Below are 57671 nucleotides of genomic sequence, written 5' to 3' on the forward strand. Positions count from 1 at the left end.
TGCTGAATCATTCAATGCTAAAATCAAACTCTTTAGAGCGAATCTCAGGGGAGTTGTTGACAAGAAGTTTTTCTTATTCCGCATTGCGAACTTATATGCATATCCCCACTAAAAAGCTACTGACCCCTGAAATATCGCAGCCAGCGACCGCAGGATGTGGAAGCAGTATTTGGAAACCTCAAGAACAACAAACACTTCAAGAGGTTCCATCTTCGTGGACTTAAGAAGGTTGAAATTGAGTTCGGACTGCTGGCTATAGCACATAATCTTGCAAAAGTAGCCTCTTAGGAGGCTTATGGCAACGGGAAAAACAGTTTGAAAGGATAAAATCTTCAAAACTAAGCTTATAAACTTCTCTCTTTAGAAAAATTCGAATGAATCCAATCTGAGATGAAACAATAGAGGCCATCTCAAGTTTATTTTGAGACAGCCTCTTTGACTCCTTGAGTGAAGGTTTAATTGAATACCTTCTTTTAGTCTCGTTGCGGAAGCTGGGGGATTCGAACCCCCGGAACGGTTACCCGTTCGGCAGTTTAGCAAACTGCTGGTTTCAGCCACTCACCCAAACTTCCAAAGTAGCGCATACGGGAATCGAACCCGTGTTTCAGCCGTGAGAGGGCCGCGTCCTAGGCCACTAGACGAAAGCGCCATGTTGTCGGGCGTTGAGTTGAATTATTGTTTTCAGAATATCGCGGAAGCTGGGGGATTCGAACCCCCGGAACGGTTACCCGTTCGGCAGTTTAGCAAACTGCTGGTTTCAGCCACTCACCCAAACTTCCTTTTCTGAAAGGATGTTCTCTCTCAAACGCGATGCAAATGTAGAGAGACTTTTTGAATTGTGCAAACTTTGTGCTCCTTTTTTTGTGAAATAATTGACCGGATAATTTTATGTCTTTGAATATTAGTCAGTTTGATAAATAAGATTTTTTTATTCAGTTTTCTTCTTTTTGAATTAAAACTTATTGAAAAGGGGATTGTAGATGATACGGACCATAAATGGCAAGATAAAATGAGGGCGATTCGTGCGCTGAAAAACATAAAAGAGGGGTAAAACTCCTTCTTTTATGGAAAATGTAGCAGATAGGAAAGCAATTCTTTTGAAAAAATCCTGTGCGGATCCTTATTTTTTGGGGTAAGCATTTGCAAATTGCCGATAAAAAGATTTTCTTTGTAATTATTATAAAAATAAACTATGATTAAAAAAATATTTATTAATATTTGGAATTTCTATTATGAAGGTTTTCGCTCCATGACCCTGGGGCGTACACTATGGGCGTTGATCCTGGTCAAACTCTTCATCATGTTTTTCATCTTAAAACTTTTTTTCTTCCCCTCTTTTCTGAAAGGCAAAAGTACGGAAGAGAAGCAGGAATATGTGGGAAGTGAGCTGGTAGACCGGGCGGCAACTGAGCAGAATCCTTCTCTCTAGCACTTTCTTTGATTACTGGATAAAGAATTACTAATTTATAAAAACACACATTTTATGTTGGAAACAATTGACACCTCAATGATTGACTGGTCAAGGGCACAGTTTGCTCTTACCGCGATGTACCATTGGCTGTTTGTTCCCCTTACGCTGGGACTGGCCGTTGTGATGGGCCTGATGGAAACCATGTATGTAATATCGGGTAATGAATTCTGGAAGCGTACGGCAAAGTTCTGGATGAAGTTGTTTGGTATAAATTTTGCCGTAGGAGTGGCTACCGGATTGATTCTGGAGTTTCAGTTTGGAACGAACTGGAGTAACTATTCCTGGTTTGTAGGAGATATTTTCGGAGCTCCCCTTGCGATTGAAGGGATTGTGGCCTTTTTCATGGAAGCTACCTTTATTGCCGTCATGTTTTTTGGCTGGAATAAGGTCAGCAAATCTTTCCATCTGACATCTACATGGCTTACCGGACTGGGAGCGACTTTCTCGGCATGGTGGATCCTGGTAGCCAACTCATGGATGCAGTATCCGGTAGGTATGAAATTCAATCCGGAAACTGTACGTAATGAAATGTTCGATTTTGCGGCTGTGGCATTTTCTCCTGTCGCCGTGATGAAGTTCCTTCATACGGTATTGAGCAGCTGGATGCTGGGAGCAGCCTTTGTAATTGGAGTCAGCGCCTGGTATCTTATCCGTAAGCGTGAGAAGGAGTTTGCCTTGGCAAGCATGAAAATTGCTGCCGGAGTAGGGTTGTTCGCATCTCTTGTGACTGCATTCAGCGGTGACAAGTCGGCTTATCAGGTAGCCCAATATCAGCCCATGAAACTGGCAGCTATGGAAGCGCTTTATGAAGGAGGTACGCATGAGCCGCTTACGGTAGTGGGCAGTCTGAAAATTCCAGCCATGCTTTCCTATCTGGCTACACATGATACTGACGGGTATGTACCGGGTATAAATAATATTCTGCGGGGAGGATATACCCTTCCGGACGGTTCTCAGGCTTTGTCGGTAGAGGAGAAGATGGTACGCGGTAAAAAGGCCATTGCTGCCTTAGGGGATTTCAGAAAAGCCAAGGAGGCCGGTGACCAGCATGCGATGGAGGCTGCCCGTAGTGTATTGGATGAAAACATGCCGTATTTCGGCTATGGATATATTAAAGATCCTGCACACGTGGTTCCTCATGTGTCACTGTTGTTCTGGACCTTCCGTATCATGGTGGGACTGGGAGTGTATTTTATCGGATTTTTTGCACTTATCCTCATTCTGGCATCCAAGCCTCGCTTCCTGCAGTTGACCTGGCTGCATCACCTGGCAGTATGGAGCATTCTTCTGGCCTATGTAGCCAGTCAGGCCGGATGGATTGTTGCGGAACTGGGACGTCAGCCTTGGGCTATCCAAGATATGCTGCCGGTCAATGCGGCTATCTCAAAACTGGAAACCGGTTCGGTACAGACTACTTTCTTTATCTTCCTGATCATGTTTACGGTGTTGCTGATAGCTGAAATCCGTATTATGCTGAATGCCATCAAGCAGGGCCCGGAAGGAAAATAATCAGATCAAAATGTTAATTTATTAAATAGAAAAACTATGGATTCAACTTATATATTCTTGCAGCATTACTGGTGGTTTCTGGTGTCATTGCTGGGGGCATTACTTGTATTCCTGCTGTTTGTGCAGGGAGGTAACTCATTGCTGTTCAGACTGGGGCAGACTGAAGAGGAACGTACACTGATTGTGAACTCCACCGGACGGAAGTGGGAGTTCACCTTTACTACGCTGGTGACTTTCGGAGGGGCTTTCTTTGCTTCTTTCCCTTTGTTTTACAGTACCAGTTTCGGTGGGGCGTACTGGCTGTGGATGATTATTCTGTTCAGTTTTGTACTGCAGGCGGTATCCTATGAGTTCCAGTCGAAGCTGGGTAACCTGCTTGGAAAGCGTACGTATCAGTATTTCCTGGTTATCAACGGGGTGGTAGGACCGGTATTGCTGGGAGCGGCAGTAGCTACTTTCTTCAACGGTTCTAATTTTGTGGTGGAAAAGGCTAACCTGACAGATGATTTCATGCCGGTAATCAGTCACTGGGCAAACGGCTGGCACGGACTGGATGCTTTCGGAGACCCCTGGAACCTGATTCTGGGAATGGCTGTCTTCTTCCTTGCCCGCCTGCTGGGAAATATGTACTTTATCAATAATATCCGTAATGAGCAGCTGGTGGCGCGCTGCCGGCGTCAGTTGATTTCGGACGGAGTGCCTTTCTTGTTTTTCTTCCTGGCTTTTGTGATCCGTACGTTACTGAAGGACGGTTTTGCGGTTGATGCTCAGACTCAGGACATTGTGATGGAGCCTTACAAGTATTTCAATAACCTGGTGGAAATGCCGTATTTGCTGCTGCTGTTTGTGCTGGGTGTGGCCGGTGTGCTTTGGGGACTGGTTAAGAGTATTCTTTGCGCCTCGTATACGCGTGGAATTTGGTTTGCCGGTGTCGGTACGGTACTGACTGTATTGGCATTGCTGCTGACTGTAGGTTATAATCATACTGCATATTATCCGTCAACTGCCGATTTGCAGAGTTCGCTGACGCTGGCCAACAGTTGTTCCAGTATGTTTACTCTGAAGACAATGGCTTATGTATCGATTCTGGTGCCGTTTGTCCTGGCTTATATCGTTTATGCATGGAGAGCCATTGACCGTAAGCCTATTACGGCGGAAGAACTGAAGGAAGATGACCATGCTTATTGATGGGAAATCTCTGAGCAGGGTAGGATGATAAAAAAACTCCTTGTCTGCTATCTGTTGCAGACAAGGAGTTTTTTTATATGGGATGCTGGAATATCTGTTCCGGCCTGTATTTACTGCCGGATGGAGGGATTCAGCGAGAAGCTTGTTTATTCTTGTTTTCTTCTACTGTTTTCAGCATCAGTTCTACTGCCGTCTTCAATTGCACATCATTGCCTTTCAGCTGGTCTTCCGGACTGTTGTATACGGCAATGTCTGGTTCAACCTGGTGGTTTTCCGAATACTGGCCTCGCATGTCGCGGCAACCTACCTGCGGAATACCGAATACCAGACTCGGATCAATCTGCTGTTCCCACCATACGGCTGTCATGGTACCCGGAACAGGAGCTCCTACGAGTTTTCCGATACCCAGTTCACGATATACCCACGGAGTACCACAGGCGTTGCTGTAGTTGTCTTCGCAGATCAGCATGCACGATGGTTTCAGCCATTTGTTGAACGGATCGCTGCCGATGTATTGTCCGCGCGGTACAAACTGCTGGTATTCTTTACCGCTGAGCAGGGTGACTACATCATCGTGCAACCATCCTCCTCCGTTGTGGCGGGTGTCAATGACTACAGCGTCGACGTTGCGGTAGCGTCCGAGCAGTTCGCTGTACAATGTACGGAAACTTGGGCTGTCCATGCCTTTGATGTGTACATATCCGACGCGTCCGTTCGACCAGGTTTCGGTCATTTTCCGGTTGCGTTCTACCCAGCGTTTGTAGAGCAGTTCGTTTTCGTCGGAACGGCTGATTCCTTTTACAGTCTCGGTAAACCGTTTGCCGTTTTTCGGGTTGTAGATGGTCAGTACCATCTTTCTGCCAACCTTGCCTTCGAGCAGCAGATAGTAATCTTCTCCTTTCCGGATGGGCTGTCCGTCTATCTTTTCGATGATGCAGCCGGCGGTAGCCTCTGTCTTGATGGCTGCCAGCGGACTTTTGGCAATAATTTCTGCAATCTTCAATCCGTCACCCAGGTACGTATCGTCGAGGAAGACACCCAGGGATGCTGTAGCAAGTGCTGCTCCGCTATTGCTGTAGCGGGCGCCGGTATGAGAGGCATTCAGTTCACCCAGCATCTCACTCAGCATTTCTGCAAAATCGTAGTTGTTGTTGATGTGAGGCAGGAATTTCCGGTATACTTCTTTATATCCTGTCCAGTCGGTACCCTGCAGGTCGGTGACGTAGAATTTGTCTTTTACCTGCTGCCAGACATGGTCGAAGATGTATTCGCGTTCTTTGAAGGGCTGGTAATCACAGAATGCATTGAACGTGATGTCTTTCGTACTTCCTTTTTCGAGGTCTACTTTTTTCAGTTTTCCTCCCGTGCACATATAAATGTTCTCACCTTTCTTGTCGGGAATCATCCGTCCGCCACCCAGGCCTTTGGCAAGAATCTTGGTAGAACCTTCTTTCAAATCGTGTACCCAGAGGTCGAAATCGCCCTCAAAAGCGGCCTGATAGTAGAATTTGTCTCCTTTCGGAGAAAGATATCCGTCGCCCATGAAAGAGGAGTTGACTGTAAGCCGGATGACACGATCCTTGCAGTTCTCGAGATCGAAGACAAGGGGCTTGACTTCTTCTTGTTTATCTTCTTTGTCTGCTTCCGACGATTTCTTGCTTTCTTTCTCTTTCTTTTTCTTGGTATCTTCTTCGTCCTTTTTCTTCTCTTTCTCTGCTTCTTCCAGCAGTGCCAGGTCTTCCTTGTTCATGCGGAAACGTTCATAGGCTTCCACATCGAAGAACATGATGTAGGCGTCGGTTTCGGCCCCCCAGCTTCCGTGGCTGCGGTATCCGGCACGGTCACTGAACCAGATCATGGCTTTTCCACCGAGTACCCAGCTGGCGCTTCCGTCGGTATATCCGCTTTCGGTAAGATTGTGCATTTCACCTTTACCGTCGGCATTGAGCAATACGACGTCTTTGTTGTTCCAGCCTCCGATGCCGATGTAGTCAGACAGAATCCATTTGCTGTCGGGACTCCATTGGAACCACTGGTCGCCGTCGCTGTATGAGTACTGGTACTTGCCGTCCATTACCGTACGTACCTGTCTGGATTTCAGATTGAGTACCCGGATGCAGGTACGGTCTTCCAGGAAGGCGATTTCCTTACCGTCGGGACTGTACTGGGGTTCAAAAGAAGTAATGTTGGAATTGATCAGCCGTTCCTCTTTGATTTCTTCGGCATAGGTAAACAGTTTGTCTTCCTTATTGCACAGCGAGGCTTGGTAAATCTGCCAGATTCCGTTTCTTTCGGATGAGTAAGCGAGGTGTCTGCCGTCGGGAGAGAACTGGATGTTCCGTTCCTGTTCCGGAGTGTTGGTAATCCGTCGAGTAGTTTCGTACTCAACGGAGGTGACGTATACATCGCCTCTCAGAATAAATGCTACTTCCTTGTGGTTGGGGGAAAGTGCGATATCGGTAGCTCCGCTGTTCCGGATCTGTTTGATCAGGTCCCGGTTGTTGTTGTCGGCTACAATCTGGATGTTGACCTTTTTGGGATTATTTCCCGGTACAAGGGTGTAGATTTCTCCGTCAAGGCCGTAGCACAGGGTGCCGTTTTTGCTTACGGAAAGAAAACGTACCGGATTCTGGGTGTGGAAAGTAAGCTGGCGGGCGTCGTTCTTTCCCGGAGTGCGCTGGAATACGTTGAAGCTTCCTTTCTCTTCACTCAGGTAATAATATGATTTTCCATCGGGGGCCCAGACGGGATTGCGGTCTTCACCTGCGTAGTCGGTCAGTTTTTCAAAGCTGCGTTCTCCCTTGTCTTGACACAACCAGATGTCTCGGGTGATGGAGGCTTTTTCGTGTTTTTTCCAAGGATCTTCGTATCCTTTCTTGTCTTGATACAGCCATTGGGTCGTATCGAAAGGATGGAAGGAGATGTTTTCCATGGTGAGTGAGGAGAACATCTGGGGTCTGCCTCCCTGAATACCTACTTTATAGACTTGGGTGAATATGCCCGACGGGAATTGCAGGTCGGTAACCGAAGGCTGGAGTGAGGCGGAAAACAGTACGGTAGAGTCATTCTGGAATGCGATGGGGATTTCTTTTCCGGAAGGTGTGGTCAGCCGTTTGGGGATTCCTCCTTCGGCTGCTACGACAAAGACGTCCAGACTTCCCATACGGTCGGAGGCAAAGGCAATGTGCTTGCTGTCAGGGCTCCATACCGGATAACTGTCGTAAGCGGCATTCGAGGTGAGCTGACTGGCCTTTCCTCCCTGGACAGGGACGGTAAAGATATCTCCCTGGTAGGTAAAGGCAATGGTTTTTCCATCTGGTGACAGAGCGCAGTAACGCATCCAGAGCGGATGATCTTGCGCCTGAAGGGACAACGTTCCCAGCAGAACGGCTCCCGATAAAATTAATTTTTTCATGCGAATAAGGTTGGGTTTAGTTTCATATCTTTTATATGGATGAATGTATCCGGCTGTCTGATCTGATACGGATGAGGCCGGGATGATTCATTGTCTCATATATTTTGTCAGCCTTTTGCGGCATCTCGTCGCAAAGATAAGGAAAATGTATGGTGACGGTTGAAAAAATGAATTTGTTTTTGAAGAATGGCAGGACATTTGCGAGAAAGGGATGTGGATGGGGGATAATGGCAGAGCCGGTTCAAATCAAAGAATTGAACCGGCTCTGTCGCTATATGAGATTATTATTGATTGAATGTATGTCGTTCTTATTTCTGTGTAGCTTCCTCCATTCTTACCGGGCATACAGGGTGTAAGTTTGCACCTCTTTTGTGGTGTGGAGCAGGAGTCATGGCCGGACATCCGAGTTTTCCCGGCTGGCATTTCGGAGCGTGCATTCTTTTGTGAGGCTGAGCACGGAACAGTTTTTCTACCTGTCTGATGTTCAGAATTTTTTTGAACTTATTGTAGTAAGTTTCCTGAGTTTCCAGGATTTTCTTGCGCATGGCAAATTTGTCCTGCATCTGCTGGTCAAGTTCTGCATCGGTCAGTTCTTTTTTCGGACAGGCCTTAGGAGCAACTTCCGGATGGCAGCTCTTCAGGGCATTCAGGTATTCGGTATAAAGAGGAGCGAACTTGGCTGCCGTAGCTTCATCGAGCAGCAGGTGTTTTTGCATTTGCTTGACTTGCATTTCGATACGCTGTTCGGGAGTCAGACGAGGTCTGTTGGCTTTACCTGCCTTGTCTTGCTGTGCCCAAAGATTGCCAAAACTGCCAATGGCTACCATCATACATACGATAAATAAACGGTTTGTTTTCATATTCTTCTCGTTTTAAAAGTTAATTATATTCAGTTTAGCGCGCTTTGTGATTATGACGGTTTTTGTGGAAAATGGTTTATTCTGATTCTGCCATTTTACTTTTTTTAATGTTGCCGGTCGGACGTGAAATTCCGATAATGAGTTGTGAATAAGGTGTATACATTCTGAATGCTGAATGTTTTTTAAGAATGATTTTTATCGTTTTATGGAGTATGTCAGTGAAATATGGCTTAGGGTGTTTCGGAAAATATTTAGCTGGATTTTGGGGAAGCGATGACTATTTTTCCTATTTTTACTTTTGGTTTGGCGGGTTGGCTGAACCGTGAACGAAACCGGATTTTTATTAATGGATGAAAACGATGAGACTGAATAAATTGCTTCTATGTTTCTTTTTGTGGGTGAATGTGTGCGGATGTCTGTATGCTCAGGCTTCCCGTCCGAAAGTGGGACTTGCCTTGAGTGGGGGAGGTGCTAAAGGGGTGGCCCATATTGGGGTACTGAAGGTGATGGAAGAAGTGGGAATCCCCGTAGACTATATCAGTGGTGCCAGTATGGGGTCGATTATCGGAGGATTGTATGCCATCGGCTATGACGCTGCTACCCTCGACAGTCTGGTCCGCAGTCAGGACTGGATGTTTTTGTTGACCGACCAGATGGAGCGGGAGTTCCGTTCGCTGGAGAGCAAGCAGGAGAAGGACAGATTCCTGGTTTCTTTCCCTTTTTCCATTCATCAGCAATCCGGAACTTCTTTGTCGGGTTTTATCAAAGGACAGAATATTCTGAATAAGTTTACCGACTTGACCATCGGGTATCATCAGGTATCGTCTTTCGACAGTCTTCCCATTCCTTTTGCCTGTGTGGCGGGTGATTTGAGAAAGGGGGATGAGGTCATTATCAAGGAAGGAAGTCTGCCGCTTGCCATGCGCAGCAGTATGGCGATTCCCGGAGTTTTTGCTCCGGTATACCGGGACAGTATGGTACTGATCGACGGAGGGGTATTCAATAATTTCCCTACCGATGTGGTCAAAAAGATGGGGGCGGATGTCGTAATCGGGATCGACCTGAATACCGATGCCTTGGAAAATCCGGAGTATAAATCGTTGATGGAGATTGCCAACAAACTGATTTTCATTGCGGGTGAGAAAAAGTATGCCGAGAATATGAAACTGGTGGATTTGTATATTAATCCGGAACTGAAAGGGTATGGGTCTGCGGATTTCAATGCCGAGGCAATTGATTCGATGATTGTAATGGGAGAGCGGGCTGCCCGTGCAAAATGGAACGAGCTGGTGGCGTTGAAGAAAAGATTGAATTTGCCTGACAAAAAGGATGTGGAACGGAAAACGATGGCTGCTCCCGACAGTTTCTGGGTGGCCGAAGTGCAGATAAAAGGACTGAAATCGTACGATGAGGAGTGGATCATGAAACAGGCAGGGGTGACACCGGAAGGTTACTTGAATGCCGACGAACTGGAGCGGAGTGTCCGCCTGTTGCAGGGTACGGGACTGTTTAAGTCTGTAGGATATAGTCTGACGGGACCTCGGAATGATGTCCTGGTATTCAGGGTACAGGAGTTCCCGGAAGGGCGGTTTGATATTGGATTCAATGTGAATTCGGAAGAAATCGCGTCGCTGTTGTTGCATGCCCGCATGAATGTGAAGTCGTTGAACAGCAGTTCCGTGGATGCTACGGCTAAAATCAGTACCAATCCGTGGCTGAATGTGGACTATAGTTTTCATACCCGCAAGATGAAGAATATCGGAGTGGCCTATCGTCTGGGGTATACGGACATGAAGCTGTATCGGGAGGGAAGGCGTATCGATAATATCTCCTTTCTTGGCAATCACATTGAGTTTTACCTGAATGAAAGTTCGTACCGCAATTTTACGTATCGGGTAGGGGTGCAGGGAGACTTTTTCTGCAATGCTTCCGGACTGTATACTCCGGATTACCGGAAGTATGTTCCGAAATCGGCAGACCGTTATTTCTCTACTTTCCTGATGTTGGGATATGATAGTTTCGACAACCTGACGCATCCGGCTTCCGGAGTCCGGCTGGCGGTCAAGGATAATGTGTATGGAGATGATGTGTTCAAGGAAAAGAGCAACTGGTTTAATCTGACGACCTTTAATTTTCAGGCGGCTCTTTCATTGAGCAACCGCTTTTGTGTGCTCCCCGAGGTGTATGGCAGTCTGTTGTGGGGAGATGGTATTCCGGGCTACTTCCAGAATTATATCGGAGGGGAGGATTCGGGACGTTATTTCGCCCAGCAGCAGTCGTTTTATGGCATACGTTATGCGGAGGTGGCGGATAATCTGTTGCTGGGATCCCGCCTGACCCTGCGCTACCGGATCGGGGGAAAGCATTATGTATCCGGCATTGTGAACTATGCATATAATACGCATGATTTCAATAGCTTTTCCGACGGGAAGAGTTATTGGGGAGGTGCCTTGAAGTATTCGTATGATACCTTAATCGGGCCGGTGAGCCTGACATTCGATTATTCCAACAGCGTGGATAAACTGGGAATCTATGCGAATGTCGGTTATTATTTTTAACCGGAACTCCTGGAACTGCAGTCGCTGGAGAACCGGTGGCATGTAGGGAGTTTAGAGGAAAGGGGCGGGAACACGGATTTCCACTTTCTTTCCGGTGACAGGGTGAACAAAGGACAGGTAGCTGGCGTGCAGGTAGAGGCGCTTGTCCTTGGTTCCGTAGAGTTCATCGCCTGCAATCGGGGCATACAGTCCTTCGGCATGGGCTGCGTGTACTCTCAACTGGTGGGTGCGGCCGGTGTGTGGCCAGAAGGTTACCCATACTTTCTCGCCTTGTCGCTTGATTACCCGGAAATGGGTCAGTGCCGGTTTGCCCAGTGTCGGGTGAACCATCTGGCAAGGACGGTTGTTCCAGTCGGGCATCAGTGGCAGACTGATGTCTCCTTCATCGTTTCCGTGATAGCCCTGGAGTATGGCGGTATATTGTTTTTCCATCTGACGGGTGGCAAACAAGGCCTGCAGTTGCTGGTGGACTTCCTTGGTCTTGGCGGCAAGCAGTATGCCGGAGGTTGCCATATCCAGCCGGTGGACAACCAGCGGACCGGTGGCCTGAGGGTAAAGTCGCTGCAGGCGCTGACAGACTGAGTCCAGGTCGTTCTTTCCGGGTACGGACAACATTCCTGCCGGTTTGTTGACCGCTACTATCCATTCGTCTTCGTATACGATTTCGAGTTCCTTGTCTTTGTGGCAGTCGACTTCCAGCGGATTTTTTTCTACGTTCAGTCTGATGAGCATGTGTGCCAGGATAGGTGCACATTTTCCCTTACAGGAGGGGTAAAAGTGTCCGTGATGACGGATTTCTTCCTTGGGGGACATTCCCCACCAGAATTCACCCATAGCCAGCGGATACAGCTGGTGCTGGTAGGCGTATTGGAGCAGTTTGGGCAAGGCGCATTCTCCGGCTCCGGCGGGAGGGGTTCCCTGCGGGGTATCCTGAAAAATCTGACAGAGGTCCTTGTGTTCGCCTTTGGCATTCAGCATCTGGAATTGCTGGAACAGACGGAGCTGCAGGGCTGCCGACCGGTGTTTCCGTTCCTCTTTCAGTTGGCGGATCAGGGCTTCATGGCGGTGGACAAGGACTGCCTGGGTGTCAATCTCGTTTTTTATGCGCTTTTCCAGCCGTTTGTATTCGGCTTTCTGAAACTGGCTTTCTTTGATGAGTTGTGCCTCGGTTTCCGGAGAGACTCCGGCTGCCCGTAGTTTTTCACGTGCCTGTTTGGCCTGTCTCATCGCTTCTTTCGCTGCGGTCAGTTGCCGGTTGCCGGTTTCCTGTAAGTCCAGCAACTCTTTTTTCTGCGACTGATATTCCGAAGCCTGTTCAAGTTCACGGATACGGGTGTTTATCTGGGAAATCTGTGCTTCTTCCAGACGGAAAAAACCATCGGGCTGCAGCAGGTCGTATACGGGAGGTACAAAGAACGGGTGTGAATTACTGCCTGCCAGATTCCCGGAGAAGGCAGCCAGGTATCCTGTCCGGTTATCCGGGGTACGGACCACCAGTACTCCGAACATTTTTCCCTGATGCAACTCTTCTTCCCATTCCTTTCGCTCCGAAAGATAAGCCTGTACTTCCCGGGCTGCAAGTTGAGTCAGCGGATGAGGGGTATAATGAAATGGATAAGTAAACACCGATGGAAGTGTGATTCCATCGGTGGAGTGTGTGAAGAAATGTAACTTTTCTGTATCGTTGCCTGTAAGTTCTTTCTGACTCATTTTGTGATTTGTTCCGATATTCCGTTATTCCAGTTCTCTTTGCCGGCAGAAACATCCGCCAAATTTTTCATCAATGTTTTCAATCGGTTCCTTGAAAATTCCATAGACGGACGATCCGGAGCCGCTCATGGAAGCATAAATGGCTCCAAGGTCGTATAGCTTGTCCTTGATGGCTGCGATTTCCGGATATTTAGGGAAAATGCTTGCTTCAAAATCATTGACCACCCAATCTTTCCAGCTTTCGATAGGGGACTGGATAATCTCCTTCAGTGAACGTGCCGGAGCATGGGGATGAATGTGGGCAAAGGCTTCGCGGGTAGAGATGAATACGTCTGGCTTGACCAGAATGATGTGGTATCCCTTTAAGGAGAGTTCCAGCGGTTCAAACAGGTTGCCGGTGCCTTTGGCGAATACGGGCTGGTTTTTGATGAAGAAGGGACAGTCGGCTCCCAGCTGGGCTGCATAATCTTCCAACTGTGCTTCACTGAGGTTTAGTTTGAACTTTTCATTCAGTAATTTGAGCATGAAAGCTCCGTCGGAAGAGCCTCCTCCCAGTCCCGCACCGGTCGGGATATGCTTGAACAGATGAATGTCTACAGGAGCCAGGTCATGGTGCTGCTTCAGTAGCTGATAAGCTTTGATTACCAGGTTGCTGTCTTTGTCTCCTTCAATCTGTATGCCGCTGATGCGCAGTTTGTAAGGAAGATCTGAGTTTTCGAGTCGGCTGACTTCCAGCGCGTCCTGGAATTTAATGGGATAGAATATCGTCTCCAGATTGTGATAGCCATCCGGGCGTTTTTCTGTGATATTTAACCCTATATTTATTTTTGCATTAGGAAATGTGATCATGGTATTGTGTGTTTGATTTGTTCAAAGGTAGTAAAAAAAGTAAAAAGACCGGAATTTCTTTCAATTTTCAGAGTAGAAATATTTGTTGACCGCAGAAAAGGTAAATAGAAGGTGTATCTAGTCTGAAGCCGATTCATTTAAAATGATGCGCTTTCCCGAGATGCTGATGCGTCCTTCTCCTGCCAGTTCGGACAGGGCTCTGGCCAGTGAGGGACGAGCTACTCCGAGAATGAAGGCCACTTTCTGCTGGTTGTCGATTTTTCCGTGGATGCTGAGGTAGTTCATCAGGCGGGATTTCAGACTCTGAAGGGCGAACTCGTTCAGTTTCCGGCTTAAGAACAGACTTCTATCGGATATCATCCGGATGAAATTTTTCATTACGGCGGATTGTTCGTGCATGAAATCACTGAACCGTCTGCTGTCCATGATCAGGACTTCGCATTCGGCCGTGGCCTGTGCACTGACGGGGAAGCGGTTGTCGGAAGCATAAATAAAGGCGGGAGCCAGTATTTCGGGGGCTTCCAGCCAGTCGATGGTCAGCTGTTTTCCTTCTTCGTTTTCCATCTGTGCCATTACGGTGCCTTCGAGCAGAAGGTAAAGCGAACGGCATACATCTCCCTGGCGGGCAATGAAATCTCCTGGCGAATAATGCTGGATACGGTTGGGGGCCTCCTCCAGCAGTTGTTGAAGTTTATCGGGGGAGCATCCGCCGAATAAGGGGAGCTGCATCAGTTTTTCTATTTTCATGACGGGGTTGATTTTTTTTATGGAGTTGTAACATAGGTGACAATCTATCTCCTGATGATTGTTCATCTTTGCACAAACTTAATGAAAAAACTGCGAATAATAAAATAGGAATTTACAATTAGAAACAGGAATAACAATGGAAGGAAGTATGTTTTGTTTTCAGTGCCAGGAAGCTGCGAAGGGTAGCGGATGTGTCCTGAAAGGTGTGTGTGGAAAAGAAAGTACGACAGCCCGGTACATGGACCTGCTGTTGTTTGTGGTTCGTGGGGTAGCTGTGGCAGCAGATGTGTTGCGCAATAACCGGCTGGTGGTGGAAGAGGAGGTGAATCTGTTTGTGACAGATGCACTGTTTGCTACGATTACGAATGCGAATTTCGATGATGAGAGCATCCTGAAGCGGGTGCGGAAAGGACTGGTCTTGCGCGACAGGTTGAAGGCGCAGGCACGGGAGAAGGGGCTGGCCTTGCCGGAAAAGGACGAACTGGACTGGAACGGGACAGCGGAGGAGTTTGATTCCAAATCGGCTACGGTGGGTGTTCTCCGAGAGAAAAACGAAGACATCCGCTCGTTGAAAGAGTTGCTGGTGTATGGTCTGAAGGGAATGGCAGCATATCACGAACATGCCATTCGGTTGGGACACTCGGATGAAGCACTTCATGCATTCATGCAGCAGGCGCTGGCGGAAACGGCTTTGGACCGTCTTACGGCTGAAGAATGGGTGGCGCTGGTGCTGAAGACCGGAGAATATGGTGTGCGGGTAATGGCACTGCTGGACAAGGCCAATACGGAGAGGTATGGTCATCCGGAAGTGACAAAGGTGAACCTGGGGGTCCGAAGCAATCCGGGTATTCTGATCAGCGGCCATGATTTGCGTGATCTGGAAGAGTTGCTGCGCCAGACCGAGGGAACAGGAGTGGATGTGTATACCCACAGTGAGATGTTGCCGGGACATTATTATCCGGCCTTCAAGCGTTATGAGCATTTTGTGGGTAATTACGGAAATGCCTGGTGGAAGCAGCGTGAGGAGTTTGCTTCTTTCAATGGTCCGATTGTCTTTACGACCAACTGTATCGTGCCGCCTTCGGAGAATGCGGTGTATAAAGACCGGATTTTTACTACGAATGCAACCGGCTATCCGGGATGCCGTCATATTCAGGCTGATCACGAAGGACATAAGGACTTCTCGGAAGTGATTGCGCTGGCCAAGACGTGTGCGGCTCCTGTGGAACTCGAAAGGGGAGAGCTTGTGGGTGGATTTGCGCATCATCAGGCTTTGCAGCTTGCCGGTGAGATTGTGGAGGCAGTGAAGAGCGGGGCTATCCGTAAGTTTGTGGTCATGGCCGGCTGTGACGGACGGATGAAAAGCCGTAATTATTACGCGGAGTTTGCTCAGGCCTTGCCGCAGGATACGGTGATTCTGACTGCGGGCTGTGCAAAATATAAATACAACAAACTGCCTTTGGGAAGCATCAATGGCATTCCCCGTGTACTCGATGCCGGACAGTGCAATGACAGTTATTCGCTGGTCGTAATCGCCCTGAAACTGAAGGAGGTGTTCGGGCTGGAGGATGTGAATGAGCTGCCGATTGTCTATAACATTGCCTGGTATGAGCAGAAAGCGGTAATCGTACTGCTGGCACTGCTGAGTCTGGGAGTAAAGGATATTCACCTGGGACCTACCTTGCCGGCCTTTTTGTCGCCGAATGTAGCGAAGGTGCTGGTGGATCACTTCGGAATATCTGGAATTACTTCTGTGGATGAGGACTTGAAAAAGATGGGACTGGTATGATTTGTCAGTGAAACTGTCCGGTTGGGTAATTTACTTTTCAAAACTGGAGGGAATAACTCAGGATTTTTTTATCTTTGTCCATTCATTGGTATTTTCAAAAAAAGAATATATGGATAAAGTAGTGATTAACTCGTACGAAGAGTTTGAAAAATTATTGGGACAGCAGATTGGAGTATCTGAATGGCTGGAAGTTTCACAGGAACGCATCAATCAGTTTGCAGATGCTACATTGGATCATCAGTGGATTCATGTGGATGTGGAACGTGCAAAGGTAGAGAGTCCGTTCAAGAGCACGATTGTTCACGGTTACCTGACACTTTCGTTGCTTCCTTATTTCTGGAATCAGATTATCGAAGTGAATAACCTGAAGATGATGGTAAATTACGGAATGGACAAGATGAAGTTCGGTCAGGCTGTGTTGTCGGGACAGCGTATCCGCATGACGGCTGATCTGCACTCATTGGTAAACCTCCGCGGTACTGCAAAGGCTGAAATCAAGTTTGCCATTGAAATAGAAGGACAGAAGAAGAAAGCACTTGAAGGTATTGCTACGTTCTTGTATTATTTCAATTAATGGAGTAATTATTTAAAAAGTATATGGAGGCACAGAACCCATTTTGAGGAAAGATGGAGTCTGTGCCTTGTTTTTTGTATGACAGAGAAAGACATTGAACAGTTGCGTGCATGGGCGGACGAGTATCACCGGGCTTCTTTTATCGTGTCCGACCCGGTACAGTTTCCGCACCGCTATACGCAGGCGGAAGACATTGAGATCTGTGGACTGCTGACGGCTTTGCTGAGTTTCGGCAACCGCAAGCAGATTTTGAAGAAAGTGAACGAACTGGATGAAAGGATGGGACAGGCTCCGCTGAAGTATCTTTTGTCGAAGGAGTGGGAAAAGGATTTCCCGGCAGGAGACGGGCGCAGTTTTTACCGGATGGTTTCGTACGGGGCCTTTCGGGAATATTGGGAAAAACTGTATGAGGTCTATCGTCATCATACCACGCTCGGCGACTGGCTGATGCGCTATCCGGGCATTCCGATGCAGCGCCTGTGCGCTTTTCTGGGAGTATCCGACCGTAGTCCGCAGAAAAAGCTGAATATGTTTCTCCGGTGGATGGTCCGCCGGGATTCGGAAGTCGATTTCGGTATCTGGAGGCAGATGGATCCGGCTGAGCTGATTATTCCGCTGGATACTCATGTGTGCCGGATGGCCTGGCAGCTGGGACTGATTGAGCGGCCTGTCTTTTCACTTGCGGCTGCAAAGCGGATTACGCAGGTCTTGTCGGAGATTTTTCCGGCAGATCCTTGTCTGGGTGATTTTGCTTTATTTGGTTATGGGGTAAATCATCCTGCATTGGAGGAAAAATGATAACTTTAGGAACGGAATTCTCTTGTGGGCTGACCTATGGGGAAATCGTAATAAATAATATCTGAATCGGGTTTAATTTGTAGAGGAGTATGATGAAAATATTGGCAACGGGAGACTGGCATTTGGGAAACTGTTTCCACGGTTTCGACCGTATGGAGGAGCATGCGCATTATCTGGACTGGCTGTTGGATTGTGTGCAGCGGGAAGAGGCGGATGTCTTGCTGATAGCCGGGGACGTGTTTGATTCCAGCAATCCTTCGGCTGCGGCTCAGGAACTGTATTATTCTTTTCTGAACCGGCTGAATGAACGTTTTCCGGCTTTGCAGACGGTTATCATTGCGGGAAATCATGACTCGGCCGCACGTCTGGAGGCTCCGCGTGAGATGCTGGAGCGGCATCGGGTATATGTTCGGGGAGTTGTCCGTCGCTTGCCGGAAGGTGAGGTGGACTGGGATAACCTGCTGGTTCCGGTTACAGGAGGAAAGGAGGCTCAGGAACGGGCGTGGATAGTGGCGGTGCCGTATCTGCGCGACGGAGATTTTGTGCGTGGCATGTCGTATGCAGAAGGGGTTTCCGATTTTCTGAACCGTGCGCTACAGGCTGCGGGCAGGAAGAAGCGTCCGGATGAGGCTGTGTTGCTCATGGCTCATCTATATGCTACCGGTGCGGAGATTGCTGAAGGGTCTTCGGAACGGGTGGTCATCGGAGGGGCCGAGAGAGTGGACATGAGTCGGGTGGAATGTGAAGTCGGGGCTGTGGTACTGGGGCATTTGCACCGGCGGCAGAAACTGGGGAACCGGAGCAACTGGTTCTATCCGGGGAGTGCGCTTCCGATGTCGTTTACGGAGCGTATGTACCGGCATGGGGCAGTGAGTCTGACCTTTTCGGGTGGCGAACTGGCCGGAGAGCCTTGTTTTCATGAATACACATTGTTGCATCCGCTTCGCTCACTTCCGGAGAAACCGGCTTTGCTTCCGGAGGTAATTGAGGTATTGAGTAAATTACCCGATGCCGGGGAGGAAGGTGTGGAGGCTCATATGCCTTATCTGGAAGTGAATGTGTTGCTGGATACGCCTGTACAAGGAATCAATAAGCAGATTGAGGAGGCGCTGGATGGCAAGGGGGTACGATTGTGCCGGACGGCCATCTTTTACCGGACGCAGTTGGAGAATGAAACCGGAGAGGTGCTGGAGTCAGTGGATGATCTGCTGACGAAGAACCCGTTGGAAGTGATTCGGAAAAGTTACCTGAGCCGGCACAAGTGTGAGATGCGTGAAGAACTGGTGGCCTTGGCCAACCGGGCCATTGAGGCAGCAAGAAAGGAGGATGAAGAATGAAGTTACTGAGAATCGGAATGTATAATCTGGCTTCCTTTGAGGGAGAGCAGGTGATTGACCTGGAGAGTGAACCGCTTAAGAGTGCGGACCTGTTCTCCATTGTCGGTGAGACCGGAAGCGGTAAGTCGACGGTGCTGGACGCTGTCTGTCTGGCACTGTACGGACTGGCTCCCCGTTTCTATGGGGCGGATAACTTTGATTATTACAATACGGAGAAACCGGATAATGACAAGGTACTGGAGCCGGATGACCCGCGCAATATCTTGCGGAAAGGGATGAAGGACTGCTGGGCAGAAGTCTGTTTCCTGGCACGTGACGGTTTCCGCTACCGGGCCCGCTGGTCCTGTTCGGTGGCCCGTGTCAATTATAGCCGTCCGGTACGCAGGCTGTTCCGGATAGAGGCCGATCCGCATGGACGGATGGTAGAAAAGGAAGTAGACATAACGGAAGGAAAGCGCCAGAAGCGGGGACACAAGAATGTGAATAACGAGGCACTCGACCGTATTATCGGACTGGATTACGGTCAGTTTACCCGGACAGTCATGCTGGCGCAGAATTCCTTTGCCAATTTTGTGAAGGCAGACGACAAGGATAAGGCGGTATTGCTGGAAAAACTGACAGGTACCGAACTGTATACGTCGATTGCCCGGAAGATTTATGAGTTTTACAAACAGGCGGAAGAGGGTTACCGCCTGCTGTCCGATCAGGTCAAGGCATTTGCGGTACATCGCCTGGATCAGGAGGAATTGGATAAGACGACGGCCCTGCTCGAAGTGCAGGAGAAAAATATTCAGGAAGAACGTCAGCGTGCCTTGAAAATAGATGAGCAGTTGCAGTGGTACAATGGACTGGAGACGCTGAAAACGGCCTTGGAAGCCGAGGAACAGAAATGGAAGCACGCCATGGAGCATGCCGGTGGTTTGTTGCCCCAGCGCAGGGAATTGCAGCGGGTGGAAGCGGTCGCTTCGATACGGGATGTCTTTCAGAACAGTGTGTCGCTGGAAAAGGAAGTCGGAAAATTGTCCGTAGACAGGGATCAGTTGCAGCACGAAGTACTCTCCCGGGAGGAACAGGTTCAGAAGGAGAAGGAACGGGTGGAGCAATTCCGGAAGGAATGGATGGAAACCCGTAATGCGTGGGAAGGATGGCTTCCGAAACTGAAGGAGGCCCGCCGGATACGGACGGAAGTGAATACGCGCCGGGAGCAGGTCGACCGGCAGACGGCGGACTGGAAGAAGCGCAGGCAGAAGTATGAGACGATTTCACTGGAGAAACAGAAAAACCAGGTGGAACTGGATGGTCTGCTTCGCGTGAGGGAAGAGGCGGCTCATTGGCTGGAGGAACAGGAACCGTATCGTCCGGTGTGGGAGAATATGGGAGTCATCGCCGAGCGTCTGACGCAATTGCTGCAATGGAAGGAGCGTTGCCAGAAGGAGTCCAAGGCCATCGAGGAAGAGGGGAACAGGCTTCAGGAGCAGCAAAAGGCCATGGAGGAAATGGAGCAGGCTTTGAAGAAAAGTGCGGAGGAGCTGGCTCAGTTGCATGAGCACATGAGCCTTCGGCAACGGGAATTGGCTGAACAGGATTTGGAGCGGTTGCAGCAGGACCTGGAGGGGGTAACGGAGGTGTACAAGACCTGGGAGGCCCTCGAAAAGATGTATCAGGGGGCTTGTCTGTTGCAGCAGGAACAGAAACGGAAACAGGAGGAGGTACTTGCCGGAGAAAAGCAGACTGCCCAACTGGAGGAAGAGGTGGCTGTATTGCAGCAGGAGCAGGCGACGATTCAACAGTTGCTACCGGGACTGGAAGAAGCCTATCAGTTGGTCAGTGGGCGGACTGCTGCTGATTTGCGTGCTTCTCTGCAACCGGATCAGCCTTGTCCGGTATGCGGCTCTACGCATCATCCTTATGCCGAGGGAGTGGAGAATGTATTGCTGCCCATTAAGAAAGAGTTGGACCAGCGCAGGGAAAGGATGGAACAGTTGAAGGTTTTGCTGGACAGGGTGCCCGATGGCCTGCTGATCCGGCTTGCAACCGTGAAGGGACAGTTGGCGGCTCATCGTACCGGACTGCAGCAGCTGGAAACTCGCTGGGCGGATACGGTTGCCGAGTGGGAGCGGGAAGCGGTAAAATGTCCGGAACTTCCTTCGAAACTCACGGAGGTGCTGGAAACGGCTTTGTCTACAGATTGGGGAGAACTGATGGGAAGGAAGAAGGCCGAAACGGTAGTCCGTGGCAAGCAGCTTCGGGCACAGGTCAACGGTTATCTGGCGCTTCAGAAGGAACTGGGAGCATGGCGGAAGCAGTATGATGAGCAGAACCTGAAACAGGTGCAGGTACAGGAACGTTTACACCGGAGCCAGTCGGAATGGCAGCAACGGAACGGAAAGTGCGAACAGCGGAAATCGGAACTGTCGGATTTGCAGCGTGCTGCGGCCGACCTTCATGAGCAATTGTGTGTACAGATTGCGCTGCCCGGATGGAGCGAGGAGTTTGATGCGGATGCGGTTGCCTGCATACAGCGCTTGCAGGCTATGGCCGAGAAGTTCCGGAAGACGCAGACTTTGCTTCAGGAAACCTTAGGTACGGTCGGCGAACGGCAGGCATTGATCCGATCGCAACAGTCACAACTGGAAGGCTTGCAGTTGGAAATTCAGCAGGGAGAGAAGGAACTGGAAAAGGAATCTGAAGAAATCCGTTGCCAGGAGAAGCAGTGGAAAGATTTGCTGGGGGGAGTGGAGCCCGATGAGTTGGAGCGGAACTGGGGATTGCAGTTGACCGAGAAGGAAGGAAAGGTGGCGCAGGCCGAGAAAGTATTGAATGAACTGACGGAACGGCACCAGCATGAACGGGGTAAGCTCCGGGCAATGGAGGGGCAGTTGGCTGAAAAGGCAAGTGCACACGAAGAGGCTTGCAGGCAGGTATGGACTTTCATTGAGGAGTACAATGGCCGGTTGTTGAATCATTCGGATAAGGTGAATGTACCGGCAGTTGAACCGGAAGGACAGGAACTGCTTACGGTCGACTGGCTGCGCGACTGTTTTGCTTCGTCGGACAAATGGACGAAGGTTCGTGAGGACATCCGTCAGGCGGATGAAGAAGTCAAATTGTGCCTGGGAAGAAAGGAAGCCCATGAAAAACAGCTGGCAGTTCATTTGAAGGCTGGAGCGGCACGGGGCTGGATGCTTTCTCCGCATGAGGAAGCCGATCCTCGTGAGGGCCTTCGGCAACAGCTTACTGATATCCAGCAGAAAATCGAGGAACTGGATAAGGAACGTCAGCTGACGGGAGGTATTCTGGTGGCCCATCGTCACAGTGTGGCACAGATACAGGCCTTTCAGGAGGAGTTGACTGCGAAGGAGAAAGATTACCGAAACTGGAAGGAACTGAATGATATCCTGGGAAATGCCAACGGAGATAAGTTCCGGGAAACGGCCCAGTGCTTTACGCTTCGTTTCCTGATCCGCCAGGCCAATGAACAGCTTCGTCTGTTGAATCGCAGGTACAGTCTGGAACAGGTACCCGATTCGCTGGGAATCCGTGTCATCGACCATGACAGGGGCGATGAGGTACGTAACATCAGTTCCCTGTCGGGAGGAGAGACCTTTCTGGTCAGTCTGGCACTGGCATTGGGCTTGTCGTCGTTGTCCTCCCGCAACATTCCGATGGGCAACCTGTTCGTGGATGAAGGTTTCGGGACCCTGGACAGCAGTAGCCTGAACCTGGTGATTGATGCCTTGTCGAGTCTGCACTCCATGCAGGGTAAGAAAGTAGGTGTAATCAGTCACACGGCTGAAATGAAGGAGCGGATACGTACACAGATTCAGGTGGTGAAGATGGGAAGCGGAGGCCGGAGCGCACTGACGATCTCCTGTGGAAATCAGTGAGCCGATGGGAATTCCCGTTGAAAAACAGGAATTTGAATGAAATAATTTCTGTTTTTTTGACAACTGAGTCAATAAAAAATGTGTATATTTGTAAAAGAGTGAATACATTTGTTTCGGAATTGTCATAATATACGGGGTATGAAACGAAGAAAACTGTTTGAATGGTTGGGGGGTGTGCTGCTTTTGGGAGTGGCAGTCCTCTTCTCGGCTTGTGAGGACGATCAGGCCGATATCGTGTTTTATTCCGGTTCTTCACTGATTGAGGAAGTCGGGACTTGTACCAACGCTGTCAGTGAAGTGACGCTTTTCATGAACGGGCGTGAAACGGCTGAGGTGGGCATTGCCTATGGAAAGGGGGCTTACCAGGCGGCTACGTCCGATGTGGAAATTGTCCGTGTAGAAATTGTCGGCGACCGCCTGCGGTTGTCCTGTGGTGAGAAGGAGGGACGTGCCGTTGTCATGGTAAGCGATGAAAAAGGGAATCAGGCAGGCTTGTGGGTCTATACCGGACTGGGAAGCATTGAGTGTGCGGCTACCGGAAAAACGGCTGTCAAGGCCATTCTGAACGGGAACGTGATTGCGGATGAGGCGTTGCAGTCGATGGTGGCAGAGGCTCTGCAAGGCTATCGGCCAATGGAAGAAGGAGGTACGCTGACTTTCATTCCGCAGAATGTGGAGCATTGGCTGCTGGAAGGAGAAGAGGGAACGGTGAAGTGGACCCGGAATCCGATGTCGGGAGAGTCTGTAGAAGGCACTTATCGGTTCGGATACGATGAACAGCTGATGGGGGAACCGATGGAATGTTTCCTTGTTTCCTGCGAGGGAGAGGTGCACCGTCTGTATTTGAATCCCGACCTGAACCGTTCGCGCGAGACTGGACCGGTTTCACAATATTGGGTGGAAGATATTACTGCTGCCTGTCCCGAAGACGTACTTCAGCAGCTTCCGGAGCAGGCCAGAGTCGCTTATTTCATGGAAACCGTCACTTGGGGAGGCTTCCATGTACTGGCCGGTGAAGAGTAATCGGATTTTATTGGAAAGTTTGTATTGTAAATAATGAAAATCCCTCCAAAGGAATCTTCCGTAAGGATACCTTTGGAGGGATTTGTGTGGGGATAATCTCCGTGGTGCTGTTTCCGGCCGGTATCATGACGGCCTTTCCACGAAGATGCGTCTTTTCTGTCAGTTGTTATTTCAGGGTGACTTCCACCGGGCAGTGGTCCGATCCGAAAATCTCGGTATGAATCTTCGCATCTTCCAGCCGGTCTGCCAGACGTGCCGAGGTCAGAAAATAGTCGATACGCCACCCTGCATTCTTCTCGCGGGCTTTAAAGCGGTACGACCACCACGAATAAATGTTTTCCTGAGTCGGATAGAAGTGGCGGAAGGTATCAATAAAGCCGGCATCCAGCAGTACCTGGAACTTTTCGCGTTCCTCATCGGTAAAGCCGGCATTTTTCCGGTTGCTCTTCGGGTTCTTCAAGTCAATCTCCTTGTGTGCCACATTCAGGTCGCCGCACACGATCACCGGCTTTTGTGCATCCAGCTTTTTGAGGTAGTCGAGGAAAGCTTCTTCCCAGGTCATGCGGTAATCCAGACGCTTTAATCCGTCCTGTGAATTGGGGGTATACACTGTCACCAGATAAAAGTCCTCCATTTCCAGGGTGATGACACGGCCTTCGTGGTCATGTTCATCTATTCCCAGTCCGTAGGTTACATTTAACGGCTGGTGACGGGTAAAAATCGCTGTACCCGAATATCCTTTTTTTTCAGCATAATTCCAGTAAGACTGGTATCCGTCGAAAGACAAGTCCAACTGTCCCTCCTGCATCTTTGTTTCCTGCAGGCAGAAAAAGTCGGCATCCAGTTTGGTAAAGGCTTCACGGAACCCTTTGTCGCAGCAGGCTCTCAGCCCGTTTACATTCCAAGAAATCAGTTTCATGAGTCTTTTATTTCTTTATGTCAAATAAATAAGTGAGTCTGCCCCCGATGTACGAATGGGCAGAACGTGAGAAATAATCTTTTTTCGCATTGTGGTAGATGTCGCTCAATCCGAAATAGTAGCGCGCTTCCAGGATGAAATGTCCGATGCCTGTCCGGACTTCCAGTCCGCCTCCGCCTACGATTCCGTAATCCAGCTTGTTTTCCGCCATTTTCCCGTATTGTTCCCTTACCGGCCGCATGTCGGGGTGCCAGGATGCACTGGTCTTTTCGTTTTCTCCAAGGAGGAAGCCGAACTGCGGACCGAGATTCAGTACGAAGCGGGCTCCGTTTCCTTTGTCTTTTCCGAAAGCCAGGTGGGCCATCAGCGGCACTTCTATGTAGTTCATCGTGCGCTGGTAGCTTTCTCCGCTTTCATCCTCAATGGATTCCTTCCATCCTCTTTGGGAGAAGTTGATTTCTGCCTGGATACCGCAGATCATCTTGAAATACTTTTCAGAGATGTAGCGTCCCGTAATACCAAAAGATGGCGTAATGAAACTGGCCTGCTTGATCTGGGGCTCAAAACTCATGGAACTGAGATTGACGCCGCCGGTTATTCCCACGGAAAAGTTGCGCCGCTGGTCCTGAAGCTGGGCTTTCAGCGGCAGGGCAGTCAGGGTAATCACACCGATTGACAGCAGAATTTTTCGTATGCTTGGTCTCATTATTCAAAATCCAGTTTTATGAGTTCAAAATCTTTAGTAAAGTGCACGAAGAAGACTTTCCGGTTGATGAATCCTCCCCAGTTGTTTACCCGTTCAAACTTGAATCCGGTCTGTATCGGGGTAACCTGGATGCGGTTTAAGTTTTCCTCCAGCTTGTTGCCCTGCTGAGCCAGCCCTTTCAGGAAATAATATCCGATGTCGAATCCCAGCATTCCGTATTTGGGGAAGGTGTTGGCCATGTCCTTGCTGTACCAGCGCCGGTAGGCATGCGTAAACTGGATGGCTGCCGGGAACAGGTTGTTGGTATAGAATGACGAATAGAAATAGGTATCCAGCTCATAGAAGTTGGCCAGAAAATCCTGGGTGTAAGTCTGCCATTCCGGGTAACCGAACAGGTGCATGTTGAAATTCGGATGCTCTCTCCGTACCATCGTCAGGTGAGGCAGAATCTTGTTGAGTGCACTGCTTCTTCCTGAAGTGGGGATGAAGATGTTTTCCTGCAGGGTATCCATGGCGGCGATGACCTTCGTCGGATCGATTTCGGTACCGATGCGGACCTGCTTGTAGGAAATTCCTTTTTCCTTCAGTCCGTTTTTCATGCCTTTGATGAATTCCGCTTTTTCGCTGTCGCTGCTTCCGTCTTCCACAAATACGACATTCGACCTGCCGAATTTACGGATAAAATGCTCATAGACTTCCGAGTAGAGGTAAGACTGCGGAGTATTGATCTGGTAAATGTGCGGATTTTTGAAAACCTGGTCTACTTTCGGTGAGAAAGGAATGACCAGACGGATATCGTGCTTGTCGGCGAAGTCGGCCAGCAGAGGAATGGCTTCCTGGTTGACCGGGCCGAAAATGATATCCATCTCTTTCATCTTGCTTTGGGCAAGGATGGCACTGACTTCCGAGGCTTTGCCTTTGGAATCGAAGGTATGGATGTCAAGGGAAATTCCCTGTCGTTTCAGACTGTCGGCTGCCATGAGGAAACCCTCATAGAATTCCACCATGCGCGACTGCTCTTCCGATGCTCCGGCACGGCTGCTGCTGAACGGAAGGATGAGGGCGGTGCGGATGGTCTGATAGCGCTTCGGGGCAACGCTGTTTTTGCTGAACAGTTCTTCGTTGCTTGGTGTCTTTCCCTGTGAGAGTATGTCACTGGTTGCAGTGCTTTCACTTTGTTTCGGATAAGGAATGAAAAGGAAGGTGCCTTTTTTCAGTTTGCCTGTCCGCAGTTCCGGATTGGCCGCAATCAGTTCCTCTTCGGTGATTCCGTATTCGCGGCTGATGCTGAATATGGTTTCCTTCCGCTGCACCTTGTGCATGTCTTTCCATTCTTTCTTCGGAGTCTCGGCAGCGGCCAGTTCCTTGGTAATTTCTTCTTGGATAGCGATTTCCGTACTGTTCTGCGGCGGAATGACGATGACCTGTCCTATCCGGAAGTTGCTGGCGCTCAGTCCCGGATTTGCCTTGCAGATGGCTTCTGCGGTAATGTTGTATTTTACCGTCAGCTGATACAGGGTTTCTCCTGCCTGGATGGTATGAAACTGACCTTGCTGGGAGTTGTTGTCCGATTTCTGTGGAATCTTCAACGACTGTCCTTCCCGGATCAGTTCCTTGCTGCCGGGGTTGATGCGTACAATGTCGTCTACCGATACATTGTACATGCTTGCTATGGAATAAAGGCTCTGGCCTTTGGTTACTGTATGTAAGAAATATTCGGCGCTTTTCTGAGCCTGCACCGTAAGGTTTGGACTGCCGGCCATAAGAGCCAGTGAAAGGCAAATTGTCTGAATGAATTTCATTTTCCGCATCTAATTTATTGAGAAGCAAAAGTACAAAAAAAAGCATTATCTTTGCAAAGATATCATCTATTTTAAGGATATGGAAGAAGGAAAAGAAAGAATCAGTGTGCAGGGGGCTCGTGTACACAACCTGAAAAATATAGATGTGGAGATTCCGCGGGATGCGTTGACTGTGATTACGGGGTTGAGCGGAAGTGGAAAGTCTTCGCTGGCTTTCGATACAATCTTTGCCGAGGGACAGCGTAGGTATATTGAAACTTTCTCGGCGTATGCCCGTAATTTCCTGGGGGGAATGGAACGCCCGGATGTGGACAAGATTACGGGACTGAGTCCGGTGATTTCCATCGAACAGAAGACTACCAACAAGAATCCGCGCTCTACGGTGGGGACTACGACCGAAATTTACGATTATCTGCGTTTGCTGTTTGCTCGTGCGGGAACGGCTTATTCGTATATTTCCGGAGAGAAAATGGTGAAGTATACCGAAGAGCAGATCCTGGATCTGATACATCGCGACTATAAGGGAAAACGGATTTATATACTGGCTCCGCTGGTGCGTACGCGTAAGGGACATTACAAGGAGCTGTTCGAGCAGATCCGGAAGAAAGGATATCTGTATGTGCGTGTCGACGGAGAGGTGCAGGAGATTGTGCACGGCATGAAGCTCGACCGCTACAAGAACCATAACATTGAGGTGGTCATCGACAAGACGGTGGTGACCGAGAAGGAGGAAAAGCGGTTGAAGCAGAGTGTGGCTACGGCCATGCAGCAGGGCGACGGGCTGATCATGATCCTGGATGCGCAGACGGAGAGTGTGCGTCATTACAGCAAGCGCCTGATGTGCCCGGTCACCGGATTGTCGTACAAGGAACCGGCACCGCATAATTTTTCGTTCAACTCTCCTCAGGGGGCTTGTCCGCGTTGCAAGGGATTGGGATATGTGAATCTGATCGATGTGGACAAGGTGATTCCCGACCGCTCGCTTTCACTGTACGAGGGGGCTGTGGCTCCTTTGGGAAAATACAAGAACGTAATGATTTTCTGGCAGCTTGAAGCCTTGCTCGAGAAATATGAGGCGACGCTGAAGACACCGGTGGAGCAGTTGCCCGAGGATGCGGTGAACGACATCCTGTATGGCTCCGACGAGCGCTTGAAAATCAAGAGTTCGCTCATACATGCTTCGTCCGATTATTTCGTGACTTACGAAGGCATTGTGAAATACATCCAGATGATGCAGGAGAAGGAGGCTTCGGCCACTGCACGGAAATGGGCGGAACAGTTTGCCAAAACGGATGTGTGTCCGGAATGTAAGGGGGCACGCCTGAATAAGGAGGCCTTGCATTTCCGCTTGCACGACAAGAATATATACGAACTTTCGGTGATGGATATCAGCGAGTTGTATGAATGGCTGATGCATGTGGAGGAGCATCTGGACAACAAGCAGCGGCTGATTGCCGCGGAAATCCTGAAGGAAATCCGTACCCGTCTGAAGTTCTTGCTGGATGTCGGTCTGGATTACCTTTCGTTGAACCGCTCGTCGGTCAGCCTGTCGGGCGGGGAGAGTCAGCGTATCCGTCTGGCTACCCAGATCGGCTCACAGCTGGTCAATGTGCTGTACATCCTGGATGAGCCGAGTATCGGATTGCATCAGCGGGATAACATCCGCCTGATTCACTCCCTGAAGGAATTGCGTGACCTGGGTAATTCCGTGGTGGTGGTAGAGCACGACAAAGACATGATGCTGGCTTCCGATTACATTGTGGACATGGGTCCGAAGGCCGGTCGTCTGGGAGGAGAGGTGGTCTTTGCCGGTACTCCTGAGGAGATGATGAAGACAGATACCCTGACGGCCCGTTACCTGGACGGACGGATGAAAATAGAGGTGCCTGAAAAGCGGAGAACAGGAAACGGAAAGTCTTTGTGGCTGCGCGGAGCCCGTGGAAACAACCTGAAGAATGTGGATGTGGAGTTTCCTTTGGGCAGACTGATCTGTGTGACGGGAGTTTCGGGAAGCGGAAAGTCGACCTTGATCAATGATACCCTGCAACCGGCACTTTCGCAGCATTTTTACCGGTCCTTGCAGGAGCCGCTGCCATACGATTCCATTGAGGGTCTGGAATATATTGATAAGGTGGTGAATGTCGACCAGTCTCCGCTGGGACGTACTCCACGTTCTAATCCGGCCACTTATACCGGGGTGTTTTCGGATATCCGTAATCTTTTTGTGAGTCTTCCGGAAGCCAAAATCCGCGGGTACAAGCCGGGACGCTTCTCGTTCAATGTTTCGGGCGGCCGCTGCGAGACTTGTGGCGGAAACGGTTATAAGACCATTGAGATGAATTTCCTGCCGGACGTACTTGTACCTTGTGAGGTCTGCCACGGCAAGCGCTATAACCGAGAGACCCTGGAGGTGCGTTATAAGGGTAAGTCCATTGCCGATGTGCTGGATATGACCATCAACCGGGCAGTGGAGTTCTTTGAGAATGTACCGCAGATATTGAATAAAATCAAGGTGTTGCAGGAAGTCGGTCTGGGTTATATCAAGCTGGGACAGCCTTCTACGACGCTGTCGGGAGGAGAGAGCCAGCGTGTGAAACTGGCTACCGAACTGTCGAAACGCGATACGGGCAAGACGCTCTATATCTTGGATGAGCCGACTACGGGACTTCATTTCGAGGATATCCGTGTGTTGCTGAGTGTCTTGAACCGTCTGGTGGACAAGGGAAATACGGTGATTGTGATTGAGCATAACCTGGATGTGATTAAAGTGGCCGATTACCTGATTGACATGGGACCGGAAGGCGGAAAAGGAGGAGGACAGTTGCTTACTTGCGGCACACCGGAGGAGGTGGCTCTTTCTGATAAGGGGTATACGCCGGCTTTCGTGCGCGAGGAACTGGGACTGTAATGACTCTGTCGTGAAGGTAATCCGGGAGAAAGACCGGAGGCGGGTGGCCGGGTGCCGCCCGGCTGTTGATGTGTGAACGTAAATGCCTGTGGCCGGAATGCCGGGGCAGAAAATAAAATAGCATAATTATGGGAAAGGAAAAAATAGCAAAGACTAATGCGGCCCGACTGTTGGATAAGGATAAAATCAACTACGAACTGGTTCCGTATGAAGTCGATGAAAACGATTTGAGTTGTGTGCATGTAGCTGCCACACTGGGAGAAAATATCGAACAGGTGTTCAAGACCCTGGTATTGCATGGAGACAAGTCCGGATACTTTGTCTGTGTGATTCCCGGAGAGCACGAGGTGGACTTGAAACTGGCGGCTAAGGTGTCGGGCAATAAGAAATGCGACCTGATTCCGATGAAGGAACTGCTTCCGCTTACCGGATACATCCGTGGCGGATGTTCGCCCATCGGCATGAAGAAGCATTTTCCGACTTACATTCATCATACTTGTGAGCAGTTCCCTTATATTTATGTGAGTGGCGGGGTGCGCGGCTTGCAGATAAAGATTGCTCCTGCCGACCTGATACGGGTGAGCCGTGCGGAGGTCTGCGCTTTGTTTGAAGATTGATTACATTAAAAATGGAGGAGAATATGAAAGCACTGATTGTGGTCGATATGCAATATGATTTCATTGACGGGGCATTGGGTAGCGAAGAGGCCCGCAGCATTGTGGGAAACGTACGCGATAAGGTGGCGCAGTATCGTGCCTCACAGTTTCCGGTCATCTATACGCAGGACACGCACAGCGCGGATTATCTGCAGACTCAGGAAGGCCGTAACCTGCCTGTAGTGCATTGTGTGAAAGGTACCCGGGGCTGGGAGATTGTACCGGAGGTGCTGACCGATGAGGCTACATTGATCGAAAAGCACGGATTCGGCTCACTGAAGCTGGTGGAACACCTGGCGGCATTGCCCGGACTGGAGGCAGTGGAACTGGTCGGGGTATGCACGGATATTTGTGTCGTTTCGAATGCCCTGCTGATTAAATCGGCTTTCCCCGAACTGCCGGTTGCCGTAGACGCTCTCTGTTGCGCGGGGGTAACTCCCGAGAGTCACCGTCAGGCGCTGGAAACCATGAAAATGTGTCAGGTGAAAGTGCTGGGACTGTAATCGTATCCTATAAAAAAGAATGGCATGTGTAAGATGAACGGTGGTCATTTACACATGCTATTTTTATTTCTTTATGGATTTCTGTTCTGCCTTGAAAGAGTCTCACCCGTTCAGACTCGACGAGCGGACCCGGCTCAATGTCTCGGGGGTCATCTGCAGCAGCGAGGCAATGTATATCAGAGGAGCTCTTTTCAGAATCTCCGGATGCAGGTGCAACAGCTTGTTGTACCGTTCGTGAGCCGGTTCGAAACGCAGGGTATCGGCTTTGATCTGTGATTCAATCAGTGAGCCCTCAAAGAATTTTCTGTACAGAAGACCGATGTCCGCATGTTCCAGTGCCAGCCGTTCAAAATCTTCTTTATAAAGTTCCCACAGGATGACGGGTTCGAGCGACTCGATCATCAGTCGCGTAGGTTCCTGTTTCAGGTAGCTTTCCAGGCAGATCACCAGTCCGCCTTCGTAGGCGATGTGTTCGGTTAAGTCTTTATCGTATTTATAGTAAAACTGCCGGGTCATTCCTTTTTCGATGTATCTCATGCATTTGCAGGTATCACCTTCATTCAGGATGCGTTCGCCTTTCTTGTATTTTCTGCAAATAATTACGTCGGCTAAAAGGTGTGCGCTTTCCTTGCTTAACAGCATGTGATATTCGGCGGCTATCCGGCGTATAATTTCCAAGCTTGTCATAATAGAATCTGTAATAAAAATAGTTAATGCCCCTTCCTTTGCCCATCTCGGAAATCAGAATGGGGCAGACCGACAATAAATGAAGTCAAGTTGTGTTATTTTACTTTGATCTTGTCAAATCCTTCTCCGAATACACCGATTACGGCACTTTGTGAGACGAAGGCTTTCGGATCAATGTCTTTGATGAGGCGGAAGATGGTAGTCGATTCTCTTCTCTTGGCCAGTACAAACATCATTTTCACGTTGTTGTTGGTGTAGCAGCCCACTCCGTCAATAAAGGTAACCCCTCTGTGCAGGTCTTTGTTGATTCTTCGTCCGATTTCCTCGTATTTGGTGGAAATGATGAAGAACTGGACAGACTGACGGGCACTGTTGACCACCTGGTCCAGTACGAAACTGGAAATAAAGAGCACCACATAACCGTAAACCACCCGTTCCCAGTCGTGAAGTACCAGGTAACTTGAAGAGATGATGATCAGGTCGCAGAGCAGGATGACCCTTCCTAACGAGATGTCACGGTATTTGTTTACGATGGCTGCGATGATATCGGTTCCTCCACTGCTTCCGTTGGCCGAGAAGGTTACTCCGATACCGCCTCCGCAGAAGGACGCTCCCAGTACGCAGGCCATGAACGGCTGGTCGTGGATGATGCCTCCTTTGATGAAGTGTTGGAGGATTGCCAGAATCACGGTCATTGAGATGACGGCCCAGATGGTTTTCAGGCAGAATTTCAGTCCCAGGATTTTCAGTGCCAGCAGCAACAGCGATGCGTTAATGATAAGGTAGGTATATTGTACGGGAAAGCCTACTGCCCAATAAACTATGGAGGCTATACCGGGAACAGCACCTGAAGGGATATCACTCGGCAAAAGGAAAACAGTCCAACCAATGGCATACATCAGCATGCCCAAAGTGATTGTGAGATAATCTTTCACTTCCCGCAGCATCTGCTGTGGAGCAAAAATAGGATTTGTTCGGTTCATGAGTTTGCTCAATCTTTATCGTTGGGTTATTAAATTATGCACAAAAGTATAAAAAAAACATCGATTCAGGTTATCCGGCCGCCATAAAATTATTCATCATCCGGAAGAAATGAAAATACTAATTTTGCGGTTGACTTTTTTTTCGTAATTTTGCACCGGTTTGAGCAAAATTGTAACTGTATACAACCCCCAATATGGCGCTAGTAAACGAACATCTCCTGAAATTGCCTGACGATTATTTTTCTCCTGTCATGGAGAGAAAAATCAATTTGTTTAAGGCCGTTCATCCCAAGGCAGACCTTATCTGTCTCGAAAAAGAAGATGTCTGCCTGCCGGTACCCGAATCGGTGGCAGGGGCCATGGCCCGGGCAGTGGAGGAACTGGCGGATGCTTCTTCCTTCCGGGGATACGGGCCGAAGCAGGGGTATGACTTCCTGATTGAGTCCATTGTCAAGCATGAGTTTCAGGAACGTGGCGTGGTACTGGAAAAGTCGGAGATATTCATCACCGAGGGTACGCAGAGCAACATCGGCAACATCGGCAATCTCCTCCGTCACGACAACAGCATCGGTATTGCGAGCCTGGCTTATCCGGTTTATGCGGCTGCCAGCATCATGTGCGGACGGGCCGGGGAACTCCAGAGCGACGGCAGATGGAATAATGTGATTTATATTTCCTGTCCCCAGGACAAAGGTTTCATACCGCAGGTGCCTGATACCCGAATTGACATCGTTTACCTGAGTCATCCTCATGTGCCTACCGGAAGCACGCTCAACCGTACCGAACTGAAAAAGTGGGTCAATTATGCCATCAAGAACGATGCGCTGATCATGTTTGACGCTACTTATGAAGCTTATATCCAGCATCCGGACATTCCACATTCCATTTATGAGATAAAAGGAGCCAAGAAAGTGGCCATCGAATACAGGACGTTTTCCAGAACGGCGGGGTTCTCGGGGGTGAGATGCGGCTATGTGGTCATCCCTCAGGAACTGACAGCGACTACGCTGGCTGGAAACCGTATTTCACTGAACCATCTTTGGAGACAACACCAGTATATCAAGTACAACGGCACTTCCTACATTGCCCAGCGGGGAGCGGAAGCAGCGCTTTCTCCCGAAGGAAAGAAGGAAATCAAGGCCCATATACAATATTATATGGAAAATGCCCGGCTGTTGAGAGAGGGACTGTCGGCGGCGGGCCTGCAGGTGACGGGAGGGGTGAATGCGCCTTTTGTCTGGATACGGGTTCCCGACGGTATGGACGACTGGCAGTTTTTCCATCGGCTGCTGTACGAGGCACAGGTGGTGGTGGAACCGGGCAGCCGGTTCGGTCCGGAAGGCCGGTCCTTTGTGCGGATCTGCTCGTTCAATGAGCGGGAACGCTGCCGGGAAGCGGTGCGCCGCATACAACAATGTGTATAATGTATAAATAAAAGAGAACGGAAAAAATAGATACAAAATAGAAATAACTTTAGGTATTATGTCGAAATTAAGATTTAGAGTAGTTGAGAAAGCGTTTCACAAGAAACCTGTCGATGTGCCTTCTCCTAAGGAACGCCCCAGTGAATACTTTGCAAAATATGTATTCAACCGTGAGAAAATGTTCAAGTATCTGCCAAGCAAGGTGTATGCCAAACTGGTGGACGTGATAGATAACGGCTCTCCTCTGGACAGAAATATTGCCGATGAGGTGGCTGCGGGTATGAAGAAATGGGCTTCGGAGTTGGGCGTGACTCACTATACGCACTGGTTCCAGCCTCTGACAGAGGGAACGGCTGAAAAGCATGATGCCTTTGTTGAACACGACGGAAAGGGAGGCATGCTGGAAGAATTTTCCGGAAAGCTGCTGGTACAGCAGGAAGCCGACGGTTCTTCTTTCCCGAACGGAGGTGTGAGAAATACATTCGAGGCCCGCGGTTACAGTGCGTGGGATCCTTCTTCTCCGGTGTTTGTGGTGGACGATACGCTGTGTATCCCGACTGTATTCATCGCTTATACCGGTGAGTCTCTGGACTATAAGGCTCCTTTGCTGAAATCCATCGGTGCGGTGACCAAGGCGGCACTCGAAGTGGTACGCTATTTCGATCCTTCTGTAAAGAAAATCATTACTTACCTGGGATGGGAACAGGAATACTTCCTGGTAGACGAAGGTCTGTATGCGGCCCGTCCTGACCTGCTGCTGACCGGACGTACGCTGATGGGACATGAGGCTTCAAAGAACCAGCAGTTGGAAGACCACTACTTCGGTGCGATTCCGACCCGTGTGGCTGCCTTTATGAAAGACCTGGAAATTCAGGCACTGGAACTGGGTATTCCGGTGAAGACCCGTCACAATGAGGTGGCACCGAACCAGTTTGAGCTGGCTCCGATTTACGAGGAATGTAACCTGGCTGTCGACCATAACATGCTGATCATGTCGCTGATGCGTAAGATTGCCCGCAACCACGGATTCCGCGTGCTGCTGCATGAAAAGCCTTTCAAGGGTGTGAACGGTTCCGGAAAGCACAACAACTGGTCGCTGGGTACCGACAACGGGGTGTTGCTGATGGCTCCGGGAAAGACATCGGAAGAGAACCTCCGTTTCATTACTTTCGTAGTCAATACGCTGATGGCTGTATATCACCACAACGGACTGCTGAAGGCCTCTATCATGAGTGCAACCAACGCACATCGTCTGGGAGCGCACGAAGCACCTCCTGCCATCATCTCTTCTTTCCTGGGTACGCAGTTGAACAAGGTGCTGGATCACCTGGAAGAAAGTTCAAGCAACGACCTGGTATCGCTGGGAGACAAGCAGGGCATGCGTCTCGATATTCCGCACATTCCGGAACTGATGATCGACAATACCGACCGTAACCGTACTTCGCCTTTTGCCTTTACCGGAAACCGCTTTGAGTTCCGTGCTCCGGGTTCGGAGGCCAACTGTGCCAGTGCGATGATTGCCTTGAATACGGCAGTGGCTGAACAGCTGATCATCTTCAAGAAGGATGTCGACGAACTGATTGAAAAGGGTGAACCGAAGATTTCGGCCATCATTCAGGTGATCCGCCGTTACATCAAGGAATGTAAGCCTATCCGCTTCGACGGTAACGGATACGGTGACGAGTGGAAGGAAGAGGCTAAGCGCCGCGGACTGGACTGCGAGACCAGCTGTCCGTTGATTTTCGACAACTACCTCAAGCGGGAAACCATCCGTATGTTTGAATCAACCGGTGTCATGAACCGCAAGGAGCTGGAAGCCCGCAACGAGGTGAAATGGGAAATGTACACCAAGAAGATTCAGATTGAAGCCCGCGTGCTGGGTGACCTGGTAATGAATCATGTGGTGCCGGTGGCCATTGAGTATCAGACCAAGCTGATTGACAATGCCTATAAGATGAAAGCCCTGTTCAGCGAGGATGAAGCCAATAAACTGTCGGCCGAGAACCTGGCACTGATCCGGGAAATCGCCGAACATACCGCCTTTATCAAGGAACAGGTGGATGCCATGGTGGAAGCCAGAAAGGTTGCCAACCGGATTACACAGGAACGTGAGAAGGCCATCGCTTATCACGACAATATCGCACCGATGCTGGAGCAGATCCGTTACCATATCGATAAGCTCGAACTGATCATCGACGATCAGATGTGGACCTTGCCTAAGTATCGTGAGTTATTGTTTATCAGATAACGTCGATTTTATTTTTCAGAAATCCGGCAACTTCGAGGGGGCTCAGGGTTGCCGGATTTTTTATTGCCCTTCTGCCGCGTTTTTTCATGAAGATTCTCGGCGGAAAGAGGGCAGGATTTCATAAAAGGTTTATATCTTTGCACCATGGAATGGTTATACGATTTATTTTTTGAACACTCTGCACTGCAAGCGGTCGTTATTATATCTCTTATTATAGCATGTGGTCTGGGATTGGGAAAAATCCGCGTTTGCGGCATTTCTCTGGGAGTCACGTTTGTTTTCTTCATGGGAATTCTGGCCGGACATCTGGGCTTTTCCATTGACCAGCAGATGCTTACCTATGCGGAAAGTTTCGGATTGGTATTGTTTGTCTATGCGCTGGGACTCCAGGTAGGCCCGGGCTTTATTTCTTCATTTCAGCGGGGAGGGTATAAGCTGAACCTGCTGGGAATGGGGGTGATTCTGCTGGGTACCGTCATGGCTATCTCCCTGAGCATGTGTACTACGATTCCGCTGTCCGACATGGTCGGTATCCTGTGTGGAGCGACCACCAATACGCCGGCACTGGGAGCTGCGCAGCAGACCCTCAAGCAGTTGGGTGAGCCGACAAGCGGGGCAGCCCTCAGTTGCGCCGTGACTTATCCGCTGGGAGTAGTGGGAGTGATATTGGCCATCATTGTGGTCAGAAAACTCTTTGTGCGTCCTGCCGACATGGAGACGAATGAGCATGAGGACCCGAACCACACTTACATTGCTACTTTCCAGGTTCATAATCCGGCAATTTTCAATAAAAGCATACAGGATATCGCCAAACTGAGCTATCCTAAGTTCGTGATTTCAAGAATGTGGAGAAACGGGGTGGTCAGCATCCCAACCTCCGACAAGGTCTTGAAAGAGAACGACCGTCTGCTGGTCATCACTACCGAGAAAGACGTGTCGGCGCTTACCATTCTGTTTGGTGAGCAGGAAAACCGCGACTGGAACAAGGAGGACATCGACTGGAATGCCATTGACAGTCAGCTTATCTCAAAGCACATCATCATTTCCCGTCCCGAAATCAACGGCAAGAAACTCGGATCGCTCCGTCTGCGTAATACCTACGGCATCAACATCAGCCGTGTGATGCGAAGCGGGGTGCAGCTGCTGGCCACTTCCGGCCTGATTCTTCAGTTGGGCGACCGTCTGACCGTAGTGGGAGAGGCTGCGGCCATCCAGAATGTGGAAAAGGTACTGGGAAATACGGTCCGCACCCTGAAAGACCCGAACCTGGCTTCCATCTTCATCGGTATCGTACTGGGACTGATTGTGGGATCCATTCCTATTGCGATTCCGGGCATCAGTTCTCCGGTAAAACTGGGACTGGCAGGTGGCCCCATCATTGTGGGTATTCTGATCGGATCGTACGGACCGAGGTTCCATATGCTGACTTATACTACCCGGAGTGCCAGCCTGATGCTGAGAGGTATCGGACTGTCCTTGTATCTGGCCTGTCTGGGGCTGGATGCGGGTGCGCATTTCTTTGAGACGGTGATGCGTCCCGAAGGAGCCTTGTGGGTCGGAGTCGGCTTCCTGATCACGTTTGTACCGGTGGTCATCATGGCTGTCCTTTCCTTGCGCATATTCCACCTGGATTTTGGGAATACCTGCGGCATGCTTTGCGGAAGCATGGCCAATCCGATGGCACTGAACTATGCCAACGACATCATTCCCAATGACAATCCGGCGGTAAGCTATGCCACTGTCTATCCGTTGGGGATGTTCCTGAGGGTGATTATCGCCCAACTGATATTAATGATTTTTCTATAACCTAACCTAAATATAAGCACAATGAAAATATATAAGCAAATCACACAAGAAATGATACAGAAGGATCTTCGGTATCTGGAATTGCTTTCTCATAATTTCCCTACCATTGCGGCTGCAAGTACAGAAATTATCAATCTGGAGGCGATACTGAACCTGCCTAAGGGAACGGAGCATTTTCTGGCAGACCTGCACGGAGAGTATGAAGCCTTTCAGCATGTGCTTCGTAACGCTTCGGGGGCAATCAAGAGAAAGGTGAATGAGATTTTCGGTAATACCTTGCGCGAGGCGGAGAAGAAAGAGTTGTGTACGCTTATCTATTATCCGGAGCAGAAACTGCAACTGGTCAAGGAGTGCGAGAACGACCTGGTGGACTGGTATGTGATTACCTTGAACCAGCTGGTGAAGGTGTGCCAGAATGTGTCGTCGAAATATACGCGTTCCAAGGTACGGAAGGCGCTGCCTGAAGAGTTCTCTTACATCATCCAGGAATTGCTGCACGAAAGCAGTATGGAGCCGAACAAGCAGGCATATATCAACGTGATTATCAGTACGATCATCGATACGCACCGGGCCGACGATTTTATTGTGGCCATGTGCAACCTGATTCAGCAGCTGACCATCGACTCGCTTCATGTACTGGGAGATGTGTTCGACAGGGGGCCCGGACCTCACATCATCATGGATACCTTGCTCAAGTATCATAATTTTGATATCCAGTGGGGTAATCACGATATCCTCTGGATGGGGGCGGCTTCCGGCAACAACTGCTGTATCGCGAATGTCATCCGCCTGGCCATGCGCTACGGCAACCTCTCTGCACTGGAGGACGGTTACGGCATCAACCTGCTGCCTCTGGCGACTTTCGCCATGGAAACGTATGCGCACGATGCCTGCAGCTGCTTTACTCCGAAGATTGACAAGAACAGCACTTCTTACAACGATAAGACCATCCGCCTGATTGCACAGATGCATAAGGCCATCAGCATCATCCAGTTCAAGCTGGAGGCCCAGACCATTCAGAAACGGCCGGAGTTCAAGATGGAAGACCGTCTGCTGCTGCATCACATCAACTTCGAGAAGGGTACCATTACCATCAACGGTCAGGAATATATGCTGCAGGATACGCATTTCCCGACCATCGATCCTAAGGACCCGTACAAGATGACCGAGGAGGAAAAGGAAATCGTGCAGAAACTGCATTTCTCCTTTACCCACAGCGAGAAGCTGCACAAGCACATGCAGTGCCTCTTCCGTTACGGATGCATGTATACGGTATGCAACTCCAACCTCCTGTTCCATGCTTCCATGCCGCTCAATGAAGACGGTACGCTGAAGGAAGTGGATATCATGGGAAGAAAATACAAAGGCAAGTCGCTGCTGAACCGTGTGGGACAACTGATCCGGACGGCGTATTTCGGGGATGCCGAGAACGAAGAGAAGGATTTTGCCTGCGATTATATCTGGTACCTGTGGTGCGGAAAGGATTCTCCGGCCTTCGACAAGAGCAAGATGGCTACTTTCGAGCGTTATTTCCTGAAGGAAAAGGAAACGCATACCGAAATCAAGGGATATTATTACATGCTGAGAGACCGCGAGGATATCTGCGACATGATACTCGATGAGTTTGAGGTGAAGGGTGAGCATCGTCATATTATCAACGGACACGTGCCGGTGAAAGCCGTGAAGGGCGAGAAACCGATCAAGGCCAACGGTAAGCTGATGGTGATAGACGGTGGTTTCTCAAAGGCTTATCAGCCGGAAACGGGTATCGCCGGATATACGCTGGTATATCATTCCAGAGGATTCCAGCTGGTACAGCATGAACCGTTTACCTCTACGCAGAAGGCCATCGAAGAAGGTCAGGACATCAAGTCGACGACACAGATTGTGGAGTTGAGTACCCAGCGTATGATGGTGAAAGATACGGACAAGGGACGCGAGCTGAGGGTGCAGATTGAGGACCTCAAGAAGTTGCTGGTGGCCTACCGTACCGGAGTCATCAAGGAGCGGGCTTATTAAGGAATAAAAAAGGAGAGACTGGCTGTCCGGGGCAGGTCTGCGAGTGGATAGCGCTATCTGTTTTCGGACAGGTGCCGACGGATTTCCTGCGTTTCCTGCAGTGGAAGTGTCATTCTCTTTATTGGAAATAATAAATGGCGGTGCCGTTTTATTGATTTGCGATGCAGATGAATAAAACGGCACCGTTGTTTTATGGATTACCGTCGTACGCGAAAGATGGCATCAGGGTTCTGAATCGTTTGTTCCCTTGTCTTTGCTGTTTTCTGCGGTTATGGAAAAGAAAATGGATGGATGTCTTCGGGTGCGGGGATCTGTTTCCTTCCGGTCATGGGCTTCAGCATGTGCCCTACAGACTTTGGGTAAAAAGAAAATCCTGCAACGGCAGTGGAACCGACCGTTGCAGGACCGTTATGTCTTGTTTTGAACAGGAAATCCCTGCGGGATATTCCCGGATGATCGTGGGTCTTACTTAACCAGCTTGTTGGATGAGGTGTCAGGGAAAACCACCGTCGGCTTGAACGATTTGGCTTCCTCGAAGTCCATCAGCGCATAAGACATGATGATGACGATATCTCCTACCTGTACCTTACGTGCGGCAGCTCCGTTCAGGCAGATACAGCCCGATCCGCGCTCACCTTTTATAATGTACGTCTCAAAACGTTCTCCGTTGTTGTTGTCTACTATCTGCACCTTTTCGCCTGCAATCATATTGGCAGCGTCCATCAGATCCTCGTCGATGGTGATGCTTCCCATATAGTTCAGGTTAGCTTCAGTAACCGTCACGCAGTGCAATTTTGATTTCAACACTTCTATCATCATGATTGATGCTCCTTATACTTGATGTTATCAATTAATCTGACTTCTCCGCAGTACACGGTGATGCATCCTACGATGTAGTTGCTGTCATTCCATTCCGATACGGTCTGCAGCGTGTCTCCGTCTACTATCTCGAAATATTCGATGGTGAGTCCTTCTGCCTCCTCAATGGCTTTTTCCACAAAAGCCTTGGTTTCTGCCAGGGTGTGTGCTTTCGCGTATTCTACACTGGCAAACAGGGCCTTGGAGATCTGCAGGGCCTGAGTGCTCTGCTCGCTGCTCAGACGGGCGTTACGGCTGCTCAGTGCCAGTCCGTCGTCCTCGCGTACGATGGGACATCCCACAATCTGAAGGTTGAACGGATATTTGCGTACCATTTCGCGGATGATGGCCAGCTGCTGGAAATCTTTCTCTCCGAAGTAGGCACGGTCGGGTTCAACTATCATGAATAACTTGCTCACAATCTGACAAACCCCATTGAAATGTCCGGGGCGGAACTTTCCTTCCATTACCGTATCCAGCGGCGCGTAGCTGAACTGACGAGTGTCAGGTTCCGGGTAAATCTCTTCTACGGAAGGAGCGAATACAAAAGTGACTCCACACGAGTCCAGTAGTTTACAGTCGGCTTCTAAGGTGCGGGGATACTTCAACAAATCATTCTGATCGTTAAATTGTGTAGGGTTTACAAAGTCACTGACTACCACTACATCATTTTCTGCTACAGCCCGCTTCACCAATGAGGCGTGACCGGCGTGCAAAGCTCCCATTGTAGGAACCAGTCCGACGGACTTTCCTTCCTTACGGAGAGTATCCAACTCCGCCCGAAGCTCTTTAATTGTTTGAATCAACTTCATTTCCTTGTGTTTATTAAAATGCTTTTTAATAATTCGGGTGCAAAGTAACCACATTTTCGCCACATAAAGAAACAGATTGTGCAAAAAGAATAAATATTTTGCGGCCGCTCCCTTTTTGTACTGAAAAAGATAAGGTTATTTGAGGATAATCCTGCCTATCATTAACATACTATAAGGAATTATTCGAAAGCGTATTTGCCTTGAGCGTCTATTTTTTATATCTTTGCAAAATGTTTATGAGCAATAATAATAACATGAGCGCGAAAAAAGTTTTATTCATTACACAAGAAATTACTCCTTACGTGCCCGAGAGTGAACTGTCACTTATCGGACAAAATTTACCGCAGGCTATTCAAGACAAGGGTTATGAAATCCGTACGTTCATGCCAAAATGGGGAAACGTCAACGAACGCCGCAATCAGTTGCATGAGGTGATCCGTCTGTCGGGAATGAACATTATTATTGATGATACCGATCATCCGTTGATTATTAAGGTAGCTTCCATTCAGGCAGCCCGCCGGCAGGTATATTTCATTGACAACGATGATTACTTCCAGCACCGCCTGATGACGACTGATGAAGAGGGTAACGAGTATGAGGATAATGGCGAACGTGCTATTTTTTATGCCAGAGGCGTACTTGAGACAGTGAAGAAGCTGCGTTGGTGTCCGGATATCATCCACTGTCACGGATGGATGAGTGCCGTAGTACCTTTATATATAAAGAAGGCTTACCAGGATGAACCGTCATTCCGCGATTCCAAGGTGGTCTTTTCGGTATACGGAGAAGGATTCAAGTCGAACCTGGCTCCTAATTTCAAGGAACAGGTGCTGTTCAGGGACATTACGCTCGATGACTTGAAGATGATGGAAAGCCCTGCCAATTACGATGAACTCAGTAAACTGGCAATCAGCTACTCCGACGGAGTCATACAGAATAGCGAGAATGTCAATGCCGACATTATTGACTATGCAAATAAACTAAATATACCAGTGACAGGTTTTCAGACCGAGGATGCTTATGCAGATGCCTGCAAGGATCTGTACAATAAGATACTGGGGGATGCTGAATAACCGAATGACTTTATAAATTTTAGAAGAAAATGAAACTTAAGTTCTTGGCGGTATTCGGACTGGCCGCCACACTCTGTAGTTGCGATGATGAAACGGTCGGTATCGGTCAGTTTATTGTAGACGATGAACTGATTGATGCAAAGGCGGCTTCTTATAATGTAACAACTCAATCGCTTTTGCTGGACTCAGTGTATTCACGTTCCAGTACGGCTTATCTGGGAAAGTTTACCGATAAGGATTACGGGACTTTCAGCTCTGACTTTCTGGTGCAGATCAACTGCCCCGAGAATTTCAGTCTGCCGGATAAACTGGAGGATATTGTAGAAGCGAAGCTGGGGCTGTATTATACGGATTATTTTGGCGACTCGCTGTCAACACTCCGTGTGCAGGTGGATACACTGAATACCGTGATTAAAGACGACGGAAAGGACAAGAACTTATACTACAGTAACCTGGATCCGAAGAAGTATTATGATGCCACTACGCCTTTCCTGGCGGTAAAGGATTATGCGGCTTACGACAAGACGGTGAGCGATTCCATCCGGAATGCGACTGACAGTTACGGCAACAAGACGTATTATCCGAATGTTTCAGTGGATTTGGGCAAGGATTTCTGCAAGTATCTGTTGGATAAGTATAATGAAACGAAGGAGGTCAACGGACAGACTGTTCACCCGAACTTCCGCGATTCTGAAGCCTTTATCAAGAATGTACTCAAGGGATTCTATGTACATACCACTCAGGGAGAAGGATCGATTCTGTACGTTTCTGATATTTATCTGAGTCTGAAACTGTCTTATTGGGACAAGACGGATGAGGATAAGGATACTTTGCTGACCGGATATGTGCAGATGGCCAGTACGAAGGAGGTATTCATGTCTTCACGCTTTAAGAACGCCAACCTCGATGAACTGAAGAGTGATCCGGAACGGACTTATTTGAAGACACCGGCAGGTATCTGTACGGAGGTGACTCTTCCGCTGAAAGACATGTTTGATGCGCATCAGAAAGATACGCTGAACTCCATTTCGGTTTCGTTCCAGAAGTTGAAGAGCCAGGAGGCAGGACCGTTCAAGATGGGAACTCCGAGTCGGTTGCTGATGGTCAGAAAGAGCGACATGAAGAGTTTCTTCGAGGACAATAAGGTCAACGACAACAAGACGTCGTTCATTGCCAGCTATGACAGCAAGACGGCTACTTACCAGTTCTCGAAACTGAACCGTCTGACCAGTTACATTTTCAGCGAGATCCGTCCGGAGGTGGAAAAAGGTGAGGCTGCATGGAACAAGTGGGTGACTGAGCATCCCGACTGGAACAAGGTGGTGCTGATTCCGGTAACTACCGAAAGTGACTCACAGGGTAATATTATTGGTGTAGAGAATGACTTGAATGTGAATTCGGCTATGCTGGTACGGGGAGTAGAAGGGGATCCTTCTTCGAACGAGGAAAACCAGATTACGATGAATGTAATTTATACTCAGCCCAAGCAGCGATAGGTGAGGACATTCTGATAATGATATAGATAAAAAATGGGAGAACCGGACGATGAAGCGGTTCTCCCATTTTTTTATAGGTATTGGTTTGTTTCTTTACTTGTCTTTTCATTGGGGCATTGCCCGGCCGGAAAATACACCGGGGTGCCGGGACATTGCCGGAGCGTTCCGGTACGGCTTAGAAGAAAATCAGGCTCAGGTCGAAAGTGAAGTCCTTTTCTGCCGTGAAGCTGTGTCCGTAATACCGCTGCCAGTTGTATCCGCCCGCAATGGAGATTCCCATCTTCGGACCGATCCGGTATTCCAGGTTGATCCGGGGCTGGAAGGCATACATCCGCCGGGCTGTTTCCGAACTCACATTCTCGATATGGAAGAAACCGGCATCCGCTCCGATTATGATCCGTGAGGAAAGCGGATGATAGATACCTGCCCTGTAAAACAGGTTTACCGGGACACTCTGGGTGACTGCCGGATAACGGGTACCCGCTCCGAGTTCGGTATAGGTATGGCGTCTCTTGAAACGTGCAGCCACACTCATGCAGTTGAAGTTGCCGCCCGAAACCACCATCTGGATACGGGTGGACGGATTCAGGTTGATGCATCCGAACTGATGGGCCGTACTGTCCTTACTGACGTTCACCAGTCCGATCTGTACCCCTTTATGGCCGATGGAGTCGATGTTGGCCACTCCCAGCTGCAGTCCCCTGTTCTCCTGCGCATAATTGGCCGCTCCCAGCTGCACCCCTTTGTTGACGACAGCCACATTGCCGATGCCGGCCAACTGTACTCCCTTGCTGGCTTCTGCCGTCACATTCAGGATGGAGGAAAGCTGAAGCCCTTTCAGACTGTCTCCAGTCACGTTCATCAGTCCTGCAAGATGGATACCTTTCTGCAAGCCGGCAGTGATGTTTGCCAGTCCCGCCAACTGTACCCCTGAAAAACGGTTGCCGGAGATATTCATCAGTCCTCCGAGCACCCATCCCGACGAATTGTCTCCGGTAAAGTTACCGATACCCGAGAAAGACACTCCCTTGAACCCCTTGCCGTTGACATTCATCAGTCCGCTGGCCAGTATGCCGGATGAATTCCCTCCCGTGACATTGGCGATACCCGAAAGGTGAACCCCTTTCGTATTCAATCCCGTCACATTGGTGATTCCGGCAATCTGCACCCCGTTGCTCCGGAAATGGGTGATGCTGGATATTACGTTGATTCCCAGTCCGTCGAGCTCCTGGAAGTTGCTGATGAAGCCCAGATTGAGATACGTACGCTCAGGTACGGTCTTGCGGTTGGTAAGGTTGACGGCCAGGTTAGGTCCCTTTTTCAGCCCCTTCTCCTTAGTGGGCTGGGCATAAGAGGAAACTGTTCCTGCCAGGAGGCATCCCGACAGGAACAGCATACTATATGATATCTTTGATTTCATATCCTTTATTTTACATCTTGATACAGGAATCGCTTGATGCTCTTTTTCGGAGTCTTTTCAAACTCTTCCGGATAAATCTTTACACGGGTAATCTGTGAGTAGGCCGGTAAATTCTGGTTGAGGGCTACCCGGTTGTCTTCCATTGCCTTTTCGATGTCCTCGTCTTTCAGTCCCTGTGCATAGGCCACTTCGAAGTCCGGATAAATCAGGGCCATCAGCTTGTGGTCTTCCTGCTGGATGACGATGCTCTCGGCCACGTAAGGCAGGTTGTTCAGCTGGTCTTCGATTTCCTCCGGATAGATATTCTGTCCCGAAGGACCCAGCAGCAGGTTCTTGCTCCGTCCCTTGATGGTTACGTTGCCTTCCTCGTCCATGATGCCCAGGTCGCCGGTATGCAGCCATCCGTCGGCATCGAGTACCTGTGCGGTTGCTTCCGGATTCTTGTAGTATCCCAGCATGACATTGTCTCCCCGTGTCAGGATTTCTCCTACCACATGCTGCGGGTCGGGACTGTCTATGCGTACCTCCATGCGCGGAGCGGCTTTTCCGCATGATCCCGGCTTGAAGCGCTGCCAGTCTTCGTAGCAGATAATCGGACCGCATTCTGTCATACCGTATCCTACTGTATAAGGGAAGTCGATGCTTTTAAGCAACTTTTCCACTTCCTGGTTGAATGCGGCACCTCCCACAATGACTTCGTAGAAGTTGCCTCCGAAACCTTTGATCATCTGCTCGCGTACGGTTGCCTTGATCTTGTCGTTGATGATAGGCACTTTCAGCAGGACTTTCATCTTGAATGTCTCCAATTTGGGGAGTACGTTCTTCTTGATGATTTTCTCGATGATCAGCGGTACGGCAATGATAATGTTCGGCTTTACCTCGGCAAATGCCTGGAAAATGATCTTCGGACTAGGCATACGCGTGAGGAAGTAGATGTGCGCCCCGCACGAGAATTCGTAGAGGAACTCGAAGGCCAGTCCGTACATGTGCGCCATGGGAAGCATGGACACGATGCGGTCGCCGGCATTCAGTTTCAGTACCTCAAAGGCAAACTGAGTGTTCGACCACAATACGCGGTAGGGCAGCATGACACCTTTGGAGAAGCTGGTAGTACCCGATGTGTAGTTGATGACAGCCAGTTCCTCAGGGTTGTCACGGCGGTAACTGATGTGCTCACGCCGGAAGTTGCGGGGAAATTTCTTGCCGAACATCTCGTTCAGGTGCTCTCTGGCATACTCCAGTTGTTTGCTGCGGCATACCAGCAGGGTAAAGTCCGTCATCAGGATGATACCTTCCAATGCAGGCATGGCTGCTTCGTTCAGGCCTTCCCAAACCACGTCGCCTACAAAAAGGAGGCGGGCTTCGGAATGGTTGACAATGTGATGTACATTATCCGCCTTGAACTCGTGCAGGATGGGTACTGCTACGGCACCATAGGTAAGAATTGCCAGGAAGGCAACTCCCCAGTGCGAGCTGTTCCGTCCGCAGATGGCTACCTTGTCTCCCGGCTGAATGCCGCTTTCGGCCAGCAGGATGTGTAACTTCTCGATTTTACGAGCGACATCTTTATATTGCAGGGTGGCCCCCTTATAATCAGTCAGTGCGTCTAAATCCCAATTTTTTTTGATACTTTCTTCGATGAAAGCAATAAAACTTTTTTCCATATTCTGTTTTTTATTTGCACAAGATGTGCGATAATGTGCAAATATAATTTTTTCTTCTCAGTTGTACAAATTTAGGGGGAGGCATACTTCATTATCTTCCTAAAAAACGGGGGAAGGGGGAGTGCGGAAAACAACAAGAGGCATCTTTTCGGGTGAAAAGGTGCCTCTTGTAAGGAATGCAGCCGCAGAGGAATTATTCCTCGTGGTTGCTGTAATATTTCATGAACTGCGTACGTTCGAACGGGTTGACGCTTCCGGCAGTGTTGGCATTCATCTTGCCCTTGAACTGAGCCAGGTTTTCGAAACCTTTGTCGTCCATCCATTCTGCCAGTTCTTTTTTCATGCTTTCAATTTCTTTCGGACCGTACTGGTAGATGGCGCTGCACACTTCTACGGCAGTGGCTCCGGCCAGGATAGACTTGATGACTCCTTTACCGCAGTGTACTCCACCGGAAATGGCATAGTCGAGCTGAGGGATGGCAGCCGAAGCGATGGCTGTCCAGCGCAGACGGTCGGCGAGTTCGGCTTTCGTACTCATTACGTTGGTGTTGCAGTATGTGAGTGTCTCAATGTTGAAGTCCGGCTGGTAGAAACGGTTGAACAGCACTACGGCTGCGGCACCGTTGGCATACAACTGGTTGATCAGGGCAACCGGGTTGGTCAGGTTGGCACCGAGTTTCATGATGACAGGGATGCGGACTGCCTGACGGATGTGTCTTAATGTATCGATATGCTGCTGTTCAAACTTGCCCGGAGTGTAGTCCTTGTCGGTCTGGAGAGCGAGGATGTTGATTTCCAGAGCGTCTGCTCCTGCTTCTTCCATGATCTTGGCAAACTCTGTCCACTCATTGTCCGAGTAGCAGTTGATGCTGGCAATCACCGGAATCTTGCATGCTTTCTTAGCCTCTCTGATCAGGTTTACGTGTTCGTTCAAGGTGTTTGAACGTACGTAGGCACCCAGGTAATCGTCGGCTTCGGGAGAACCGTAACCGCTCATGGTGCCTGCCTGTATGTTGATCTGTTCTTCGAAAACAGACTTCAGTACGACTGCACCGGCGCCTGCTTCCTCCAGTTTCTTTATTTTCTCAACGCTGTTAGTCAATCCGGAACTGCTGATGATGATCGGATTTTCCAGTGTTAATCCTGCAAATGTTGTTTTTAATTGTGCCATATGTTTTAAGTTTTAATAGATTCGGTCTCCAAAAATTTTACTTCCTACCCGTACCAGCGTACTTCCTCTTTTTACGGCTTCCGGATAATCGTGTGACATCCCCATAGACAGTTCGCAGAACTGACTGTTTCCTGAAAAATAGGAGTTTTTCAATTCTTTGAAAAAATCACTGAGCGACTGGAACTCCTGCTGTATTTGGTGCAGGTCATCTGTATACGAGGCCATTCCCATGATTCCTGCAATGGATACATGAGAAAGATTCTTCCATTCTCCTTCGGCAAGCAGGGCCCGGCATTCTTCGAAAGTAAATCCGAATTTGCTTTCCTCCTGGGCGACGTGCATCTCCAGCAGGCAGGGAATAACGCGGTTGACCTTGGCTGCCTGTTTGTCGATTTCGCACAGCAGCTTGAAAGAGTCTACCGCATGAATCATGCTGACAAAAGGAGCAATGTATTTTACCTTGTTGGTCTGCAGATGCCCGATGAAATGCCACTCGATATCTTTCGGCAGTGATTCGTACTTGCCGGTCAGTTCCTGCACCTTGCTTTCGCCGAAGATGCGCTGCCCCATGTCATACGCTTCCCGGATGGCTTCTGCCGGGTGGAACTTGGATACGGCAACCAGTCTTGTCTGCGGAGGGAGTTCCGCCAGTATCTCTTTCAGATGTAATTGAATATCGGTCATGGCAATCAGGATTTATCGTTTGTCTGCGTCCGGAAATTCCGGTTTTACATTGGGTTCTGCCGAGTAAGGATATACATCCATGATGGCGGTTTCGGCCACTGAGGCAATGACGTAATCGGCCATTGTGCCTTTCATGCCTTCGTCCAGCTTGTGGATGGCATCCCGAAGGTCGGCTGCCTGTACCAGTACGTTGGTTGAGGTCTTTTTCTCAGCACCGCTTTTCTCGTCCAGTGTAATGAAGTAGAGCTTGCATTTGAACCAGCGGTCTGCTGCATCTTCCTCACAGGGAAAAAGTTCACTGTAATTGGCCCGCTTGATGTCGGACACCGTAAATTCTCCACTGATAAACGGAGTTATTTCTTCGATAATACGTGATTCTGCTTCTGTAAAACTGAGTGCGTCTACCAGATAAGGTTCCGTAACCTTCTTGTTCATACCATTTTCGGCTATCTTCTCATAGCGTATTTTGCACTCAAACCAGTTATGCATCATAATTCTAAATTCTTTATGTAATTAGTAAAACCTTCCTGCAAAGATATATTAAAAATTAATCCTGCCTAAGAGAAAAAACAGTTTTTTCAGGATTATTCTCTCTGCTTGCACCGGTTTTGCAGCATAAAGGCTTTCAGCAATTCGGCATGGTGTCCCTGAATCAGCACGTGGTGGTTGCCCAGCGGATTCCTCAGGAAATAATCGGCCGGACTGTTCAGCCGGACTCTTACCTGTGTCCGGCAACAGGTTGCCAGATTGGTGTTTTCGGTGAGGTATCCTTCGGCCACGTAGAACTCGTCGAGGCATTCTCCTCCACATTTGAAGAGGGTGACTTCCTCTTCGTGCATCAGGCCCTGGATGGCAATGCCTTTCCCCGTCTCAAAATGGTCGCGCAGAATGAAATCGGTGGTCATGCGGGTAGGGATGGAGCAGTGCGCCAGCAGCAGTTCGTTGCGCTGTACGTCGACAAAAGAGGGATTCCCCATGAAAGCCGGCTGATCGGTCAGGGTCTGTGCCATGAGCATGGTCATGATGGTCTGCAGGTCTCCTTCGCATCCGGCAGGGATACCTTCGTCGTTCAGCAGTGACAAGGCCAGGCAGCCCGTAGTATTCAGTTCCTCGATCAGTGAGAAGCAGGATACGGCAACCGCATTTAGCTGTTCTTCCCTGCAGGTTTCCTGCAATGCCCGGTAAAGTCGCATGGCACGCAGCAGGTCGTCGGGAGTCGCATCCTGACAGGCCTTGGCACGTGAGGCGAACAGGGAGGCTTCCGGTCCGATGTCGTCGTTGGAAATCTGGTGGAACCGCTTGTAGACATCTTCTATGGGAATGTCGGTATAGGTGACTCCCCACCGTTGTCCGGCCAGCAGGTAATCGACGTGACTGGCTACCAGCCAGGGAGCGGGACTTCCGATGACTCCGATCCGTTTCCCTTTCATCTTGCGCTTGGCGATGAAGGTCCTGTAATGCTCCAGCACCTGCTGTACCATGTATTCGGCCGTTCCGTGAATGATGCGTACCTTCAGGGCCTTCGTACGTATGCATGCCGCAATTTCCAGGGCCGCAGCCAGTGAGTTGTTCAGTCCGTCGGCCAGGATGGTGATGGGATAGGGGAATGCACTGACGCAGCGCATGGCCTGGTCTTCCACACCGCCACTGGCGATGAAGATCATCTTAAAGGCATTGGAAGGGATGGTATCCGCCTCGTGGTAAGGAGTCAGATGGAGGGTAAAGAATCTTTCCAGGGAAATGAAAAAATCCTTGTGGCTTTCGTAAACCCATTCTTTTCGATAGTTTCCGGAAGTAAATATAATCAGATATAATTCCATATGCATAGTGTCTTATTATTGTCTTTAATGTATTACGAATATAAGTTTTTTCTGCGACTTATCCTTGCAGGTTGGGGGAGATTTGTGTTTTTTTTAATAGCCGCCTGTCTGTAGTTGTATATTTTTGAATTTCACTGCTTTTAATAAGGATTGTTTAACGGTATCGGAACGGCAGGGGCCCGGTGCGAGGCTTTCGGGATGCGGAAGCTGCGGGAATTCCCTTGTCTTTTTGAGGGCAAATGTTGTGTAATAAATCCTTTCGGAGTATCTTTGCAGCCCGAAAAGAGAACTGTGGCATGGAGTAGCTTATAATCTTATGTCTCAGAATGTTGAAATTAATTAAGTGCGGACAAAATGCAGAAAGAAGAAGACAAGCTGATGCGGCGGATTGAGAAGCGTTTTAGCAAGGGTGTGGTGCAATACGGATTGATTGAGGAGGGGGATAAAATCCTGGTGGGACTTTCCGGCGGAAAGGATTCGCTGGCTTTGCTGGAACTGCTGGCCCGGCGTTCCCGGATCTACAAGCCGCGTTTCAGTGTGGTGGCGGCTCATGTGGTGATGACGAACATCCCTTATGAATCGGATATCGAGTACCTGCGCCGTTTTGCGGAGGAACTGAATGTGCCGTTCGTGCGCTATGAGACTTCTTTCGACCTGTCCAGCGACACCCGTAAGTCGCCTTGTTTCCTTTGTTCGTGGAACCGCCGCAAGGCGCTGTTTACCGTGGCCAAGGAGCATGGCTGCAATAAGATTGCTCTGGGACATCATATGGACGATATTCTGGAAACCTTGCTCATGAACATGACGTTCCAGGGAGCCGTGAGTACCATGCCTCCCCGTCTGGTCATGCGCAAGTTCGACATGACGATTATCCGTCCGATGTGTCTGGTGCATGAGTCCGACTTGGTGGAACTGGCTGCCTTGCGCGGTTACAGAAAGCAGATCAAGAACTGTCCTTATGAGAAGGATTCGTTCCGTTCGGACATCAAGCGCATCCTGCGCGAACTGGAGAAACTGAATCCGGAGGCGCGGTACAGTCTGTGGGGGAGTATGAATAACATACAGACCGACCTGCTGCCGGAGGAAATCGGGAAATAACACAGATAAAACAGTGAATAAAAAATAGAAGGTTATGTTGTCACAAGGTATTTATTCAGTATTGTTACTGATTTTGTCGAATGTATTTATGACATTTGCGTGGTACGGTCACTTGAAGATGCGGGAAGAATTCAGCTGGTTTGCTTCCCTGCCTCTGATCGGGGTTATCGCTTTCAGTTGGGCAATTGCTTTTTTTGAGTACTGCCTGCAGGTTCCTGCCAACCGTCTGGGATTCCGTGACAGTGGCGGTCCGTTCGATATCATGCAGCTGAAGGTGATTCAGGAGGTAATCACGCTGATGGTCTTCACGGTGTTCTCCATGATTGCGTTTAAGATGGAACTCAAGTGGAACCACCTGGCAGCTTTTGTCTGCCTTTGTCTGGCTGTCTATTTCGTCTTCAAGAAATAAGGAAATACATCGGAATTGGTCGTTAACGGAACTGCCGCCCTGCTGGAGTCTGACAAGACACCCGCAGGGCGGCAGTGGTGTTTATGTAGAGCCATCGGTCTCAAAAGAAACCTGTGCCGGAGCATTTCCGGCACCGAGGCTTACATCAATTCATCCGAGGTATATCCTTTCGGGAGTTCACGGCAGTTGTAGCCGGAAGCCATAATCTCTCCGTAGGCACCGGCAGAGCGCAGGGCGATGAGGTCTCCGCGTTCCACCTTGTTCAGGTCGATGGCCTTTCCGAAGACATCGGAAGATTCGCAGATCGGACCTACCACGTCGTAGGTTTCCATCGCTTTCTCAGAAGTGATGTTCTCAATTTTGTGGTAAGCCTGATAGAGGGCCGGACGGATCAGGTCGGTCATACCGGCATCTACGATGGCAAACTGCTTGTTGGTTCCCTGTTTTACGTAAATCACTCGGGTAATCAGGCTTCCGCACTGTCCTACCACCGAGCGTCCCAGTTCGAAATGCAGGGTCTGCTGAGGACGGAGTCTCAGGTGCTTGTGGTAAGTCGCGAAGTATTCCGCAAAGTCAGGAATCGGCTGGCGGTTAGGGTGTGCATAATCGATGCCCAGTCCTCCGCCTACGTTGATATGCTCAACGATGATCTGTCGTGCATACAGCTTTTCCTGCAGTTCATTGATGCGGTTGCAGAGTGCGATGAAGTCGCCCATGTCCAGAATCTGTGAACCGATGTGGAAATGCAGTCCCACGAATTTGACGTGGCTCATCTCCAGGGCACGGTCGATGATGCGGTCCATGTCCTGCATGCTGATACCGAACTTGTTCTCTGCCAGTCCGGTAGTGATGTTGGCATGCGTATGGGCACCTACGTCGGGATTGATACGGAAGGCTACCCGGGCAATCTTGTTCTTGGCAGCTGCCAGTTCGTTGATGACCTCCAGTTCCGGAACCGATTCCACATTGAAGCAGAAAATATCGTAGTCCAGTCCCAGGTTGATTTCCTTGTCGGTCTTTCCTACACCGGCATATACAATCTTGCTTCCCGGGAAACCGGCTTTGATGGCCGCCTTGATTTCTCCGCCGCTTACACAGTCCACGCCCAGTCCGCTTTCACGGATCACGCTCAGGATCTTCGGATTGGCATTGGCCTTTACGGCATAATGCACGCAATATTTGTTGTTCTTTTCGGTTTCCTTACGGATGGTATTCAGTGTCTCACGCAACAAACCGGTATCATAATAGTAAAACGGAGTTTCCAGCTCCCTGAATTTATTGATTGGAAATGTACCTTTCATAATTGTAAACTGAATATTAAAAAAACGGATGGCCCGGTCCCTGAGGAATGTGCCATCCGTTTCACAAATTATTTGTATGTCGGACGGGTATGCCCGGCAAATGAATACTTACTTGTTGTTGAACAATACGTCACTCAACGACTGCAATGCTTTCTTCTTGTCCGATTCACGGATCAGGAAAGAGATGTTGTAGTTGCTTCCGCCGAACGAAATCATACGTACCGGAATGTCACGCATGGCATCCAGCGCCTTGGCTTCGAAACCTACATTTTCCCATTCCAGGTCGCCTACCACACATACGATACACATGTCGTGGTCTACGGTTACCGTACCGTATTTCTTCAGGTCGTCCACGATTTCATTCAGGTGCTTGGTGTTGTCAATCGACATCGATACACCTACTTCCGAAGTACATACCATATCGATGGCAGTCTGGTAGCTTTCGAAAATCTCGAATACCTTGCGCAGGAATCCGTGAGCCAGCAGCATACGGCTTGATTTGATCTTGATGGCCGTAATGTTGTCCTTGGCAGCCACAGCCTTGATCTTTCCCTTTTCCGTATCATTGGAAATGAGAGTGCCCGGAGCGGTCGGTTCCATGGTGTTCAGCAGACGTACCGGAATGTTGGCGTATTTAGCCGGCTGCACGCAAGTCGGGTGCAGGATCTTGGCTCCGAAATAAGCCAGTTCGGCAGCTTCCTCGAAATGTAGCTGACGTACCGGAGAAGTCTTGTCGACGATTCTCGGGTCGTTGTCGTGCATACCGTCGATATCGGTCCAGATCTGAATTTCAGATGCATTGACCGCAGCACCGATCAGTGAAGCCGTATAGTCACTTCCGCCTCGCTGCAGGTTGTCGATTTCTCCGTAAGCGTTGCGGCAGATAAATCCTTGTGTAATGTAAATCTCCTGGTCTGGATGTGCTTCCAGCTGGACAGCAATTTTTTCACGGATGTAATTCAAGTCCGGTTCACTGTTCTTGTCAGTGCGCATGAATTCCAATGCCGGAATCAGGACAGCCTTCACTCCCTGCTCACAAAGGTAATTGGTTACCATGTTGGTAGAGATGATTTCTCCTTGTGCCAGAATGACTTTCTCTTCGAACAGTGTGAAAATATCCTTGGTATAAGAGCGGATGTAATCAAAAACAGACTTGACAAACTCCCATGTCTTCTGTTTGTATTCTTCAGTAGAATAAAGCTCCTCAATATGCTGTTTATATTTGCTTTCCAGCTTATTGATGATTTCATTCGCACCTTCAGGATTTTTCTTGTACAGATAATCCGAAATTTCAACCAGGGTGTTGGTAGTCCCTGACATTGCTGACAGCACTACAATCTTCTGTTCGCCGTCAGTAATCAATTTGGTAACATCCTTCATTCTCTGTGCAGAACCTACAGATGTTCCTCCAAACTTTAAAACTTTCATTTTTCGTTTCGAATTTTAGTTATTCTATTAAAATATACTGTCTTTTGGGGGCAAAGATAATATTTTTCCTGGTTTTTTGGAATATTCCGACCAAAAATACTTTATGTATATTTTTTTAATCTACTCTTCCCGGGTCATGCGGTGTTCGTGGCACCGGTAGGTGGTTCCGGGAAACTCCTTCAGCAGGTTGAGATTGTGGGTGGTCATGATGATGGCTGCCCCTTGTCTGCAGATGTCCTGCAACAGCTGTACGATGTGTCTTCCGGTCTCCACATCCAGGTTTCCGGTCGGCTCGTCGGCCAGTATCACTTCCGGGTTGTTCAGTATGGCACGGGCAATCACGATGCGCTGCTGTTCCCCTCCCGACAGTTCGTTCGGCATCTTGTATCCTTTGTTTTCCATGCCTACCAGCTTCAGCACTTCAAAAATCCGGCTTTCGATTTCATTCTTTTTCTTCCAGCCGGTGGCCTGAAGGACAAATTCCAGATTGTCGAACACATTCCGGTCGGTCAGCAACTGGAAATCCTGGAAGATAATGCCCAGTTTTCTCCGCAGTCCGGCTATTTCCTTGGGCTTGATGGTACGCATGTTCTTGTCCAGTACCCTTGCCTCTCCCTGACTGATGTTCAGTTCCCCGTAAATGGTCTTCAGGAAACTGGATTTGCCGCTTCCCACCTTTCCGATGAGATAGACAAATTCTCCTTTCCGGATATCGAAATCAATATCCGACAGGATGTTATATTCCTTCTGGTCGATATTGACCCCACGGTAACTGATAAGTATTTCTTCTTCCATAAATTGAGCTTGTTGGTAAATAAACAGACTTGGTGAGGTAAAGATACGACTTTTTAATGTTTTTTCCAGCTTTCGCTGTGCCGTTCTTTCAATTCCTTTGCCAGGTCTTCTATGCGGTATCCTTTTGCAGTAAGCAGGACAATCAGGTGGTACAGCAGGTCGGCCCCTTCGTAAATCAGCCGTTCATCCGTTCCGTTGCAGGCCTCGATAATGGTTTCAACTGCCTCTTCGCCCACCTTCTGCGCCATTTTGTTGACTCCCGATTTAAACAGACTGGTGGTATAGGAATGTTCGGGCATTTCCTCATGACGGCGGTCGATGAAATCCTGCAGTTCCTTCAGGAACATGACTGCCTGTTCGTTCTTGTCTCCCCAGCAGGTATCTGTACCCAGGTGGCAGACCGGTCCGCAGGGCGTTACCTGAATCAGCAGGGTATCATTGTCGCAGTCGGCCTGGATGGATTCGACGTGCAGGAAATTTCCGCTTTCTTCTCCCTTGGTCCACAAGCGCTGCTTGGTACGGCTGTAAAAAGTCACCTTTCCGCTTTCTACCGTTTTCTGATAGGCTTCTTCGTTCATGAATCCCAGCATGAGTACTTTTTGGGTATGTATGTCTTGGATGATGGCGGGAACCAGTCCTCCCATTTTGTCGAAATCAAGTTTCATAGGTTATTGTTTTAAAGGATGAAATATTAAATTCTTACACAAATCTGATGCTCGCGGAGATAGTGTTTCAACTCGGGAATGGAAATCTCTCCGAAATGAAAGACGCTGGCCGCCAGTGCCGCATCGGCTTTCCCGTAGAGGAAGGCGTCCTTGAAATCTTCCATGCATCCGGCACCTCCCGAGGCAATGATCGGAACATGCGATATCTCGCTCATCGCCGCCAGAGCCTCGTTGGCATATCCTTTTTTTACTCCGTCGTGGTCCATGCTGGTGAAAAGGATTTCCCCGGCTCCGCGTTCGTTGACCTCATGTACCCATTCCATCAGACCGATTCCGGTGGAAATCCGTCCTCCGTTTTTGTAGCAGATCCAACCCTCAGGGGTACAGCGGGCATCAATGGCTACAGTACAGACCTGCGAGCCGAAATGGGCGGCTATCTCGTCGATGAGCTCCGGGCGGTTCAGGGCCGCGGAGTTGATGGATATCTTGTCGGCTCCGGCGTTGAGCAGACGGTCAACGTCTTCCAACTGACTGATGCCTCCTCCTACCGTAAAAGGAATGTTTATCTGTGCAGCAACCCTTTCCACCAGCTGGGTGAAGG

General features: G+C 49.3%; 44 protein-coding genes, 3 tRNA genes and 2 pseudogenes (1 of these 49 running past the window's edge). 23 read left to right on the forward strand and 26 right to left on the reverse strand.

What is annotated here, in order from left to right:
- Positions 1-112, forward strand: a pseudogene (locus tag H3001_RS19850) (ISAon1 family transposase); the annotation flags it as partial.
- Positions 113-126: 14 nt separating this feature from the next.
- A pseudogene (locus H3001_RS03270) lies at positions 127-288 on the forward strand (transposase); the annotation flags it as partial.
- 197 nt (positions 289-485) lie between these two features.
- On the opposite strand, the gene H3001_RS03275 reads toward H3001_RS03270, so the two are convergent.
- From H3001_RS03275 to H3001_RS03285, 3 genes are all read right to left on the reverse strand, one after another.
- A tRNA-Ser gene (locus tag H3001_RS03275) sits at positions 486-572 on the reverse strand.
- 4 nt (positions 573-576) lie between these two features.
- A tRNA-Glu gene (locus H3001_RS03280) sits at positions 577-649 on the reverse strand.
- 43 nt (positions 650-692) lie between these two features.
- A tRNA-Ser gene (locus H3001_RS03285) sits at positions 693-779 on the reverse strand.
- Positions 780-1192: 413 nt separating this feature from the next.
- Between H3001_RS03285 and H3001_RS03290 the strand changes: the two genes are divergently transcribed.
- Genes H3001_RS03290 through H3001_RS03300 form a run of 3 tightly spaced genes read left to right on the forward strand, consistent with a single transcriptional unit; the run spans position 1193 to position 4168 of the window.
- Positions 1193-1429, forward strand: coding sequence for a DUF4492 domain-containing protein (locus H3001_RS03290; protein ID WP_178244274.1), 237 nt, complete (start codon positions 1193-1195; stop codon positions 1427-1429).
- A gap of 54 nt (positions 1430-1483) precedes the next feature.
- The gene (locus tag H3001_RS03295) at positions 1484-2980 is read left to right on the forward strand and encodes a cytochrome ubiquinol oxidase subunit I (RefSeq protein ID WP_181214067.1); all 1497 of its coding nucleotides are present in this window, start codon (positions 1484-1486) and stop codon (positions 2978-2980) included.
- A gap of 36 nt (positions 2981-3016) precedes the next feature.
- Positions 3017-4168 (forward strand): cytochrome d ubiquinol oxidase subunit II, encoded by a 1152-nt coding sequence (locus H3001_RS03300; protein ID WP_181214068.1) that lies wholly within the window; start codon positions 3017-3019, stop codon positions 4166-4168.
- A 130-nt stretch (positions 4169-4298) separates the two neighbouring features.
- Here H3001_RS03300 and H3001_RS03305 read toward each other — a convergent pair whose 3' ends face one another.
- Entirely contained in the window at positions 4299-7583 is a 3285-nt protein-coding gene (locus H3001_RS03305; protein WP_181214069.1) for a S41 family peptidase, read from the reverse strand.
- A gap of 308 nt (positions 7584-7891) precedes the next feature.
- Positions 7892-8443 carry a hypothetical protein gene (locus H3001_RS03310; RefSeq protein ID WP_181214070.1) on the reverse strand — a complete coding sequence of 184 codons (552 nt, stop codon included), beginning with the start codon at positions 8441-8443 and terminating at the stop codon, positions 7892-7894.
- A 359-nt stretch (positions 8444-8802) separates the two neighbouring features.
- Between H3001_RS03310 and H3001_RS03315 the strand changes: the two genes are divergently transcribed.
- Positions 8803-11001 (forward strand): patatin-like phospholipase family protein, encoded by a 2199-nt coding sequence (locus tag H3001_RS03315; protein ID WP_178245073.1) that lies wholly within the window; start codon positions 8803-8805, stop codon positions 10999-11001.
- Between the two features lie 51 nt (positions 11002-11052).
- Here H3001_RS03315 and H3001_RS03320 read toward each other — a convergent pair whose 3' ends face one another.
- From H3001_RS03320 to H3001_RS03330, 3 genes are all read right to left on the reverse strand, one after another.
- Positions 11053-12711: an RluA family pseudouridine synthase gene (locus H3001_RS03320; protein WP_181214071.1), complete on the reverse strand. Its 1659-nt coding sequence runs from the start codon at positions 12709-12711 to the stop codon at positions 11053-11055.
- Between the two features lie 24 nt (positions 12712-12735).
- On the reverse strand, positions 12736-13560 hold the full coding sequence (ispE, locus tag H3001_RS03325) for a 4-(cytidine 5'-diphospho)-2-C-methyl-D-erythritol kinase (protein WP_178245069.1): 825 nt from the start codon (positions 13558-13560) through the stop codon (positions 12736-12738).
- Positions 13561-13677: 117 nt separating this feature from the next.
- Complete coding sequence (locus H3001_RS03330) at positions 13678-14307, reverse strand: Crp/Fnr family transcriptional regulator (protein ID WP_178245067.1); 630 nt, start codon at positions 14305-14307, stop codon at positions 13678-13680.
- A gap of 136 nt (positions 14308-14443) precedes the next feature.
- On the opposite strand from H3001_RS03330, the gene hcp reads away from it, so the two are divergent.
- The 6 genes from hcp to H3001_RS03360 all read left to right on the forward strand — a co-directional run bounded on the left by hcp (position 14444) and on the right by H3001_RS03360 (position 23715).
- Positions 14444-16096 (forward strand): hydroxylamine reductase, encoded by a 1653-nt coding sequence (hcp, locus tag H3001_RS03335; RefSeq protein WP_178245065.1) that lies wholly within the window; start codon positions 14444-14446, stop codon positions 16094-16096.
- A 109-nt stretch (positions 16097-16205) separates the two neighbouring features.
- A complete protein-coding gene (locus H3001_RS03340; RefSeq protein WP_178245063.1) occupies positions 16206-16670 on the forward strand; it encodes a MaoC family dehydratase in 465 nt (154 codons plus the stop codon).
- A 78-nt stretch (positions 16671-16748) separates the two neighbouring features.
- Entirely contained in the window at positions 16749-17468 is a 720-nt protein-coding gene (locus tag H3001_RS03345) for a TIGR02757 family protein (RefSeq protein WP_178245062.1), read from the forward strand.
- Positions 17469-17557: 89 nt separating this feature from the next.
- A complete protein-coding gene (locus H3001_RS03350) occupies positions 17558-18805 on the forward strand; it encodes an exonuclease SbcCD subunit D (RefSeq protein ID WP_178245060.1) in 1248 nt (415 codons plus the stop codon).
- Entirely contained in the window at positions 18802-22692 is a 3891-nt protein-coding gene (locus H3001_RS03355; RefSeq protein WP_181214072.1) for an AAA family ATPase, read from the forward strand. Before H3001_RS03350 ends, H3001_RS03355 begins: the two co-directional genes overlap by 4 nt.
- Before the next feature lie 138 nt (positions 22693-22830).
- On the forward strand, positions 22831-23715 hold the full coding sequence (locus tag H3001_RS03360; protein ID WP_181214073.1) for a hypothetical protein: 885 nt from the start codon (positions 22831-22833) through the stop codon (positions 23713-23715).
- Positions 23716-23881: 166 nt separating this feature from the next.
- Here the strand turns inward: H3001_RS03360 and H3001_RS03365 are convergent, their stop codons facing one another.
- From H3001_RS03365 to H3001_RS03375, 3 genes are read right to left on the reverse strand one after another with little or no spacing between them, the layout of a single operon-like run.
- Entirely contained in the window at positions 23882-24634 is a 753-nt protein-coding gene (locus tag H3001_RS03365; protein ID WP_181214074.1) for an exodeoxyribonuclease III, read from the reverse strand.
- Between the two features lie 7 nt (positions 24635-24641).
- Positions 24642-25340: a porin family protein gene (locus H3001_RS03370; protein WP_181214075.1), complete on the reverse strand. Its 699-nt coding sequence runs from the start codon at positions 25338-25340 to the stop codon at positions 24642-24644.
- The gene (locus tag H3001_RS03375; RefSeq protein ID WP_181214076.1) at positions 25340-27142 is read right to left on the reverse strand and encodes a LysM peptidoglycan-binding domain-containing protein; all 1803 of its coding nucleotides are present in this window, start codon (positions 27140-27142) and stop codon (positions 25340-25342) included. Before H3001_RS03375 ends, H3001_RS03370 begins: the two co-directional genes overlap by 1 nt.
- A gap of 79 nt (positions 27143-27221) precedes the next feature.
- Between H3001_RS03375 and uvrA the strand changes: the two genes are divergently transcribed.
- The 3 genes from uvrA to H3001_RS03390 all read left to right on the forward strand — a co-directional run bounded on the left by uvrA (position 27222) and on the right by H3001_RS03390 (position 31209).
- Positions 27222-30050, forward strand: a complete 2829-nt coding sequence (uvrA, locus tag H3001_RS03380) for an excinuclease ABC subunit UvrA (protein WP_181214077.1) — start codon at positions 27222-27224, stop codon at positions 30048-30050.
- A 128-nt stretch (positions 30051-30178) separates the two neighbouring features.
- On the forward strand, positions 30179-30667 hold the full coding sequence (gene ybaK, locus H3001_RS03385) for a Cys-tRNA(Pro) deacylase (RefSeq protein ID WP_178245046.1): 489 nt from the start codon (positions 30179-30181) through the stop codon (positions 30665-30667).
- A gap of 23 nt (positions 30668-30690) precedes the next feature.
- Complete coding sequence (locus tag H3001_RS03390) at positions 30691-31209, forward strand: cysteine hydrolase family protein (protein ID WP_181214078.1); 519 nt, start codon at positions 30691-30693, stop codon at positions 31207-31209.
- Positions 31210-31311: 102 nt separating this feature from the next.
- Here H3001_RS03390 and H3001_RS03395 read toward each other — a convergent pair whose 3' ends face one another.
- Complete coding sequence (locus H3001_RS03395; protein ID WP_181214103.1) at positions 31312-31899, reverse strand: Crp/Fnr family transcriptional regulator; 588 nt, start codon at positions 31897-31899, stop codon at positions 31312-31314.
- A gap of 92 nt (positions 31900-31991) precedes the next feature.
- Positions 31992-32879, reverse strand: coding sequence for a YitT family protein (locus H3001_RS03400; protein ID WP_178245042.1), 888 nt, complete (start codon positions 32877-32879; stop codon positions 31992-31994).
- Positions 32880-33073: 194 nt separating this feature from the next.
- Here H3001_RS03400 and H3001_RS03405 point away from each other — a divergent pair, with 194 nt between their 5' ends.
- From H3001_RS03405 to H3001_RS03420, 4 genes are all read left to right on the forward strand, one after another.
- Positions 33074-34303 carry an LL-diaminopimelate aminotransferase gene (locus tag H3001_RS03405; protein ID WP_178245040.1) on the forward strand — a complete coding sequence of 410 codons (1230 nt, stop codon included), beginning with the start codon at positions 33074-33076 and terminating at the stop codon, positions 34301-34303.
- Positions 34304-34361: 58 nt separating this feature from the next.
- Complete coding sequence (locus tag H3001_RS03410) at positions 34362-36551, forward strand: glutamine synthetase III family protein (protein WP_181214079.1); 2190 nt, start codon at positions 34362-34364, stop codon at positions 36549-36551.
- Positions 36552-36695: 144 nt separating this feature from the next.
- Positions 36696-38357 (forward strand): putative transporter, encoded by a 1662-nt coding sequence (locus H3001_RS03415; RefSeq protein WP_178245036.1) that lies wholly within the window; start codon positions 36696-36698, stop codon positions 38355-38357.
- A gap of 21 nt (positions 38358-38378) precedes the next feature.
- Positions 38379-40376, forward strand: a complete 1998-nt coding sequence (locus tag H3001_RS03420) for a fructose-1,6-bisphosphatase (RefSeq protein WP_178245034.1) — start codon at positions 38379-38381, stop codon at positions 40374-40376.
- A gap of 465 nt (positions 40377-40841) precedes the next feature.
- Here H3001_RS03420 and panD read toward each other — a convergent pair whose 3' ends face one another.
- Both panD and panC read right to left on the reverse strand, forming a co-directional pair.
- Entirely contained in the window at positions 40842-41195 is a 354-nt protein-coding gene (gene panD, locus H3001_RS03425) for an aspartate 1-decarboxylase (protein WP_178245032.1), read from the reverse strand.
- Positions 41192-42046: a pantoate--beta-alanine ligase gene (gene panC / locus H3001_RS03430; protein WP_181214080.1), complete on the reverse strand. Its 855-nt coding sequence runs from the start codon at positions 42044-42046 to the stop codon at positions 41192-41194. The genes panD and panC overlap by 4 nt, the downstream gene beginning before the upstream one ends.
- Before the next feature lie 254 nt (positions 42047-42300).
- Here panC and H3001_RS03435 point away from each other — a divergent pair, with 254 nt between their 5' ends.
- Entirely contained in the window at positions 42301-43119 is an 819-nt protein-coding gene (locus tag H3001_RS03435) for a glycogen/starch synthase (RefSeq protein WP_178245028.1), read from the forward strand.
- 29 nt (positions 43120-43148) lie between these two features.
- Positions 43149-44615 (forward strand): DUF4270 domain-containing protein, encoded by a 1467-nt coding sequence (locus H3001_RS03440; RefSeq protein WP_178245025.1) that lies wholly within the window; start codon positions 43149-43151, stop codon positions 44613-44615.
- 175 nt (positions 44616-44790) lie between these two features.
- Here the strand turns inward: H3001_RS03440 and H3001_RS03445 are convergent, their stop codons facing one another.
- The 6 genes from H3001_RS03445 to H3001_RS03470 form a co-directional block, all read right to left on the reverse strand.
- Positions 44791-46035, reverse strand: a complete 1245-nt coding sequence (locus tag H3001_RS03445) for a hypothetical protein (RefSeq protein ID WP_178245023.1) — start codon at positions 46033-46035, stop codon at positions 44791-44793.
- A 5-nt stretch (positions 46036-46040) separates the two neighbouring features.
- Positions 46041-47699 carry a long-chain fatty acid--CoA ligase gene (locus tag H3001_RS03450; RefSeq protein WP_181214081.1) on the reverse strand — a complete coding sequence of 553 codons (1659 nt, stop codon included), beginning with the start codon at positions 47697-47699 and terminating at the stop codon, positions 46041-46043.
- Positions 47700-47892: 193 nt separating this feature from the next.
- Entirely contained in the window at positions 47893-48870 is a 978-nt protein-coding gene (locus H3001_RS03455; RefSeq protein WP_178245019.1) for a dihydroorotate dehydrogenase-like protein, read from the reverse strand.
- A 12-nt stretch (positions 48871-48882) separates the two neighbouring features.
- On the reverse strand, positions 48883-49554 hold the full coding sequence (locus H3001_RS03460; protein ID WP_181214082.1) for a YggS family pyridoxal phosphate-dependent enzyme: 672 nt from the start codon (positions 49552-49554) through the stop codon (positions 48883-48885).
- Between the two features lie 12 nt (positions 49555-49566).
- The gene (locus H3001_RS03465; protein WP_178245079.1) at positions 49567-50049 is read right to left on the reverse strand and encodes a DUF4494 domain-containing protein; all 483 of its coding nucleotides are present in this window, start codon (positions 50047-50049) and stop codon (positions 49567-49569) included.
- A gap of 89 nt (positions 50050-50138) precedes the next feature.
- Positions 50139-51374 carry a fucose isomerase gene (locus tag H3001_RS03470; protein ID WP_181214083.1) on the reverse strand — a complete coding sequence of 412 codons (1236 nt, stop codon included), beginning with the start codon at positions 51372-51374 and terminating at the stop codon, positions 50139-50141.
- A gap of 354 nt (positions 51375-51728) precedes the next feature.
- Between H3001_RS03470 and H3001_RS03475 the strand changes: the two genes are divergently transcribed.
- Entirely contained in the window at positions 51729-52472 is a 744-nt protein-coding gene (locus tag H3001_RS03475) for an ATP-binding protein (RefSeq protein ID WP_178245013.1), read from the forward strand.
- 34 nt (positions 52473-52506) lie between these two features.
- Entirely contained in the window at positions 52507-52881 is a 375-nt protein-coding gene (locus H3001_RS03480; RefSeq protein ID WP_178245011.1) for a DMT family protein, read from the forward strand.
- A gap of 140 nt (positions 52882-53021) precedes the next feature.
- Here H3001_RS03480 and lysA read toward each other — a convergent pair whose 3' ends face one another.
- From lysA to hisF, 5 genes are all read right to left on the reverse strand, one after another.
- Positions 53022-54182, reverse strand: a complete 1161-nt coding sequence (gene lysA / locus H3001_RS03485) for a diaminopimelate decarboxylase (protein ID WP_181214084.1) — start codon at positions 54180-54182, stop codon at positions 53022-53024.
- A 108-nt stretch (positions 54183-54290) separates the two neighbouring features.
- Positions 54291-55610 carry an aspartate kinase gene (locus tag H3001_RS03490; RefSeq protein ID WP_178245007.1) on the reverse strand — a complete coding sequence of 440 codons (1320 nt, stop codon included), beginning with the start codon at positions 55608-55610 and terminating at the stop codon, positions 54291-54293.
- A 120-nt stretch (positions 55611-55730) separates the two neighbouring features.
- Entirely contained in the window at positions 55731-56405 is a 675-nt protein-coding gene (locus tag H3001_RS03495; protein WP_181214085.1) for a cell division ATP-binding protein FtsE, read from the reverse strand.
- Positions 56406-56458: 53 nt separating this feature from the next.
- Positions 56459-57070, reverse strand: coding sequence for a bifunctional phosphoribosyl-AMP cyclohydrolase/phosphoribosyl-ATP diphosphatase HisIE (gene hisIE, locus H3001_RS03500; protein WP_178245003.1), 612 nt, complete (start codon positions 57068-57070; stop codon positions 56459-56461).
- Positions 57071-57096: 26 nt separating this feature from the next.
- Positions 57097-57671, reverse strand: partial view of an imidazole glycerol phosphate synthase subunit HisF gene (hisF, locus tag H3001_RS03505; protein WP_178245001.1) — the 3' portion only. Its footprint extends 181 nt past the window's final position; only the last 575 of its 756 coding nucleotides appear in the window; its start codon lies off the right edge, out of view; the stop codon is at positions 57097-57099.

It is taken from the genome of Phocaeicola faecicola (assembly GCF_013618865.1).
GTDB lineage: Bacteria > Bacteroidota > Bacteroidia > Bacteroidales > Bacteroidaceae > Phocaeicola > Phocaeicola faecicola.

Bases quoted from the DNA above. Each gene is read 5' to 3' on its own strand.
- H3001_RS03290 (WP_178244274.1), top strand. From the start codon at position 1,193: ATGATTAAAAAAATATTTATTAATATTTGGAATTTCTATTATGAAGGT.
- H3001_RS03295 (WP_181214067.1), top strand. From the start codon at position 1,484: ATGTTGGAAACAATTGACACCTCAATGATTGACTGGTCAAGGGCACAG.
- H3001_RS03300 (WP_181214068.1), top strand. From the start codon at position 3,017: ATGGATTCAACTTATATATTCTTGCAGCATTACTGGTGGTTTCTGGTG.
- H3001_RS03305 (WP_181214069.1), bottom strand. From the start codon at position 7,583: ATGAAAAAATTAATTTTATCGGGAGCCGTTCTGCTGGGAACGTTGTCC.
- H3001_RS03310 (WP_181214070.1), bottom strand. From the start codon at position 8,443: ATGAAAACAAACCGTTTATTTATCGTATGTATGATGGTAGCCATTGGC.
- H3001_RS03315 (WP_178245073.1), top strand. From the start codon at position 8,803: ATGAGACTGAATAAATTGCTTCTATGTTTCTTTTTGTGGGTGAATGTG.
- H3001_RS03320 (WP_181214071.1), bottom strand. From the start codon at position 12,711: ATGAGTCAGAAAGAACTTACAGGCAACGATACAGAAAAGTTACATTTC.
- ispE (WP_178245069.1), bottom strand. From the start codon at position 13,560: ATGATCACATTTCCTAATGCAAAAATAAATATAGGGTTAAATATCACA.
- H3001_RS03330 (WP_178245067.1), bottom strand. From the start codon at position 14,307: ATGAAAATAGAAAAACTGATGCAGCTCCCCTTATTCGGCGGATGCTCC.
- hcp (WP_178245065.1), top strand. From the start codon at position 14,444: ATGGAAGGAAGTATGTTTTGTTTTCAGTGCCAGGAAGCTGCGAAGGGT.
- H3001_RS03340 (WP_178245063.1), top strand. From the start codon at position 16,206: ATGGATAAAGTAGTGATTAACTCGTACGAAGAGTTTGAAAAATTATTG.
- H3001_RS03345 (WP_178245062.1), top strand. From the start codon at position 16,749: ATGACAGAGAAAGACATTGAACAGTTGCGTGCATGGGCGGACGAGTAT.
- H3001_RS03350 (WP_178245060.1), top strand. From the start codon at position 17,558: ATGATGAAAATATTGGCAACGGGAGACTGGCATTTGGGAAACTGTTTC.
- H3001_RS03355 (WP_181214072.1), top strand. From the start codon at position 18,802: ATGAAGTTACTGAGAATCGGAATGTATAATCTGGCTTCCTTTGAGGGA.
- H3001_RS03360 (WP_181214073.1), top strand. From the start codon at position 22,831: ATGAAACGAAGAAAACTGTTTGAATGGTTGGGGGGTGTGCTGCTTTTG.
- H3001_RS03365 (WP_181214074.1), bottom strand. From the start codon at position 24,634: ATGAAACTGATTTCTTGGAATGTAAACGGGCTGAGAGCCTGCTGCGAC.
- H3001_RS03370 (WP_181214075.1), bottom strand. From the start codon at position 25,340: ATGAGACCAAGCATACGAAAAATTCTGCTGTCAATCGGTGTGATTACC.
- H3001_RS03375 (WP_181214076.1), bottom strand. From the start codon at position 27,142: ATGAAATTCATTCAGACAATTTGCCTTTCACTGGCTCTTATGGCCGGC.
- uvrA (WP_181214077.1), top strand. From the start codon at position 27,222: ATGGAAGAAGGAAAAGAAAGAATCAGTGTGCAGGGGGCTCGTGTACAC.
- ybaK (WP_178245046.1), top strand. From the start codon at position 30,179: ATGGGAAAGGAAAAAATAGCAAAGACTAATGCGGCCCGACTGTTGGAT.
- H3001_RS03390 (WP_181214078.1), top strand. From the start codon at position 30,691: ATGAAAGCACTGATTGTGGTCGATATGCAATATGATTTCATTGACGGG.
- H3001_RS03400 (WP_178245042.1), bottom strand. From the start codon at position 32,879: ATGAACCGAACAAATCCTATTTTTGCTCCACAGCAGATGCTGCGGGAA.
- H3001_RS03405 (WP_178245040.1), top strand. From the start codon at position 33,074: ATGGCGCTAGTAAACGAACATCTCCTGAAATTGCCTGACGATTATTTT.
- H3001_RS03410 (WP_181214079.1), top strand. From the start codon at position 34,362: ATGTCGAAATTAAGATTTAGAGTAGTTGAGAAAGCGTTTCACAAGAAA.
- H3001_RS03415 (WP_178245036.1), top strand. From the start codon at position 36,696: ATGGAATGGTTATACGATTTATTTTTTGAACACTCTGCACTGCAAGCG.
- H3001_RS03420 (WP_178245034.1), top strand. From the start codon at position 38,379: ATGAAAATATATAAGCAAATCACACAAGAAATGATACAGAAGGATCTT.
- panD (WP_178245032.1), bottom strand. From the start codon at position 41,195: ATGATGATAGAAGTGTTGAAATCAAAATTGCACTGCGTGACGGTTACT.
- panC (WP_181214080.1), bottom strand. From the start codon at position 42,046: ATGAAGTTGATTCAAACAATTAAAGAGCTTCGGGCGGAGTTGGATACT.
- H3001_RS03435 (WP_178245028.1), top strand. From the start codon at position 42,301: ATGAGCGCGAAAAAAGTTTTATTCATTACACAAGAAATTACTCCTTAC.
- H3001_RS03440 (WP_178245025.1), top strand. From the start codon at position 43,149: ATGAAACTTAAGTTCTTGGCGGTATTCGGACTGGCCGCCACACTCTGT.
- H3001_RS03445 (WP_178245023.1), bottom strand. From the start codon at position 46,035: ATGAAATCAAAGATATCATATAGTATGCTGTTCCTGTCGGGATGCCTC.
- H3001_RS03450 (WP_181214081.1), bottom strand. From the start codon at position 47,699: ATGGAAAAAAGTTTTATTGCTTTCATCGAAGAAAGTATCAAAAAAAAT.
- H3001_RS03455 (WP_178245019.1), bottom strand. From the start codon at position 48,870: ATGGCACAATTAAAAACAACATTTGCAGGATTAACACTGGAAAATCCG.
- H3001_RS03460 (WP_181214082.1), bottom strand. From the start codon at position 49,554: ATGACCGATATTCAATTACATCTGAAAGAGATACTGGCGGAACTCCCT.
- H3001_RS03470 (WP_181214083.1), bottom strand. From the start codon at position 51,374: ATGGAATTATATCTGATTATATTTACTTCCGGAAACTATCGAAAAGAA.
- H3001_RS03475 (WP_178245013.1), top strand. From the start codon at position 51,729: ATGCAGAAAGAAGAAGACAAGCTGATGCGGCGGATTGAGAAGCGTTTT.
- H3001_RS03480 (WP_178245011.1), top strand. From the start codon at position 52,507: ATGTTGTCACAAGGTATTTATTCAGTATTGTTACTGATTTTGTCGAAT.
- lysA (WP_181214084.1), bottom strand. From the start codon at position 54,182: ATGAAAGGTACATTTCCAATCAATAAATTCAGGGAGCTGGAAACTCCG.
- H3001_RS03490 (WP_178245007.1), bottom strand. From the start codon at position 55,610: ATGAAAGTTTTAAAGTTTGGAGGAACATCTGTAGGTTCTGCACAGAGA.
- H3001_RS03495 (WP_181214085.1), bottom strand. From the start codon at position 56,405: ATGGAAGAAGAAATACTTATCAGTTACCGTGGGGTCAATATCGACCAG.
- hisIE (WP_178245003.1), bottom strand. From the start codon at position 57,070: ATGAAACTTGATTTCGACAAAATGGGAGGACTGGTTCCCGCCATCATC.